Raw genomic sequence first — 55,472 nt, forward strand, 5'->3', positions numbered from 1 at the left:
GAAGGCCCTCGGTGTGCGGCTGTTCACCCGCACCCACCGATCTGGCGCAGCGACGACCCGCACCCCGCACCCACCACGCTGCGCGACCACCTCGGCTCCACACGGCCCGGCCGCCCCGAGCGCCAGACCCGGACACCGCAATGGGCCCGGTGATCGACACCACCGCGTCCACCCCGCGACGACGACGTCATGAGCCGCAACGGCCAGCCGGTCTGCGCGGCCTTCTTCCGCACGTCGCCGGCGGGTTGCCCGGCACCGGTGCCTGACCTGCGGGAACACCGTTGTGCGCAGCCTCGTTGTGGTCCGCATGGACGACCTGACCGCGCACGAGCACCTGGCGGCCGCGCGCGCCGACGTGCTGCGTCGGCGGGAGTCGCTGACCCGGCAGTTCGACGCCATCGCGGAGGCGTCGACCTTCACCACCCACGACGACGAGCACGACCCGGAGGGCGCGACGATCGCCTTCGAACGGGCCTCGGTGCAGGGCCTGCTCGACGGCGTCCGGCACGAACTGGACGCGCTCGACCGGGCCGAGGAACGGCTGCGGGCGGGCACCTACGGGCGCTGCGAGCAGTGCGGGGGTGAGATCGCCGAGCTCCGGCTGGACGCGCTGCCCGCGGCGGCGACGTGCATCACCTGCGCGTCGTCGCGCCGGCGGCGCTGAGCACGCGGCGCTGCCCACACGGCGCCGATCCGCGACCTGCGGGCGCCACGACCGGTGGTCCCGCCGAACTCGTGGATCAGCAGCAGCGGCTCGCCACTGCCGGTCTCCTCCCAGTGCAGCGCGACCCCGTCAGCGGTCCTCGCGAACGGCCTGGGTCAGCGCGGCCCGTAGACGACGAACGTGTTGCCCCACGGGTCCCTGGCCACCGCCCGGATCTCGTGCGGCCCCTGCTGGGCGTCGGTGACGACCGTCCCGCCGGCATCGGTGATCGCCCGCAGCGCCGCCGCCACGTCGCCGACCTTGAACGACGCGGCGGGCACCCCGCCGGTGACGTCCTCCTCCGCGCCGGCCAGGGCCAGCGTGGTGGTGCCGGCGTCGAGCGCGGCGTAGCGGTCGCCGTCGGCGAACTTCAGGCCCAGGCCGAGGGCGTCGCCGTAGAACGCCACGGCGGCGCCGACGTCGCCGACCGGGTGCAGGACGTTGCCGATCTTCACGGGGAGTGCCTGGTCGGCCATCGGGGGTCTCCGATCGTCGGTCTGGGGTGGGCGCGGCGGCGGCCGGCTCCGCCCACCGTAGATCGTCCGTGCCGGTGCGGGGTGTCCTCGTCCGCGACACCGGCGGTCGTGTCGGCCCCGCCGGACGGCGGGACGACTGACGGGCGGCCCGGTCCGGCGTGGCGGGGGACAGTGATCGCCCTGCCCCCGGGCGCCGCGTGCTCGTCATCGCCTTCATCGCGGTGCCGTCGGCCGCGCTGCTCGCCGCGCCCCCGCCGGCCTGGGGCCGGTGATCAGCCGGGTCGCCGATCGCCGCCGGCATCACGCCTTCTCCGACCGGGAGGGCGACCCGCACTCGCCGTGGTTGTACGGCACCTCGACGGCCGCGCCGGCCCGTGGGTTCCTGCATGCCCACGTGGGCCGGCTGCTCAGCCGGGACCTGACCGACGTGCGCCGGTTCGCCCCGGACCTGCTCGCCGATCCCGGGCGGCGCCGGGTCGACAGTGCGTTCCTGCCGCTGAGTGTGCTCAGCCTGCTGGTGCCGGCCGCGCCCGGCGGGTTGCTCACGGTGTCGTGGTGGGGGCGGGGCCGACTGGACACCTCCGCCCGGCCGATCTGGATCTTCGAATGGCTCGGCTGGGTCAACGACGTGCGCCGGCCCCGGCCCCGTCGGCCGGCCCGGCTCAGCGCTGCGCCGTCAGGTCGCGCGCGGTGAGTGGCGCCGGCGCGCCCGTTATCGCGCACAGCAGGTGGTCGCGGGCGGTGACCATCGCGCTGAGCTTGTCCCGGGCCACCTGTGCCGGCAGGTGGCGCAGTCCGCAGTCCGGGCTGACGAGCAGCCGGTCGGCGGGCACCACCTCCAGCGCCCGCTCGATCCGCCGCTGCACGACCTCGACGTCCTCGACCGCCTCGGACTTGACGTCGAGCACGCCGACGCCCAGCACCCGGTCCCACCCGTGGCGCTTCACGAGCTGCAGGTCGTCGTCGCCCTTGCGGGCGAACTCCAGCAGCAGCTGGTCGACGGTCGCGTCGAGCACCGCCGGGAACAGGAAGTCGTAGTGGCCCTCCCACAGCGGGCGGGCGTAGCGGTTGCCGTAACAGACGTGCAGCGCCCAGGTCACCGGCACGTCCTCGGTCACGATGTTGACCGCCTCGACGGCCAGGTCGATCTGCTCGGGGTGGCCGGCCAGGAGCGGCTCGTCGATCTGCAGCAGCTGCGCGCCGGCGTCGGCCAGCGCGCGGGCCTCCGCGTTGAGCACCCGGGCCAGCGCACGGACCAGGTCGGCCTGGTCCGGGTAGGCCTCGTTGTGCAGCCGCCGGGACAGCGAGAACGGTCCGGTGAGGGTGAACCTGGTCGGCCGGTCGGTGTAGGTCAGGGTGAAGCGCAGGTCGTCGGCCAGCCCGAGCGGGCCCGGGGCGTCGGGCTCCGGCATCGGTTCGCTCAGCACCAGGTCCAGGTAGTCGAAGTAGAACACCTTGATCGGGGTGCGTACCCGCACCCCGGGGACCCGGGCCAGCAGGTAGTCGATGTCGTTGTCGCGGCGCAGCTCGCCGTCGGAGAGGATGTCGATCCCGGCGACCTCCTGGTCCTTGAGCGCCGCCTTGATCGCCATGTCGTGCATCTCGGCGAGCTGGGTGCGGCTCAGGCTGCCGTGGTAGACGCCGGTCTTGGCCCGCTCCAGCCAGTCCGGCACTGGCCAGGACCCGACGACGGTGGTCGGGATCAGCCGGCGCGGCGCCGGGTCCGGGGTGTGCGGGTCCGGGGTGTGCGGGTCCGGGGTGTGCACTGTGCCGGTCACCGTCAGTCCCTCACGTTCACGGTCATGGTGGTGATGTGGGAGCCGGCGCGGTGCGCGAACGGGGCGAAGGTGACGTCGAAGCCCTTGCGGGTGCCGATGTGGGCGAGCAGCGGGCCGTTCACCCAGTTGACGACCGAGCCGTCGTACTTGCCGGGCCCGCGGAACCCGGTCCGGTACTGATCGATCGCGGTGACGAACAGGTCGTGGCACTGCAGCCGGCCGAAGGGGTGCAGCAGCGGCAGGGTCTCGGCGAAGCTCGCCGCGGCGCCGTTGGCCACGTGCAGCCGCACGTCACCGCCGGTGGCGAGCAGCGGGCGCAGCAGTTCGCCGCTGATCCCGGGCGCGATCGTGTAGGTGTCCAGCCCGTGCAGCGGGACGTAGCGCTCCTGCAGCCGCACCGCGTCCCAGCACGCCCGCCAGAACCCGACCGCGGCGTCCACCCCGCTGAAGTGTGCGGGAGCGGCGTCGGCGAGCAGCGCCGGGCCGAGCCGGAGCAGCTTGGTCACCAGCCCGCCCAGCGCGTCCGGCGCCACGGCCACCGACCGTGCGATCGCCGCCGCGGCCGGCCCCGCCAGGTAGGCCCGCGCCTGCACCAGGTGCTCGCGCTGCCCGATCGTCGCGAGCTCGTCGGTCGGCAGGTTGTCGTAGACGTTGGAGATGTAGACGAGGAAGACCTTGAACCGCAGGAACCCCAGCGCCGTCATCGGGTGCATCGCGTCGAGCACCAGCGAGCTGACGTGCGTGCCGTGGTCGCCCACGTTCGCCCGGGCCAGTTCCAGCACGTGCGGGGAGTAGTCGCACATCAGGTAGTGCAGCCGCCGGTAGTACTCGCGGCCGTGCGCGCGGTCGAGCTCGACGAAGGTGTCCAGCCAGGTGCGGGCCTGGTTGCCGTTGCCGACGCCGAGTTCGACGACGTAGAGCTCGGCGGGCAGCGCGCGCCGCTCGGCGAGGGCGTCCCACACCGCGAACAGCTCGCCGATCGTCTCCCGGACGGCCTCGGTGTTGCGGGCGTCGCTGCGGCCACCGGGCAGCGCCGACTCGTAGGTCTTTCCGGTCGCCTGCTCCCAGTCCTGCAGGTGCTGCCAGTACAGCTGGTTGAACGCCCAGATCCGGCTGCGGCTGGTCGGTCCCCACTCCTCGAGCGTGACCCGGCCGGGGTCGTCTGCCGTGCCCGGTCCATCGGCCCGGTGGGCGCGCAGCGCGGCCTCGGTGGCCGCGCCGGCCCCGCCGTCGAGCCGCCGCAGGTCGAGCGCGAGCTCCACCGGGGTGGCGCTGCCGCCGTTGCGCGCGTGGTCGGGCACCGCGCTGATCACCGGGCGCACCTCGACGGGTTCGCGGAAGTTGTTGCGGTACTGGATCCAGTCGCAGACCAGCCGCAGCCGGGACAGGTCGGCGTCGGTCTCGGCGCAGCCGACGGCGGCGCGCAGCACCGGGTCGAGCGCCGCGGTCACGTCGAGCGAGTTCTCCCCGCGCAGCTTCGCGGTCGGACGCACCTCAACCAGCAACAACGCCTCCCCTCCCCGGCCGCAACCTCATTGCATCGGGGTGGCTTCGCCGGCGTCCAGTGCCGCAAAGCCATCCCGATGGCACGAACCCATGTGCGGCATCAGCGATCGTCCACCGAGACCGGGTGGGGTATTTTGTGTCCGGGTACAAACCCGGGCCGCTACTGCGGTCCGTGCTCCACCGCGATCATCGCGCGGGCGACCACCGGCCGGAGATGACCGGGCAGCGGGGCGGTGGTCGCACGCAGATGCGCGACGGCCTCCCGTAGCGCGGCCACCTCACCGCGAAGCCCGGCGATGGTGGCCTGGTCGGCGCGTGCCCGCTCGGTGTCCGCGACGCCACAGATGCGCTCGAGCTCGCGCAGCAGCGGCGCGACCACGCTCGTCGCGTCGGTGCGGCCGGGCTCCCGGGATACCGTCTCCACGCCCGCTCCTCGGGATAGCTCCGTCGCCATGACCAATCCCGCGGAACGCTACCGCCGGCTGATCCGGGCTCCCATGTCATCGGACACAAATGTTCGGGGCCGCTGTTCATGGTCCGGTCACAAGCGCTGCGAGGACCCGAGCCCACCCTTCGTTGCCGCCGCCCGCGACCGCTTCTAGGCTCCCGCCATGGGGCGACCGGAGCCGGCGTCACCGGCACAACGGCCGGCGACCGCCCCGACCTCCGTCCCGGCCCCGGCCCCGGCGGCGCACGGCCGGGACCGCCGGGAGAACGTGCTGCTGCGCGAACTCGTCGCGGTGTACAGCCACCTGTCCGGGCTGGCCTCGCAGGACACCGAGGTCGGCGGCGTGCTGCGGCTGGTGGCGGCTCGCACCGGCGCCGGTGCCACCGTTCTCACCTCCACCCTCGACGTGCTGGCCGCGGTCCCCGACGACGTCGGCGACCGGCTGCGCGACGGCGTGGGGGCGACCCGGCTGGCGCAGGTGCTGGCCGCGTCGGCGCGCAACCGGCGGCCGGTGACACTGCGCGGCCTCGACGCCGGAGCCGGGGTGATCGCCGGGGTGATCGTGGTCGCGCCGATCCTGGTCGGCGACGACGTGCCCGCCCACCTGGTCACCCTCAGCGGCCACGACGAGCGGCCCGGCGACGAGCTCGACGACGACCTCAGCCTGCTGCTCACCGAACACGCCGCCACCATCTGCGGCATCATCATCGGGCGCGACCGGGTCGTGGCCGCCGCCGCGGGCCGGGCCCGTCGCGACCTGATCGAGGCGCTGCTGCTCGCCCGGGACCGCGACGACGGCGAGGCCGAACGCTGGGCAGGGCACCTCGGGCTCGCCCGCGGCGTCGACCACCACGTCCTCGCGGTCGGTGTCGCCACCGCGGCCCCGGCCGGCGTCGCGGGCCCCCGTGGCCGGGTGCTCGACCTCGCCGAACACGCCCTGAGTCGTCGCGCGCCCACCGCCGTGGTCGCCGGGCGCGAACACGAGGTGGTGGCGGTCGTCCCGGCCGGCGACATCGATCCGCGCGCGCTCGGGGAGCACTGCCTCGACGTGATCGCGCAGCGCCACCCCGACTCCGCGGTCGTGGTCGGCGTCGGCGGCCGCTGCCGCGGCCCGGCGGACATCGCCCGGTCCTACGCCGAGGCCCGCCGTGCCATCGACGCGTCGGCCCGGATGGGCCGGTCCGGCCGGGTCGTGGCGTTCGACGACCTCGGCATCCACCGGCTGCTGCTGCAGGTGCCCGATCTCGGCGAGCTGCGCGCGTTCGCCACCGACGTGCTCGGCGAGCTCGTCGCGGACCGCGAGCACCGCGCCGACCTGCTCAGCACGCTGACCGCCTGGTTCCGCTGCAACGGCAGCCCGCAGCGCACCGCGCGGGAGCTGCACGTGCACCCGAACACCGTCAGCTACCGGATCCGGCGGGTGGAGGAGATCGCCGGGCTGCGCCTGGACAGCTACCGGGATCGGCTGATGGCGCAGGTCGCGTGTGAGATCGTCACGGCACTGGGGGAGCGGGGATGACCGATTTCGCGGCCGCGCTGGGTACCCGGGTCCTGGTCGCCGACGGTGCGATGGGCACCGTGCTGCACGCCGCCGGCAATCCGCTGGACCGCGCGTTGCCCGAACTGAACCTGTCCAACGCCACGCTGGTGCGCTGGGTGCACGACAGCTACCTGCAGGCCGGCGTCGACATCATCCAGACCAACACGTTCGGCGCCAACCGGCTCCGGCTCGACACGAGCGGGCTGGGCGAGCTGACCCAGGAGATCAACACCGCCGGGGTTCGAGTGGCCCTGGAGGCGGCGCGGGCCGCCGGGCGGCCGGTGTTCGTCGGCGGCTCGGTGTCGCCCGCGGTGACCATCCAGCAGCGCCGCCGGGTCCCACCGGCGGATCGGGCGCAGGCGCTGCGGGAACAGATCGCCAGCCTCGTCGACGCCGGGGTGGACCTGATCGTGCTGGAGACCTTCGGCTTCCTCGACGAGCTGGTCGAGGCGGCGACGGTGGCGACCGAGAACGGGGCGGTACCGGTGATCGCGCAGGCCACCTTCGCCGCCGACGGGCACACGCTCAGCGGGCACACCCCGGCCGAGGTGTGCGCGGCGCTGGGCGAGCTCCCCGTCGCGGTGCTCGGTACGAACTGCACCCTGGGCCCGCAGCGGCTGCTCGCGATCGTCGGGGAACTGCGTGCGCACACCGGGCTGCCGATCGCGGCCCAGCCCAACGCCGGGTTGCCGCGGCGCACCACCGCCCTGCGGTTCGAGTACGAGATCGACCCCGAGTACGTCGCGCGCTACGCCGAGCGCCTGGTCGAGGCGGGGGCGACGATCGTGGGCGGATGCTGCGGCACCACCCCTGCGCATCTCGAGGCGGTCGTCACGGCCGTGCGGGCGATGCCCGGGCCGGCACCGGAGGCGATCGAGGAGGCGCGGCCGCAGCACCCGCCGGCGGTCACCGGGTGGACGCCGCGCGAGAGCTTCGTCGTCGCCGCCGAGATCGAGCCGCCACCGGCCGGGCGGGTGGCGGAAGCGGTCGACCGGGCCCGGGCGCTGCGCGAGCTCGGTGTGGACACGGTGTACGTCGCGGCCGGGGACGGCCCGCGGGCCCGGCTCGACCCGGTCAACCTCGCGGTGCACCTGCAGCACCAGCTCGCGGTGGCGGCGTTCGCCAGCGTCACCACCTGGGACAAGACGATCATGGCGCTGCAGGCCGACCTGCTCGGCGCGCACGCGCTCGGGGTGCGCCGGATCGTGTGCGAGACCGGCAACCCACCGCTGCTCGGGGACTATCCGCACGTCGACGGGGTGTGGGACGTCGACTCGGTCGGCCTGGTCGAGCTGCTCGCCGGGCTCAACGCGGGCCTGGACTGCAACGGCCTGCGGCTGGCCGGCACGACGTCGTTCGAGATCGGTGCGCGGATCAACCCCGGCGCCCGGGACCTGCCCGCGGAGGCCCGCCGAGCCCTGCGCAAGATCGACGCAGGCGCGCACTTCCTGATCACCCGCCCGGTCTACGAGCTGGAACGGCTGCGCCGGCTGCGCGCGGCGCTCGGCGCACCGCGGGTGCCGGTGCTGGCCTCGATCCGTCCGCTGGGCGGCTTCGCGGAGGCGGAGTACCTGCGCCACGAGGTGCCCGACGTGACCGTTCCGCCGGAGACGCTGTCGGTGCTGCAGCGGGCCGGCGACGCGGCGCCGGCCGCGGCGATCGAGCTGGCGGTCGAACTGGTCACGGGGGTTCGGGACCTGGTCGACGGGGTGCTGCTGGCCCTGCCGGACGGTCCCGAGGTGGCCGGCCGGCTGCTCGCCGCCGCCCGCTGACCGGCGGTTGCGACGATTGACGTGATCCGTGTCACGCGAGTACTTTCGCGCCGCGTAGCGGGACGCGCATGTGTCGTGACCTCGTGACCCTCGGCAGTGACTTCGGCCCGTGGCCACCGCGATGTGCGCGCCACCCCCACCGGACCGAGGAGAACCCCGCCATGAGCGGATACGACCCGCGGACGAGCACCGGGATCCCGACCGAGCCGGTGGGTTCGCTGCCCCGGCCGTCGACCCTGCAGGCGGCGTACGCGCGCTACGACGCCGGACAGATCGGCCGCGAGGAGCTCGAGGCCGAGCAGGACGCGGCGGTGCGGGACTCGATCGAACGCGGGGAGGCGACCGGCGAGCCGATCGTCTCCGACGGCGAGCAGCGGTCGTCGAGCTTCGCTACCTACCCGCTCACCGACACCCTCGCCGGGACCGGGTTGGGTGACCACCTGGCCCCCGCCGGGCAGTACTTCGCGATCTTCTCCGACGGCCACCACCGCCAGCTGCCGCGGCTGACCGGCGGCCCGTTCCGGTACAAGAACTGGGCGGCGGACTCGCTGCGCAGGTCGTTGCAGATCGCGCACAGGCCGATGAAGCAGGCGGTGATCGCGCCGTCGATGCTGGACCTGCTCTACCCGCTGCACGAGCAGGTACCCGGGTACCCGCGCGAGCAGTTCGAGGAGGACCTGATCAACGAGGCCGAGCAGGACATCCGCAAGGCCTTCGAGGTGGGCGCCGCGCGGGTCTCGATCGACTTCACCGAGGGCCGGCTGGCCACCCGCAACGACCCGCGCAACCCGTGGACCGGGGCCGGGATGCTGCCGCACTTCATCGAGCTCAACAACCGGTTGCTCGACCGGTTCTCCGCCGAGGAGCGGCGCAACATCGGGATCCACACCTGCCCGGGCGGCGACCGCGACTCGGTGCACTCCGCGGACGTGCCCTACAACGACCTGCTGCCCAGCATGTTCGGGCTCAACGCCGGCTACTTCCTGATGCAGATGGCCAGCGAGCGGGACAAGGACCCGGTGTACGAGTCGATCGGCCGGCACCTGCGCTCGGACGCGAACGGGGTGACGCAGTTCGCCTACATCGGGGTGATCAATCCGCAGAATCCGCGGGTGGAGAGCCCGCAGGAGGTGGCCGAGGCGCTGATCCGGGCGGCGAACTTCATCCCCAAGGAGCAACTGGGCAGCACCGACGACTGCGGGTTCTCCCCGTTCAGCATCGACGAGAAGCCGCTGCACGGCTCGCCGGACTACGCTCGGGACATCGCCTTCCAGAAGATCACGAACCGGGTGGAGGGCACCCGGATGGCGGCGGAGAAGCTCGACATCTCGGCCTGATCCCACACCCTCGCGCCGCCGGTTCCCCTCGAGGATCCGGCGGCGCTCGTTCGTCGTGGAGGCATCGATGGACGCCGAGCAGAGCCTGTCGGGCCTGACCGTGAACCGGCTGCTGGAGGAGGTCGCCGCACGCACCCCGGCACCCGGCGGCGGGGCCGTGGCCGCGTTCGCCGCGGCGCTGGCCGCGGGGTTGACCGGCATGGCCGCGCGGATCGACGACCACCAGCAGGTGTCCGCCGCCCGCGCCGATGAGCTGCGGGCGGCAGCCACGGCGCTGGCCGACGCCGACGTCGCCGCCCACCGCGCGTACTGGCTGGCCACGCACACGCCGCGCGAGGACGACCCGTGGATGTGGCCCTCCCGGCTGCGCGAGGCGTTCGACGACACCGTCGACGTGCCGCTGGAGGTGGTGCGTGTCGCCGAGCAGGTCACTCTGCTCGCCGCCGCGCTCGCCTCCGGGGGCGAGCCGCGGCGGCGCGGGAACGCGGTGGCCGCAGCGCTGCTGGCAGCCGCCGCGGCGAACGCCGCCGCCCTGCTCGTGGCCGAGAACCTGGCCGGTGACCCCGAGGACGTCCGGGCCGGCTGCGCCCTCGGCCTGGCCGCCGCCGCCCGGCGTTGCGCCGACGGGCTGGTGTCTGCGTGACCGGGTGAGATCCGTCCCACGTCGACGTGACCGGACCCGCAGGTGCGACGATCGGGGCCGGGCCGCGGTCGGTGCAACGTGGCACAGGTCGGAGCAACCGAAGGAGAGCAGAGCATGAGTGAGTCCCCGTCCCGCGTCGCGATCGTCACCGGGGCCGCCCGCGGCATCGGTGCCGCCACTGCGGAGCGGCTGGCCCGCGACGGGTTCGCGGTCGCGGTGATCGACCTGGAGGAGGCGGCCGCCAAGGGCGCCGTCGAGGCGATCGAGGCGGCGGGCGGCCGGGCGCTGGCGGTCGGCGCGGACGTCTCCGACGCCGCGCAGGTCGAGGCCGCGGTCGACCGGGTCGCCGCGGAGCTCGGGGCGCCCACCGTGCTGATCAACAACGCCGGGGTCACCCGGGACAACCTGCTGTTCAAGATGACCGAGACCGACTGGGACACCGTGATGAGCGTGCACCTGCGCGGATCGTTCCTGATGAGCCGGGCCGTGCAGCAGCACATGGTGGCCGCGAAGTGGGGCCGGATCGTCAACCTGTCCTCCACCTCGGCGCTGGGCAACCGCGGGCAGGCCAACTACTCCGCGGCCAAGGCCGGCCTGCAGGGCTTCACCAAGACCCTCGCCATCGAGCTGGGCAAGTTCGGGATCACGGCCAACTGCATCGCGCCGGGGTTCATCGTCAGTGACATGACGAAGGCGACCGCGGAGCGGATCGGCGAGGACTGGGAGACCTATGTCGCCGCGCGCGCCGCGCAGATCCCGGTGGCCCGCGCCGGTCAGCCCGAGGACATCGCGCACACCGTGTCGTTCCTGGTGAGCGAGGGCGCCGGGTTCGTGTCCGGGCAGGTCATCTACGTCGCGGGCGGCCCGAAGGCCTGACCTGCCGCGGGGCCGGCCATCTGCCCGTCGCGTATCCGCGCCGCGGTATCGGCGCGGCGGGCAGGTGCGCGCGTCCCCGCCGCGGGGCGGGTATGGTCGGTGCTGATGATCTTCGGGGAGCGGTCGTGGCCGATGCGTGCCGCGATCGTGCTGGCGCTGCTGGCCGGGCTGGTCGGCATGCATCAGCTGCCCGTGGCCGGGATGCACGACCGGGCGGCCACCGCCCTGCCGGCCCCCGCCTCGCCGGGGGTGGCGACCGTTGCGCACCCCGAGACATCCGCGCTGCACCGCGACCACAGCGGCGACGGTGACCACGGCGGCCTGCTGCACCTGTGCCTGGCCGTGCTCACCGCGCTCGGGCTGCTGGCGGCCGCGGCCGCGCTGCTCGGCCTGGTCCGCCACCCCGTGCCGGCGCTGCGGAACCGGACGCAGGTCCGGATCCGGCCGCGTGGCCCGCCGCCGCCGGTCCCACGACGGCTCGCCCAACTCTGCGTGCTGCGGAACTGAGGAGATCCGGTCATCCGGTTCTCCACATTCCGCATCCGCAGAGAGGTTCGATGAGCACCACAGCACGTACGACGACGACGCGCGTCCTGGCCGCGGCGCTGCTGGGTGGCCTGGCCCTGGCCGGCTGTTCCGCCCCGGCCGGGCCGGCACCCGCGTCGGCTCCCGCCGCGCCGGGCAACGGGGCGAACCCGCAGACACACAACCAGGCCGACGTCCGGTTCGCCGGCGGCATGATCGTCCACCACCGGCAGGCGCTGCAGATGACCCGGCTGGTGCCCGGCCGCAGCGCCGATCCGCAGGTGGCCGACCTGGCCCGCCGGATCGAGGCCGCGCAGGGCCCGGAGATCTCCATCATGACCGGGATGCTGCAGCGGTGGGGCGCCGAGGAGGCGGTCCACCCCGACCACGAGGCCATGAACCACGGCGAGATGGCCCACGGTGGCACCGGCGGCATGGACCACGGCGGTATGGACGGGATGATGACCGCCGACCAGATGGCCCAGCTCGACCGTTCCTCGGGCGCAGCGTTCGACCGGCTGTTCCTGCAGCTGATGACCGCCCATCACGAGGGGGCGGTCCGGATGGCGCAGGCCCAGGTGGAGCAGGGTTCCGACGCCGAGGCCGTCGCTCTCGCCCGCGCGATCATCGACGCGCAACAGGGCGAGATCAACGAGATGCAGGGCATGCTCGCCAGGGCATGAGCGAGCGCGGCGGCGGACCGGCCCGGTCCGCCGCCGCACCGGCCCGGCGCCCACCGGCCCCGGGTAACCTGCGCGGCATGGCGCGGCCGGCGGACGGGCAGGACACGCGGTCCCGGCTCCTGACCGCGGCCGAGACCCTTTTCGCCGAGCGCGGCAGCGAGGCGGTGTCGCTGCGCGAGATCGGCCGCGCCGCCGGGGCCCGCAACGTGATCGCGGCGCAGTATTGGTTCTCCGACCGCGAGGGGCTGATCGGGGCCCTGCTGGACCGCCACCGGGCCGAGATCGAGACCCGCCGGCACGCCCTGCTCGACGCCTACGAGGCGGCCGGCCGGGACGACGTGCACGCCCTCGCCGGCGCCCTGGTCCGGCCGCTCGCGGCGAAGCTGGATCAGGGCGGCAGCGGCGCCGGGTACCTGCGGACGCTGGCCGACCTGCTGACCCGCCCGGAGCCGACCGTCGCCCCGCTGCGCGTCGAGGAGCCCGGTGACAGCATGGCCCGCTGGCGCACCCTGCTCGAACCGCTGCTCGAGCCGGCCGCGGTGGATCTGCACCGCCGCTTCCACACGCTGCGCTTCGTCGTCGTGGAGCTCGCGCACCGCGCGCAGGCCCCCGGCCGTACCGATCACCGGTTGTTCGTCAGCCAACTCGTCGACGCCGCCACCGGGCTGCTGTCGGCCGCGGTGTCCGAGGAGACCCGCCGGCTGCAGGCGCAGCGCCGCGCTGTGCGGTAGCCGGGCGGTAGCGCCGATCACGCTGCCGGGTCGCCCCGGTGGTCGATCCATGCGACGACGGCGACCGCGACCACCACCGCCGTGCACAGTCCCAGCGCGGCCAGCGGGCCCAGCCGCAGCAGCAGGCCGCCCGCCACCCCACCCAGCACGAGCAGCAGCAATGCGGCGGCCCGGCGCGGCCAGCGGGTGGACTCGCCGCTGCCCAGCCGGGACTGGAACGCGAGCCCGATGAGGGTGGAGGTGACCACGACCGTCGGCAGGTCGGGGGCCGCGTATGCGCGGGCCCAGCCGCCCTGCACGCCCATCGAGAACCCGAGGATGGTCGTCGACGTGATCTGCAGCACGGAGCCTGCACCGTGGGTCTGCAGCACGATCCCCATGGCGAGCAGCAGCAGCCCTGACCCGCCGAGCAGCACGAGTGAGCGCCGCCGGCCGGTCGGCGCGGTGCGGCCGAGCAGCCGACCGGCGAGCGCGGCGCCGAGCACGAACCCGGCGAACGCGCCGCCGATGTGGTCGACCGGGACGCGTTGGTTGCTGGTCAGCGCGGCGCCGAGCAGCACCACGTTGCCGGTCATGTTGGCGGTGAACACGTGGTCGACGCCGACGTAGCTGACCACGTCGACCACCCCGGTCACGAACGTCAACGCCAGCAGCAGCCCGAGGTGGCGGCGTTCCCGCTGGTCGCGCGGCTCAGGCAGCGCCGACCCTCCTCGTGGTAGGTGCACCGCACGGTAGGCACACCGCCGCCGTGGTTCAACCGCCGCAGCGGTACCCCGGCTGCGCCCGCCCGCCGGGGCTCAGCCCCCGCTGTTGCGCACGACGACCGCCCAGCCCGGCACCGCGCCGTGGCCGGGGATCGTCACGTCGTCACCGGTCAGGTTGACGATCACCGCACTGCCGTCCTTCGTGTCGCGGAAGGCCAGCAGCGGCTGTGTCGTCGACCGCCCGACCTCGATCTCCTTGTGCTGCAGCCGCGGCACCAGCCACTGCCACGCGGCGGTGAGCGGCGTCGGCTCGCCGCCGTCGGATCGGGTGCTGTCGGTCCACAGCGCCGAGTACTCCAGGCTGGAGCCCTGCGGCCCCCACAGCAGCGCGATCGACACGTCGGACCGGACGAACGCGGCCACCGTGGCGAGGGTGGCCGCCGCGCTGGCCGAGCTGTCCGGGCCGCCCTGGGCACCCGGGGGCACGTCGGGGTAGAACTCGGCCCACCAGATCGCCAGCGGGGTGCGCTGCCTGATCCAGTTCCCGATGGCGGCGAACTTCTGCGCGCCGACGTCCACCGGCGATGCCGCCTCGCCGCCCCGGGTCGCGGTCGACCCGTCGACGGCGATGAAGTCGGCGCCGACCTTGTGTTTGAGCCAGTAGTCGAGGACGTCGAGTGAACGCTGATCGACCACGCCCCACGGCCCCTGCAGGTCCGAGGAGTTCGGCGAACCCGGGTCCAGGCTGGTCATCACGACGTACGGGCCACCGATCTGGACGTCCGGTCGCACCGCTTTCACCGCCGTGTACACCTTGTTGTAGAGCGCGGTGTAGCCCTCGTAGTCCCAGCGGTTCTGGTCGGCGTGGTAGAAGCCCTTGAGCTCGTTCCACACCAGCACCCGCTCGATCTGCGGGTAGCGCTGCACCGCCTCGGCCGCGAGGGCCGCGAAGTCGTCGAAGTGGCTCGGGTCCGGCGCCACCTCGAGCTTCGACCAGTCGGTCTGGCCGGGTGTGCCGCCCTTCATCCAGTCCGGTGCGCAGCACAGGGTCAGCACGGTCCGGCCTCCCGTGTCCTTGATCAGTTGCATCCTCTTGTCGAGGCTGCTCCAGTCGTACTGCCCCGGCGCCGGCTCCGGGTTGAGGGTGCCGAAGCCCATCAGGTGCTGGTTCTGCCACACCGCGCCGGAGTCGCTGAGGATCTTCGCCCCGCGGTCGCGGGCCTCGGCGGGCTCGCTGGAGTCCAGGCTGTCCTGGGTGTGGGTGACGCCGAGCTCGAGGCGGGTGTCCTGCTGCTGCCAGTTCCAGCCCTGGCCCAGGTCGATCGAGCGGGCGGTGTCGGCGGACACCGGCGGAGCCTGGTGGGCCTTCGTGGAACCCGAGCAGCCCGCGAGCGCGAGGACGAGGACGAACGTCAGGGCGCCCCACGCGCCCGGCCGGATACGGCGGGAGCGGGCACGTGCGGTGCGAACCCGGTTATCGAGCAACGTGGTGACCTAACAGAGTCTGGCGGACGGGGACGGCCCGGCGGCAGCCGACGGGGGCTGCGCGCGATGACACGGGCAAGAGAATCGCAGGGTGCCGCTGTGGTGATGCTGAGAGGTCACCGCCGGGCCCCATGACCGGTGTTCGGGGCCGACACGGGCCCGGTTCGTCGGCCCGGTTCGTCGCCGTGCGTCACCCGTGCAACGCCGGGAGCCGGTGCGCGTTGCGGTACCAGCCGTCGCGGGCGAGCAGGTCGGCGTGCGAGCCGCGTTGCACGACCCGGCCCCCGACGACGACGTAGATCGTGTCCATCCGGTCCAGCCGGGCCAGATCGTGGGTGATCAGCAGCAGCGCGCGGTCCCCGGCCGCGGCGAGCAGGTCGTCCAGGACGGCGTCGCGGGTGTCGGGGTCGAGGTGGGTGGTCGGCTCGTCGAGCACCAGGACCGGCGCGTCGGCCAGCAGCGCCCGGGCCAGCGCGAGCCGCTGCCGCATGCCGCCGCTGAACCGGGCGCCATGGGTGCCGATGTCGGTGTCGAGGCCGCGGGGCAGCGCGGCGACCGCGGTGTCGAGGCGGACCCGGGTGAGCGCGTCCCACAGTTCGGCGTCGGACGCGCCGGGCCGGGCCAGTCGCAGGTTCGCCCCGACCGAGCCGGCGAACAGGTGCGGGTGCTGAGGCACCCCGCTGATCAGTGCACGAGCGGCGTCGGCGGGGTGCTCGACGAGATCCGCGTCGCCGAGATGCACGGTGCCCGCGTCCGGGTCGCGGAACCGGAAGAGCACTGCGGCCAGCGTGCTCTTGCCCGACCCGCTGGGCCCGACCACCGCGATCCGCCCGCCCGGCTCGAGATCGAGGTCCAGGCCGTCGAGCGCCCACGGCTCGCCGGGGGCGTAGCGGACCCGCAGGCCGCGGGCCCGCAACGCCCCCGGCTCGATGGGGGCCGGGGCCCCGCCCGCGGGGCTGTGTTGAGGGGCCCCGCCCGCGGGGCTGTGTTGAGGGGCCCCGCCCGCGGGGCTGTGTTGAGGGGCCCCGCCCGCGGGGCCGCGCACCGCGGGCGGGGTGTCCAGAACGTCGAACAGCCGGGCGCCGCCGGCGCGCACCGCCCCGAGACGGGCGGCCGCGGCGGGCAGCGGGGCGACGATCTCGAAGGCGGCCAGCGCGGTCAGCACCAGAACCGCGAGCGGGATCGGGCGCAGCGTCCCGGCCTCGACGGCGGCGACGCCGAGCAGCAACGTGCCCCACAGCGTCAGCCCGCCGAGCAGTGCGGACGCGCCCGCACCCAGGCCGAGCAACCCGGCGTCGCGGCGGGCGACGCGAGTCAGCTCGGCGTCGGCCTGCTCCACCCGGTGCACCGCCCGGTCCATCGCGCCGTACGCGACGAGGTCCGGGGCACCGTGCAGCGCGTCGACGAGCGCGGTGGACAGCTCCCCGCGGGCCGCGGCCAGCCGCCGTCCCGGGGCGCGGCCCAGGGCGGCGGCGACGAGCGGGACCGCGACCCCGGCGAGCAGCAGCCCCGCCGCGAGGAGCAGCCCGCCGGGGACGAGCAGCGCCGTGCTCAGCGCGACCGCGCCGGCCCCGGTGAGCAGCGCGGACAGCGGCGGGGTGAGGCCGCGGACCAGCAGGTCCTGGGTGGCGTCGGTGTCGCTGACCAGGCGCGACACCAGGTCACCGGAGCGGAACCGCCGGATCGGTTCGATCTCGGCGAGCCGGGCGTAGACCCGCACCCGGGCGTCGGCCAGGGTGCGCAGCGCGGCGTCGTGGGTGACCAGCCGCTCCAGGTAGCGGGCGACGCCGCGGGACACTCCGAGCGCCCGGGTGAGCACGATCGCGGTGCTCAGCGCGGTGATCGCGGGGTGGGTCGCGGCGGTGGCGATCAGCCACGCGGCCAGGCTCAGCAACCCGGCCCCGGACGCGGTGGCCACGGCCCCCGCGAGCACGCCGAGCACGAACCGGGAGCCGCGTGGGCGGGCCAGCGCGATCATGCGCCACAGCGGGTCGCGGGTCACCGGCCGGCCTCGGCGACCGCCGGGACCCGGCCGCCGACCAGGTGCACGGTCTCGTCGACGACCTCGGCCCAGCCCGCGTCGTGCGCGACGATCACACCGGTGCGTCCGGCCAGTAGCCGGGCGACCGCGGTGCGCACGGCGGCGGCGTTGTCCGGGTCGAGGTGCGCGGTCGGTTCGTCGAGCAGCACGATCGGGGCGTCGCGCAGGAAGGCCCGGGCCAGGGCGACCCGCTGGCGCTGACCGGCGGAGAGCCGAGCACCACGCTCGCCGAGGCGGGTGTCGTAGCCGTCGGGCAGGCCGGCGACGACGTCGTGCAGTTCGGCGAGCTCGGCCGCGCGGCGGACCTGGGCAGAGCTCGCGTCGGGGGCGCCGAGCCGGATGTTGCCCGCGACGGTGTCGTCGAACAGGTAGGGATGCTGCGGGACCCAGGCGATGCGCCGGCGGATCCGGTCAGGATCGGCGGCGTCGAGCGGGACCCCGTCGACGACGATCCGGCCGGTGCCGGGGTCGAGGAACCGCAGCAGCAGCGCCAGCAGCGTGCTCTTGCCGGAGCCGCTGGGGCCGTCGATGAGCACCGTGCGCCCTGCCGGGACGGTGAGCGACACCCTGTCGAGCGCGGGAATGTCCCGCCCGGGATAGCGGAACGTCACCTCCTCCAGACGCAGCCCCACCGCGCAGTCGGCGGCCTGCCGGCTGCCCTCGGGGGCCTGCGGACGACGGTGCGGCTGCTGAGCGCGGCCGCCCGGGCCGTCCAGCACGGCGAAGACCTGCTCGGCCGCGGCGATGCCCTCCATGCTCGCGTGGAACCGCGCCCCGACCTCGCGCAACGGCAGGTAGGCCTCCGGGGCGAGGATCAGCACCAGCAGCGCGGTCTCCAGGTCCAGTTGCCCGTACAGCAACCGCAGCCCGATCTCCACCGCGACCAGCGCGACGGCCAGGGTGGCGACGAGTTCGAGCACGAACGCCGAGAGGAACGCGGTCCGCAGCGTGCCCATCGTCGCCCGGCGGTGCTGGTCGGTCACCCGGCGGACCAGCGCCGCCTCCGCCTTGGCCCGCCGGAACAGTGCGAGCGTGGGCAGGCCCTCGACGACGTCGAGGAAGTGCCCGCCGAGCCGGTGCAGCAGCCGCCACTGCCGGCGGGTGCGGGCCTGGGTGTGCCAGCCGATCAGCGCCATGAACAGCGGGATCAGCGGCAGGGTGAGGCCGATGACCAGCGCGGAGATCCAGTCCGCGCGGGCCACCACGACGAGCACGGCGAGCGGCACGAGCACGGCCAGCACGAGTTGCGGGAGATAGCGGGCGAAGTAGTCGTCGAGCGCGTCGAGGCCGCGGGTGGCCAGCGTGACCAGCTCACCGGCGCTGCGCCCGGCCGGGTCGGGCGGGCCCGCGGTCACGTGCGTGACCAGCGCGCGGCGCAGTTGCGACTTGGCCCGCGCGGCGCTGCGCAGCGCCGCGGCCTCCGCGCCGTAGGCCAGCGCCGCCCGGGCCAGCGCGACCAGACCGACCGCGCCCACCGCCCATCCGAGCCCGGTCAGGCCGCTGCCGTCGGTGGCGCCGGCGACGGTGTGGGCGACCAGCCAGGCCTGCGCCAGGATCAGCCCGGTCAGCGCGCCCCCGCAGACCACCGCGACGGCCAGATGCACCCGCACCGCGCGGGCGGTGCGCAGCAGCCGGGGGTCGAGGGGTTTCATCGCGCTCAGCCGTCGAGTCGGGGTACCGGAAGTGCCGACTCGCCCTCCCGGAAGTGCCGACTCGCGGGGGTGGGGGTGATGTGTTCGCGGGTGACGCGGCGGCGGAACACCCAGTAGCTCCAGGCCTGGTAGGCGATCACCAAGGGGAACAGGAACACACCGATCCAGCTCAGCACCGTCAGGGTGTACGGGGCCGAGGCGGCGCCTCGGACGGTCAGGCTGAACGCCGGATCGGTGGTCGAGGGCAGCACCGTCGGGAACATCGACCCGAAGATCACGACGGAGACGGCGGCGACAGCCACCATGGTGGCGCTGAACGCCCACCCCTCGCGCCCGCGGACCGCCAGCCCGGATCCGGCGACCAGCGCGAGGACCGCGACCACGGCCAGCGGCAGCGTCCAGGACGCGCCGTGCTCGGCCTGGGTCCAGCCGAGGAAGGCCACCGTCGCCGGCACCGCCGGCAGCGCCAGCCGGGCGATCGCGTGCCGGGCGCGCCGGCGCACCGGACCGTCGGTCTTCAGCGTGAGGAACACCGCGCCGTGCAGGGTGAACAGCACCAGCGTCAGCGCCCCGCCGAGCAGCGCGTACGGGCTGAACAGGTCGAGCGGTCCGGCCGTGACGACGTGCTCGGCGTCCATCGGCACCCCGTGCACGAGGTTCGCGAACAGCACGCCCCACAGGAACGCCGGCACCGTGCTGCCGGCGACGATCGCGACGTCCCAGCGCGCCCGCCACCGCGGGTCGTCGACCTTGCCGCGGTACTCGAACGCGACCCCCCGCGCGATCAGCGCGAGCAGGATGGCCAGAATCGGCAGGTAGAAGCCGCTGAGCATGGAGCCGTACCAGGCCGGGAACGCGGCGAACGTCGCGCCGACGGCGGTGATCAGCCACACCTCGTTGCCGTCCCACACCGGCCCGATGGAATTGATCATGACGCGGCGGTCGGTGTCGTCGCGGCCGAGCACCGGCAGCAGCATCCCGACGCCGAAGTCGAATCCTTCGAGCACGAAGTAGCCGGTCCACAGCACGGCGATCGCGACGAACCAGATGACGGGGAGGTCCACGGCGGGCTCCTAGTAGACGAAGGCGGGGACGGGCTCGTCGCGGCGGCCGGCGTCGCGGCCGGCGAGCGGATCCGCGGCATCCGGGTCGTCCGGGTCGTCCGGGTCGTCGCTGTCGTCCGGGTCGTCGCTGTCGTCCGGGTAGGGCATGACGTGTCCCGGCCCGGCGTTCACGTAGCGCCACAACAGCCCGCCCTCGACCACCGCGAGCACCGCGTAGATCAGCGTGAACGCGGTCAGCGAGATCGCGACCTCGGTGAGGCTGACGCCGGGAGAGACGCTGTGCGCGGTGAGCAGCTCACCGACCACGGTCCAGGGCTGGCGGCCCATCTCGGTCAGCACCCAGCCGAAGACGTTGGCGGCCAGGGCGGCGGGCAGCGCGGCGATCGCGACCCGGTACATCCAGCGCCGGCCGGGCAGTCGGCCGCGCCGGGTCAGCCACAGCCCCAGCACCGAGACCGCGACGCCGGACAGCCCGAGCCCCATCATCAGCCGGAAGGCCCAGTACAGGACCGCGACGTTCGGCCGGTAGTCGCCGGGGCCGAAGGCGGCCTCGTAGCGGGCCTGCACGTCGTTGATGCCCTGCACGTCGCCGTGGAGGTCGCCGGTGGCGAGGAAGCTGAGCAGGTGCGGGATCTGCAGGTTGATGTGGTTGCGCCCGTTCTGGATGTCGCCGACGGCGAACAGCGAGAAGCCGGCGCCGTCCTCGTCGGTCCACAGCGCCTCGGCCGAGGCGAGCTTCATCGGCTCGTAGCGGGCCATCAGCTTGGCCTGGTGGTCGCCGGAGATGGCGACGAGCACCCCGGCCAGCGCGGTGACCACGAATCCGACGCGCAGGGTCCTGCGGAACAGTTCGTGCTCGCTCGGGTGCGGGGGCTCGGCGCCGCGGCGCGGCCAGCGCTCGCGCATGAGCTTGAACGCGCTGACCGCGACCACGAACAGCCCGGCGGCGATGAACGCGCCCGCGACCACGTGCAGGTAGGTCGACCAGGCCTGCTGGTTGGTGAGCACGGCACCGATGTCGGTGAGCCGGGCCCGGCCGGTCTGCGGGTCGACCGCGAACCCGACCGGGTGCCGCATCCAGGCGTTCGCGGCGATGATGAAGTAGGCCGAGAAGTTGGTCGCGACCGCGGCGATCCAGATGCACGCGAGGTGCACCCGGCGGGGGAGCCGGTCCCAGCCGAAGATCCACAGTCCGATGAACGTGGACTCCAGGAAGAACGCGAGAAGCGCCTCCAGGGCCAGCGGCGCGCCGAACACGTCGCCGACGAAGGTCGAGTAGCTGCTCCAGTTCATCCCGAACTGGAACTCCTGGACGATCCCGGTGACGACGCCCATCGCGAAGTTGATCAAGAACAGCTTGCCGAAGAACTTGGTGGCACGCAGGTACTCCTGCTTGCCCGTGCGGTACCACGCGGTCTGCAGGCTCGCGACGATCACGGACAGGCCGATCGTCAGCGGCACGAACAGGAAGTGGTAGATCGTCGTGATCCCGAACTGCCACCGCGCGAGATCCAGTGCCGCCATGTCGCCCCTCAGGTCAGGCTCGAACTTCTACATCCCGTAGTAGTTCTACCGCACGTAGAAGAATGGGCGCATCGAGGTGTGCCACGGGACACCGAACGCCGTGATCACCGGTTCCGGGACATCCCGGCCGCATCCGGCCGGGATGTCCCGGACGTGCTGATCAAGCCCGGTGGGCATCGGCGCCGGGCGGGGGCGCGGCGCGGGGCGATGAGAGCGGATCAGGGTCCGGCCGGCGGCTCCGGCACCGCGCGTGCCGGGACGGCGAAATGCAGGCCCAGCGCCGGACCGAGGTCGGCGACGGTCTGGTCCCGATGGGCGTCCATCAGCGCGACCACCGCCGGGTTGTCCCCCCGGCGCAACGCGGTGATCATCTTGCGGTGCTCGCGGACGACCCGGCGCCGCGCGCCCTGGTCGTAGAGGTGGACCGTGCGGTAGGCGTCGGTCATCTTCCAGATCCGGTCGATCTCGTCGACGACGAGGTGCAGACCGGAGAACCGGAACATGGTGAGGTGGAACCGGTGGTTCGCCGCGGCGATCCGGGCGACCTCGCCGCTCGGGACCACCGCGGACAGCTCGGTGTTGACGGCGGTGAGCTCGCGCAATTGGGCGCCGGTCAGCCGGGGCAGGGCCAGCAGTACCTCGGTCTCCAGAGCGCGGCGCATGAGGTAGGCCTGGCGGAGCTCCTCGGCGTTGAGCCTGGTGACCGAGTAGCCGACGTGCGGCTCATGGCGGAGGACGCCCTCGGTCTCGAGCGCCTTGAGTGCCTCCCGCACCGGGATCCGGCTCACGCCCAACCGGACCGCGAGCGACTCCTGCCGCACCTGCTGGCCGGGCACCAGCTCCCCGGTGCGCATCATGTGCCGGATCTGGTCGACCACCCGGCTCACCGCGCTCACCCGGCGGCCCCGGTCGGCGGCCGGGGCGGCGCCGGGATCGACGGTCATGCGCCCTCCTCGGCGAGCGGGCGACGGGCCTGGCAGAGGGTAGTCCACATCGGTACCGGCTCAGCGCGCCGACGACCCCGAGGCGCCCAGCGCGAGCGGGGCGACGGCGGCGTGCGCGCGGCGCAGCCGCTCCCGGAACTCGGCCAGCTGGGGTCCGGTCATCGTGTTCTCGACGCGGCGTTCGAGGGCCGTGACGGCCGACGCGCACCGGGCCATCCGCTCCCGCCCCGCGTCGGTGAGGTGGACGAGCCGCACCCGGCGGTTGCGGGTGTCGCGGGAGCGCACGACGAGGCCGTTGCGCTCCAGCAGGAGCACCAGCTCGTGCATGGTCTGCGGGGTCACGAACGAACGCCGGGCCAGCTGCGCGGAGGACAGCCCGTCGCGGTGCGCGAGCACGGTGAGCGCCGTGTACTGCGGAGTGGTCAGGCCGTGCGGGCGCAGCGCGTCGTCGAGCACGGCGCGGATCGCGAGCTCCAGCTGCTTGACCAGGTACAGCGTCGACGGCGGTGAGCCCGTGGCCTCGGTGTCCACACGTGTGAGCCTAGGCCCGCGGACGCCCGGATGATCGCTGTCGCTAGCGTGCGCGCGGGCCGGGTCGCGCGCATGTCACCCGGCCGGGCGACGACGGGGGAGCAGGGTGCGGGTCGGTGCGTTCTTGCTGGCCCCGGGCTTCCCGGGACAGGACCACGCGACGGTCCTGGACACGACCGTCGCCGCCGCGGTGGCCGCCGAACAGGCCGGCTTCGACGACGTGTGGGTCGCCGAGCACCACTTCATGTCCTACGGGCTGTGCCCGTCCGCGGTGACCCTGGCCGGCTACCTGCTCGGGGCCACCCGGCGGATCGCGGTCGGCACCGCGGTCAGCGTGCTGTCCACCCAGCATCCGGTGGCGCTCGCCGAGCAGGCGCTGCTGCTCGACCAGGTCTCCGGCGGCCGGTTCCGGCTCGGCGTCGGCCGCGGTGGGCCCTGGGTCGACCTCGAGGTGTTCGGCACCGGTCTCGACCGCCAGCAGGACGGCTTCGCCGAATCCCTCGACCTGCTGCTCGCCGCGCTGACCGGGCCGACGGTCGCGGCCGACTCCGAGCGCTTCCGGTTCCGCGAGGTCGCGATGACGCCGTCCCCGCGCACCCGGCCGCACCCGCCGGCCGTGCTGGCGGTGACCTCCCGGGTAGGCCTGGAACTGGCGGCCGCGCGCGGGCTGCCGATGCTGCTGGGGATGCACGCCGACGACGCCGAGAAGGCCCGGTTCTGCGCGGAGTACCGGCAGGTCGCGGCAGCGACCGGGCGCACGGCGGAGCCGGCTCACCTGAGTACCCACCTGGCCTACGTCGCCGACACCCGGGCGGAGGCGCAGGCGACCGTGCGCGCGGCGCTCCCGCGGTGGCTGCGGCCCGGGCTGGCCGGCTACGTCCGCGTCGACGGCGCCGCGGGGGCCCCGCGCGATGCCGACGCCTACGCCGACCTGCTGTGCCGGTTGCACCCCGTCGGCTCGCCCGACGACGCCGTCACCCGGCTCACCGCCACGGTCGGGCGCACCGGCGTCGGGCATCTGCTGCTGATGGTCGAGGGCGCCGGTGATCGGGCCCGGACCTGCGAGAACATCGCCCGGCTCGGCGCCGAGGTGCTGCCCCGGTTGCGCGAAGGCAAGCGCCCGGTCATGCGCTGAGCAAACCCCTCCTCCCGGCACAGCCTGTCCACAGCCGGCGCACATCCGGTGTCGGCAATGTCGTCTTCGACGCGATATACGGCGACGAGGGGGAGGCGGCTGTGTCGGAACGTTCCGATGGACGACGAAAGATCGCGGTGATCACCGCGACCCTGGCCGGGGCCGGGATCCTGGGCTCGGCGGGGTTCGCGGGGCTCGCCGCGGCGGGTACGGGCTCATCGGACGCCGCAACCACGACCACGCCGTCCACGACGACGCCGTCCACGGGCTCGTCGTCGCCCGGCTCCGCGCCCACCGGCTCACCCGATGCCGCCACGAACAGCGACCCGGCCGGCAGCGGCGCCTGGACGCCGTCCGGAACGTCGGTGACCCACGGCCACCACTCCGGCGGCGGCGCGGCGACCTCGGGCGGCTCGTGATGCCGCTGCTGGAGACGCTGCCGGTCGGGCCGGACACCGCGCAGTGGCCGCTGTGGAGCACCACGGCCCGGATCGTCGTCACCGATCCGGGCGTGCTGGCCACGGCCCGCGCGGTCGTCGAGGCCCGGACCGCGGCCGTCGAGGAGGCGTGCAGCCGGTTCCGGGCCGACTCCGAGCTGTCCCGGCTGCCGGTCGACGGCCGGCCGGTGCGGATCGGCCCGCTGCTCGCCGAACTGGTCGCGGCCGCGCTGCTGGCGGCGCAGCGGACCGCGGGCGACGTCGACCCGACGCTGGGCCGGGCGCTGTCCGAACTCGGCTACGACCGGGACTTCGCGCTGATCCCGCCCCGTGCCGCCGTGCCGCCCGGACCGGTCGTCCGGGAGCCGGCGTGGCAGCGGATCCGGTTGCACGACGGGGCGCTGACGGTGCCCGCCGGGGTTCGGCTCGACCTCGGCGCCACCGCGAAGGCCTGGACGGCCGACCGGTGCGCCCGCGACGTCGTCGAGCACTGCGGCGGCGGCGCGCTCGTCGCCCTGGGCGGTGACATCGCGACCGCGGGCGAGGCCCCGGCCGGCGGCTGGCAGATCCGGGTCCAGGACCGCCCCGAGGACCCGGCAATCGTCGTGACGCTGGCCGCGGGTGGGGCCGTCGCCACGTCGAGCACGGTGAGCCGGGCCTGGACACGCGGCGGGCACCGGGTGCACCACGTGCTCGACCCGCGCACCGGCGCCTCGGCCGCCCCGGCCTGGCGCACGGTCACGGTCGCCGCCGGCAGTTGCCTGGAGGCCAACACGCTGACCACCGCGGCGGTCGTCCGCGGTCTGGACGCGCTGCCGTGGCTGCGCGGGCTCGGGGTCGCGGCCCGGCTGGTCGGCTCGGGCGCCAAGGTCGTCACCCTCGGTGGGTGGCCGGGGCAGGTGCGGTCGTGAACGCACTCTGGTACGTCGGCCGCGGCACCGGCCTGGTGTCGATCCTGCTGCTCACCCTGGTCGTCGCGCTGGGCGTGGCGAATCGCTGCGGGCGGCGGGTCCTCGGGCTGCCGCGGTTCGCGGTCGCCGCCGTGCACCGCAGCGCGAGCCTGCTCGGCGTGGTGTTCGTGGCGGTCCACGTGCTGACGCTGCTGCTCGACCCGGACGCCCGGCTGAGCGTGCTCGACCTGGTCCTGCCGTTCCACGCCGCGCTCTCGCCGTTCTGGTACGGCCTGGGCACCGTCGCGTTCGACCTGCTCGCCGCGCTGGTCGTCACCAGCCTGCTGCGGGCCCGGATCGGCCCACGGGTCTGGCGCGGCGTGCACTGGCTGGCCTACGCGTGCTGGCCGATCGCCCTCGGGCACGGTCTCGGCTCCGGCAGCGACGCCGGCTCCGGCTGGATGCTCGTCGTGGTCGGCGTCTGCGTGGCCGCGGTGCTCGGCGCCGTGGCCTGGCGGTTCTCGCCGCGGTTCGCCGAGGTCGACGACCGGCGCGCCGCCACGATCCCCCGACCGACGGCAGGTGCCCGATGACCGCAGTACTGGATCCCGCGGGCGCCGCCGCGATCGGCGGCCGCCGGTTGCTGGCCGCCGCCGAGGCCGACCTCGACGCCCACCTGCGGCGCAGCGGGCCGGTGCCCTGGCGGGGCGCGCCCGGTGCGCTGCTCGCCGAGCTGGAGGCGGCCGGGCTGACCGGCCGCGGTGGCGCCGGGTTCCCGGCGTGGCGCAAGCTGGCCGCGGTGGCGGAGGGCAAGGAGCCCGTCGTCGTCGCCAACGGCGCGGAGGGGGAGCCGGCGAGCGCCAAGGACCGGACACTGCTGCGCCGCGGCCCGCACCTCGTCCTGGACGGGCTGCAGCTCGCCGCCGAGGCCGCCGGCGCCGTCCGGGCCCACCTCTACGTCGCACCGGCGACGTTCGACACCGCCCTCGCCGCGCTGTCGCGACGGCGGGAAGCGGGGGTCGACCGGGTCGCCGTCGAGGTCGTCGAGGCGCCGGAGGCGTTCCTCTCCGGTGAGGAGTCCGCGGTCGTCGCCCGGCTGAGCGGGCGCGCGGCGCTGCCCGCCGACAAGGCCCGGCGCGTCGTCGAGTCCGGCGTGCGCGGACGGCCGACCGCGGTGCAGAACGTCGAGACGCTGGCCCACCTCGCGCTGATCGCCCGCTACGGCCCGGCCTGGTTCCGGGCCGCGGGCACCCCGGCCGAGCCGGGCACGATGCTGGTGACCCGCAGCGGGGCCGTCCCGGCGCCGGGGGTCGACGAGGTCGCGCACGGCACGCCGCTGCCCGCGGTGCTCGGCCACTACGGTGGGGTGACCGGCCCGGTGCTGGTGGGCGGGTACCACGGGGCGTGGCTGGCCCCGCACGAGGTCGCCGCGGCGCGCCTGTCCCGGGCCTGTCTGCAACGGTTCGGCGCGACCCCCGGGGCGGGGGTGCTGTTCGCCCTGCCGCCCGGACGCTGCGGCCTCGCCGAGACCGCGCGGATCACCGGGTACCTGGCAGCCCAGAGCGCCCGCCAGTGCGGGCCGTGCCGCAACGGACTGCCCCGGATGGCCGAGACGCTGAGCCGGCTGGCCGGGGGAGCGCGCGACCCGCGGCTCGTGGCGCAGGTGCACCGGATGACCGCGCTCGTCGCCGGCCGCGGCGCCTGCCACCACCCGGACGGCACGGCGGCGCTGGTCCGCTCCGCGTTGCGGGTGTTCGCCGGCGACGTCGACGCACACCTCGCGGGCCGCTGCCTCGCGCGACGCGCTGACCGGCGGGCGATGACGAGGGACACCGGAGGGACGAACCGATGACCGATCGGCTGCACATCGACTGGACCCGGTGCACGGGCCGCGCGCTCTGCGTCGAGCTGCTGCCCGAGTTGCTCGACCGCGACGAGTGGGGCTACCCGATGGCGCACCGGCCCGGATCGGCCGACGTCGCGGTGCCCCGCGAGCTGGCCGGGCACGCCCGCCGTGCGGTGCGGGACTGCCCGCGGCTCGCGCTGAGCCTGCTCCCCGATCACCGGTGAACATGATCGCCGGGCGTGAGCCGCCCTACACACGGCGTGCTGGGCTCGCGTTGCGGCACCTAGACTCGGCAGGATCTCGACCGGCGTGCGCAACGCCCTAGGGTCCCGCCCGCCCCGGGCGTGCGGCGATCAGCTCGTGCTCGGCAGTGCGGCCGTCAGGGCCGGTGAGGAGTCTGGATGAGTACCCCCCAGGTGGACACCGACGCGCTCGACCGCGGTGCTCCCGCCGAGCCCGACGAGCTGGTGCTCGCCGGCGAGTTCCCGGCGGCCACCCGCGAGGAGTGGGCGAAGCTCGTCGACGGCGTCGTGCGCAAGGCCGGCCGCATCCCGGAGGACGCCGCCGACGGCGCCGGGGTCGACGCGCTCACCTGGGCCACCCCGGACGGCATCCGGGTGCGGCCGCTCTACACCGCGGAGGACACCCCGACCGACGGCGCCGCCGCGCCCGGCGTGCCGGGCCGGGCCCCGTTCGTGCGCGGCGCCCGCGCCGCCGGTGTCGTCCCGCAGGGGTGGGACGTGCGGCAGCGCCACGCCGACCCCGATCCGGACGCCACCAAGACCGCGATCATGGCCGACCTGGAGAACGGCGTGACCTCGGTGTGGCTCGGGGTCGGGCCGAACGGGACCGCGGTCGCCGACCTGCCCGCCGTGCTCGCCGAGGTCTATCTCGACCTCGCCCCGGTGGTGCTCGACGCCGGCCCGGCCGCCGAGGAGGCCGCGGTCGCGTTCCTCGCGCTCGCCGACGACCGCGGCGTCGCCGCCGCCGACCTGGTCGGCACCCTGGGGCTCGACCCGATCGGGCTGCGGGCCCGCACCGGGGAGGGCCCGGACACCGACTCGGTGGTGCCGCTCGCCCGGCGGGTGGCCGAGCAGCACCCGAAACTGCGCGCGATCGTCGTCGACGCGCTGCCGGTGCACGAGGCCGGTGGCTCCGACGCCCAGGAGCTCGGCTTCTCGATCGCGGCCGGCCTGGCCTACCTGCGCGCGCTGAGGGCCGCGGGCCTGGACGTCGCCACCGCCGCGCGGCTGCTGGAGTTCCGCTACGCCGCCACCGGCGAGCAGTTCCCGACGATCGCCAAGCTGCGTGCCGCCCGCCGGCTGTGGTCGCGGGTCACCGAGGTCTGCGGCGCGGCGTCGGCGCAGCACCAGCACGCCGTCAGCTCCTCGGTGATGCAGAGCCGCCGCGACCCGTGGGTGAACCTGCTGCGCGGCACCGTGGCCGGGTTCGCCGCCGGGGTCGGTGGCGCCGACGCGGTCACCGTCGCGCCGTTCGACGCCGCGATCGGACAGGCCGAACCGTTCTCCCGCCGGATCGCCCGCAACACCCAGGCCCTGCTCATCCAGGAGTCACACCTCGCCCGGGTGATCGACCCGGCCGGTGGGTCCTGGTTCGTCGAGCACCTGACCGACGACCTCGCGCAGGCCGGCTGGGCGTTCTTCCAGGAGATCGAGGCCGCCGGTGGCGCGGTGGCGGCCCTGGACCGCGGCCTGATCGCGCAGCGGACCGCGGAGATCCGCGAGCAGCGCGTCGCCGCGGTCGCGAAGCGGCGCGTCCCGCTGACCGGGGTCAGCGAGTTCTCGAACCTCGACGAGGCGCCCGTCGAGCGCAGCCCGCACCCCGAGCGCCCACCGGGCGGTGGCCTGCCGGTGTTCCGGCTCGCCGAGCCGTTCGAGGCCTACCGCGACCGGTCCGACGCGCATCTGGAGTCGGCGGGTGCCCGGCCGACGGCGTTCCTGGCCACGCTGGGCCCGCTGGCCGCATACACCGCGCGGGCCGGGTTCGCCCGCAACCTGCTGCAGGCCGGCGGTATCGCCGCACCCGACGCAGGACCGACCGAGACCCCCGAGGACGTCGTGACGGCGTTCACCGAGGCCGGGACGCCGGTGGCGGTGCTGTGCTCCACCGACGTGCTCTACGCCGAGCGCGCCGAGGCCACCGCCGCCGCGCTGCGCGAGGCCGGCGCGCGGACGGTGCTGCTCGCCGGGAAACCAGCCGACCCACCGATCCCCGGGGTGGACGGCTACCTGTACGCCGGCTGCGACGCGCTGGCTGTGATCGACGACGTCTACGGCGCTCTGGAGGTGGCGAAGTGACGGATCTGCCCGACTTCACGAAGGTCGCGCTGAACACCGGCGACACCCCCGCCGGCGACGCGCAGGCCTGGGCCGAGGCGCTCGGCGGCGCCGAGGCACCGCAGACCTGGGAGTCCCCGGAGGGCATCGGGGTCCAGCCGCTGTACACCCCCGCGGACCTCGAGGGTCTCGACTTCCTCGGCACCTACCCGGGGATCACCCCGTACCTGCGCGGGCCGTACCCGACGATGTACGTCACCCAGCCCTGGACGGTCCGGCAGTACGCCGGGTTCTCCACCGCGCAGGAGTCCAACGCGTTCTACCGGCGCAACCTGGCCGCGGGGCAGAAGGGCCTGTCGATCGCGTTCGACCTGGCCACCCACCGGGGCTACGACTCCGACCACCCGCGGGTGGCCGGCGACGTCGGCATGGCGGGCGTGGCGATCGACTCGATCTACGACATGCGCCAGCTGTTCGACGGCATCCCGCTGGACCGGATGTCGGTGTCGATGACGATGAACGGTGCCGTGCTGCCGGTGCTGGCGCTCTACATCCTGGCGGCCGAGGAGCAGGGGGTGCCGCCGGAGAAGCTGACCGGGACCATCCAGAACGACATCCTCAAAGAGTTCATGGTCCGCAACACCTACATCTACCCGCCGCAGCCTTCGATGCAGATCATCTCCGACATCTTCCGCTACACGTCGGAGAAGATGCCGAAGTTCAACTCGATCTCCATCTCCGGCTACCACATCCAGGAGGCGGGGGCGACCAACGACCTCGAGCTCGCCTACACCCTCGCCGACGGCGTGGAGTACCTGCGGGCCGGGATCGACGCCGGGCTGGACATCGACCGGTTCGCCCCGCGGCTGTCGTTCTTCTGGGCGATCGGGATGAACTTCTTCATGGAGGTCGCCAAGATGCGGGCGGCCCGGCTGCTGTGGTCGAAGCTGGTGAACCAGTTCGAGCCGCGCAACGCCAAGTCGCTGTCGCTGCGCACGCACTCGCAGACCTCGGGCTGGTCGCTGACCGCGCAGGACGTCTACAACAACGTGATCCGCACCTGCATCGAGGCGATGGCCGCGACCCAGGGGCACACCCAGTCGCTGCACACCAACGCCCTCGACGAGGCGCTCGCGCTGCCGACGGACTTCTCGGCACGCATCGCCCGCAACACCCAGCTGCTGCTGCAGCAGGAGTCGGGCACCACCAAGGTCATCGACCCGTGGGGCGGCAGCTACTACGTCGAGAAGCTGACCAACGACCTGGCCCGGCGCGCCTGGGCGCACATCCAGGAGGTGGAGAAGGCCGGCGGCATGGCCCAGGCCATCGACGCCGGCATCCCGAAGCTGCGGGTGGAGGAGGCCGCGGCCCGCACCCAGGCCCGGATCGACTCCGGCCGCCAGCCGGTGATCGGGGTCAACAAGTACGTCGTCGCCGGCAGTGACGACACCGAGCAGATCGAGGTGCTCAAGGTCGACAACGCCGAGGTGCGGGCGCAGCAGCTGGAGAAGCTGGAGAGGCTGCGCTCGGAAAGGGATGCGCGCGACGTCGATTCGAAGCTCACCGCGCTGACCAACGCCGCGGCGGCCATCGCCGAGGGCTCGGCGCGCACGTCCGAGCAGAACCTGCTGGCCCTGTCGGTCGACGCCGCGCGGGCCAAGGCCACCGTCGGGGAGATCTCCGACGCGCTGGAGAAGGTCTTCGGGCGGCACTCCGGACAGATCAGGATCATCTCAGGCGTGTACTCCGAGGAGGCCGGCAAGAGCCCGGCCATCGCCCGTGCCCGTGAGCTGGTGGACGAGTTCGCGGCCGAGGAGGGGCGCCAGCCCCGCATCCTCGTCGCGAAGATGGGCCAGGACGGCCACGACCGCGGCCAGAAGGTCATCGCGACCGCGTTCGCCGACCTGGGCTTCGACGTCGACGTGGGTCCGCTGTTCCAGACCCCGGGCGAGGTTGCGCGGCAGGCCGTCGAGGCCGACGTGCACGTCGTCGGGGTCAACTCGCTGGCCGCCGGGCACCTCACCCTGGTCCCGGAGCTGCGCGAGGAGCTCGCCAAGCTGGACCGCTCCGACATCATGATCGTCGTCGGTGGCGTGATCCCGCCCGCGGACTACCCGGCGCTGCGTGAGGCCGGCGCGGCGGCGGTCTTCGGCCCCGGCACGGTCATCGCCGAGGCCGCGGTCGACCTCCTGGGCAAGCTCTCCGCCCAGCTGCAGCACGAGCACAGCGACGGCTGATGGCCCGCACGATCGACGTCCCGGCGCTGGCCAAGGGGGTCCTCGACGGGTCGCGGGCAACGCTCGCGCGGGCCATCACGCTCGTCGAGTCGAACCGGGCGGACCACCGGCAGGCGGCGCAGCAGCTGCTGATGGAGCTGCTGCCGCATGCCGGTGGCGCCCGGCGGGTCGGGATCAGCGGGGTGCCGGGTGTCGGGAAGTCGACGTTCATCGAGACCCTCGGCACCCGGCTGACCGGCGCCGGGCACCGGGTCGCGGTGCTCGCCGTCGACCCGTCGTCGACGCGCAGCAAGGGCTCGATCCTGGGCGACAAGACCCGGATGGCGAAGCTGTCCGCCGACGAGAACGCGTTCGTCCGGCCGTCGCCGAGCGCCGGGACGCTGGGCGGGGTGGCCCGGGCGACCCGGGAGACCATCGTGCTGATGGAGGCGGCGGGCTACGACGTGGTGCTCGTCGAGACGGTCGGGGTCGGGCAGTCCGAGGTCACCGTGGCCGGGATGGTCGACACGTTCCTGCTGCTGACGATCGCCCGCACCGGCGACTCGCTGCAGGGGATCAAGAAGGGCATCCTCGAGCTCGCCGACGTGGTCGCGGTGAACAAGGCCGACGGCCCGCACGAGCGCGACGCCAAGGCCGCGGCCCGCGAGCTGGCCGGCGCGTTGCGACTGATGCGACCGGCCAGCGAGTCGTGGCGGCCGCCGGTGCTGCCGTGCAGCGCGCAGACCGGCGCCGGGATGGACGAGGTCTGGGAACAGATCGAGAGGCACCGGGCGACGCTCGAGGCCAGCGGCGAGCTGGCCGGGCGGCGGGCCGACCAGCAGGTCGAGTGGATGTGGGCGATGGTCCGCGACCAGCTCATGGACCGGCTGCACCACGACCCGGGGGTCCGCGGGGCCCTGCCCGGGCTGGAGCGCGACGTCCGCAGCGGCGAGCTGACCCCGACGCTGGCCGCGCAGACCATCCTCGACACCCTCGGCTGACGCCCCGGTCGTGCGCGGTCAGTGGTGCCCGGGCACCGCTGACCGCGCACGGGCGCGCCAGCGCCGACTGCGGCGGGGGAGCATGCTGGGCGGATGGTCGATGGTGCGGCGGAGGCGGAGAACGGCCGGGCGCCGCCGACGCGGCCCCGGCCCGCGGACGCGCCCGCGTCCGCGGCCCGGGGGCTGCCGCGCGGGGTCCGCGAGCTCGCGGTGCGCACGGTCGTCAGCGCCTGGAACGACAACATCTTCAGCGAGGCGGCGGCCGCCGCGTTCTGGCAGACGCTCTCCCTGCCGCCGCTGCTGCTCGGGCTGCTCGGCAGCCTCGGCTACATCGGTGACTGGTTCGGACCGAACACCGCCGCGGTCGTGCAGGCGCGCATCGTGGCCGCGACCGGCGGGGTGTTCAGCCGCAACGCGGTGGACGAGATCATCGCGCCGACGGTCGCGCAGATCCTGTCCACCGGACGCAGCGAGCTGGTCTCGCTCGGTTTCATCATCTCGCTGTGGTCCGGATCCTCGGCGATCTCGTCGTTCGTCGACGCCATCACCCGCGCGCACTGCCAGTACGGCATCCGCAATCCGGTGTGGCAGCGGATCCTCGCCCTGATCATGTACATGGTCGGGCTGGTCGGTGGCATCATCGCGCTGCCGGTGCTCGCCCTGGGCCCCGACCGGCTGCCCGAGTTCCTGCCGCTGCCGTGGCGGCCCACGGCCGTCACGCTGATCAACTACCTGTACTACCCGGTGGTCGGGCTGATCCTCGTGCTCGCGCTGACCACGCTCTACTGGGTCGCGCTGCCGGCCAAACCGCCGTGGTACCGGGCGCTGCCGGGGGCGCTGCTGGCGGCGGTGGTGTTCCTGGTCGGGGCCACCGGACTGCGGGTCTACATCAATTGGCTGACCGGCACCGGCTACACCTACGGCGCGCTGGCCGCGCCGATCGCCTTCCTGCTGGCGACCTTCTTCATCGGGCTGGCCATCGTGCTCGGCGCGCACTTCAACGCGGCGATCCAGGCGCTGTGGCCGGCCCCGCTGCGGGACCGGCGGGGTGCGCCGGCCCGCCCGCGCCCGCCGCGGCCGGCGTCGCCCTGCGAGGCCGACCGCGCCCCCTGACCGGACGGGCTCGGCGTCCGTACCGCGGTGGCCGTACGCACAGCAGGTGCGCGCGGCCACCGGCGTCGGGGCGACGGTGTCACGCGTCCAGGCTCTTGCCTCGCGTCTCCACGAGCACCGCGGTGCACACGAAGCTGAACGCCGCGATCACCGCGAGCATCACCCCGATCGCGATGCCACCGAACGAGGCCGCCAGCGGCCCGGCCACCAGCGGCGGGATCGCGCCGCCGAGGATCCCGGCGAGGTTGTAGGCCAGTCCGGCCCCGGTGTACCGGTAGCGGGTCCGGAACAGCTCCGGCAGGAACGCGCCGAGCGGACCGTAGGAGATGCCGAAGATGATCAGGGTGATGGTCAGGCCGATGCCGAAGGCCGCGGCGGTGCCGATGTCCAGGATCGGGAACAGCACCAGCGCCCAGGGCACACCGACCGCGGTCGACAGCATGATCACCTTGCGCCGGCCGAACCGGTCGGAGTAGATCGACGCCAGCACGATGGCCGTCGCGAAGAACACCGAGGCGATCATGCCGAGGCCCAGCACCAGCGGCCGGGGCAGGTTCGCGCCGGTGGGGCTGGTGCCGTAGCTGGTCAGGTACGCGGTGCCCATGTAGAAGAACGCGAAGAACAGCGTGGACGACCCGGCGCCGAGCAGGATCTCCCGGGTCTGCCCCCGGAACGCCTCGACGAACGGGGCCCGCGTGGCCGGGGCCGTCGCGGCGGCCTTGCGGGCCTGCTCGAAGACCGGCGTCTCCTCGATCTTCAACCGCACGTACAGGCCGACACCGACCAGCAGGATGCTGAGGATGAACGGGATGCGCCACCCGTAGGTCAGGAAGGTCTCGTCGCCGTAGCCGAGGACCAGGCCGCTGACCAGGAACGTGCCGCTGGACAGGAAGAACGCGATCGCCGGGCCGAGCTGCGGGAACAGCGCGTACCTGCCGCGCTGGCCGGGTGGTGCGTACTCGGCGGTGAGCAGGGTCGCGCCGGCCCACTCACCACCGACCGCGAAGCCCTGCGCGAACCGGAGCAGGACGAGCAGGATCGGGGCGGCGACGCCGATGCTCGCCGCGCCGGGCAGCAGGCCGATCAGGACCGTCGCGATCCCCATCAGCAGCAGCGTCGAGATGAGCGTCCGCTTGCGGCCGATACGGTCGCCGAAGTGGCCGAACAGGATCGCGCCGACCGGCCGCGCGACGAACGCGACGGCGAAGGTGGCGAACGAGGCCACGGTCCCGGCCGCCGCACCGAGGGCGGGGAAGAAGACGGTCGGGAAGACGAGCGCGGCCGCCGTGCCGTAGATGAAGAAGTCGTAGAACTCGATCGTGGTGCCCATGCAACTCGCGATGGCGATGCGCTTCATCGGCACCGGGGGTGTGTCGACACCGCCCGCGGGCGGCGCGATGGGGGAGCGGACCGCGGGCGCGGTGGCTTCGTCCTGCGACATCAGACCTCAGACCTCCGGGGGATCTCCATTGACGTCCGGAGCCGGTCGGGCAGGTCCGCCGGCACACCGCAGCAGAACGCCCGCCGACGCGGATGCGGACAGAATGGAAACAACGGACGTAATCCGGTACCTCCGGATGGGGGTATGGACGGCCACAGATCGGCAACGGCCGGCCGATCCGTGACTCACAGTGACGCGACGAGTGTGTTGCGTCCCCTGCTCAGTACCCGGTCCGGTGGGCCGGCGCCGGGGCCGCGCTGTCGGACCCGGGCCGGGCGGCCGCGAGGTGCGTCGCCGCGGCCGCCCACAGCATCGACGCCTCGGACGGCCCGGCGCACCAGGTGAACCCGAGCCCGCGGAACCGGCGCACGTGCTCGGCGGAGGCGCTGTAGATCCCGACCGGCACGCCGTGCTCCCGGCACGGGTCGACGATCGCGCGCAGCAGCGCGTCGTACTCCGGGCCGCCGCCCTGAGCGCCGGTGGGCAGGCCCGCGCTGAGGGCCAGGTCGGACGGGCCGACGAACACCGCGTCGACGCCGTCCACATCGAGGATCGCGGGCAGCGCGGACACCGCCTGCATCGTCTCGATCATCACGATGCAGGCGGGGTCGGCGGCCGGGCCGGTGGCGTCGCGCCAGTTCACCCGGGTCGGGCCGAAGCTGCGGGCCCCGCGCGGCGGGTAGTGGCACGCGGCCACGGCCCGGCGCGCCTCGTCGGCGGAGTTCACCAGCGGCACGATCACGCCCGCCGCGCCGCGGTCGAGTGCCCGCGAGATCGGGGCCGGTTCGTTCCACGGCACCCGGACCAGCGCGGGGGTGGCGGTGGCGCTCAGCGCCTGCAGCATCGGCAGCAGCGCGTCGTCGCCGATCAGGCCGTGCTGGGTGTCGATGCAGACGAAGTCGAAACCGATCGCGCCGATCAGCTCGGCGGTCGCCGAGCCGGGCAGCTGCAACCAGCCTCCGACCAGGTCCTCGCCGAGTCGTGCCGCCACTGCGGGGTGCGTCGTGTCCACCCCCGCACCCTGCCCGATTCCCCGGGCCCGATCCACCGCTGTGGCGTGCGCCGCCGCGCGGCCCGCCGCGCGCCTCCCGGATCCGGGCCCGGCACGTCATTAGGGTCGAGCGCCGATCGGTGGGCGTGGGAGAGGACGGCGCAGGGTGCTCGGGATCAGTCATGCCCTTTCCGGGGCGGCCGTCGGTCTGGCCGTCGCCGGCTTCGGCTCGCACCTGATAGCGGTCCCGGCCACGGCGGGCAGTGTCCTGACGTTCGCCGCGGTGTGCGCGGGGGCCGCGCTGCTGCCCGACCTGGACCACCCGAGCTCGACCGCGACCCGGCGCTTCTCCTGGGCGTCGGTCGTGGCCAGCCGCGTGGTGCGGCCGTTCTCGGCGCTGCTCTACCGGCTCACCCGGGACTCGCGTGACACCGGCCGCGGCACCCACCGCGGGATCACGCACACCGCGTTGTTCGCCGTGCTCATCGGGGTGCTGATCAACCTGGGGTCCGCGCGATGGGGCGCGCCGGTGGTGCTCGGCACGCTGTTCGTCTGCCTGGCGCTGGCGATCAAAGGACTGGACGCGCTGGTGCCCGGACCGCCGTCGCTGGTCATCGCTGCAGGCCTGACCTACGCCGCCGACCAGTGGGTCCCCGGCGGGACCGCGGGGACCGCAGGCTGGCTGGGTGCGGCCGTCGCGCTGGGGATGCTGGTGCACGCCCTGGGCGACGCGGTGACGGAGTCAGGGGTCCCGCTGCTGTGGCCGCTGCCGATCCGGCGCCGCCGCTGGTATCCGATCGGCAGCCCGCGGGCGTTGCGGTTCCGCGCCGGGGGCCCGGTCGAGACGGTGGTGGTGGGGCCCCTGCTGACGGTGGCGACGCTGGCGCTCGCGGTGCTGGTCGTGCCGGGCGTGCTGCCCTTCGCGCTGGCGATGCGCGACCACGTCGAACGGTTGCTGACCAGCGGCTGAGCCCGGTCCCGCAGGGCGCAGGACCGACCCGTGAGGCCCAGCCGGGCGGGCCCGGTTGGCCTTGCGAGGCGGAGGACGGGAGCGCGGTGCGGCGGCACCGTTGCCTTCGGGTCGGGGTGCCGACCGGCGCCCCGTGTCCGGCGCCCCGGCCCCCGCCCGTGCGCGGGGCGATGCACCATGATGCCGACGTGAGCGAGAGCAACGACACGTCCGGCAGGTTCCTGCGCAGGCGGCCGGTGATCGGGATCCTGCATCCCGGCGCGATGGGTGCGGCGATCGGATCGGCGTGCAAGCCCGTCGCCGGCGCGGTCATCTGGGCGGCTGCGGGCCGCTCCCAGGCCACGTCCAAGCGCGCCGAGCTGGCCGATCTCATCGGGGTCCCGGACGTGGCCGAGCTGGCCCGGCGCTCCGACGTGATCATCTCGATCTGCCCGCCGCACGCGGCCCGCGAGGTCGCCGAACAGGTCGCCGCGGCGGTCGCCGGCCGCTCCGACCCGCCGATCTTCGTCGACGCCAACGCGGTCTCCCCGGCCACGGTGTCGGGCATCGGGAATCTGCTGGGCGCCGACGTCGTCGTCGACGGCGCCGTGATCGGCCCGCCGGCGTGGGAGCCCGGGCGCACCGTGCTGTGGCTGTCGGGCCGGGCCGCCGGCGCTGTCGCCGAGCTGTTCGCCGGCTCCCCGTTCGACGCCCGGGTGCTCGGCCCGGAACTGGGCACGGCGAGCGCGCTGAAGGTCTGCTTCGCGCTGCAGAGCAAGGCGCTGCCGGCGATCTGGCTCGAGCTCGACGCCGCCGCTCGCGGGTTCGGTGTGGCGGACGCGCTGCGCGGCGAGCTGGCGCGCACCGGCGTCGATCTCGCGGCGGAGCTGGGCCGGGTGGCACACCAGGCGGGATCGAAGGCCTGGCGGTGGGCGGGGGAGATGGAGCAGGCCGCCGACGCGGTCGGCGCGCTCGGCCTGCCCGACGGCTTCTCCCGGGCTGCGGCCGAGATCTACCGCCGGGCCGCGGACGGCACCCTGCCCTGACCGGCGTCGGCGCCCGGGCCCGGGACGCAGGCCGCCGCCGCACCCCGGGGTGACGGCGGAGGCCGGGGCGGGTGGGGTCAGCGGGGCAGCGCGCCCAGCGCGACAGTGGTGCCGGCGTCGTCCCAGCCCCGGTTCGCGGCCTCCGGTTGCGGCGCGGCGCTCTGTCCCCCGGCCGCCGGCGCCGCTGCCGGCGGCACCGCCGTGAGCAACGCCCCGATCAGGACGGCGGCCGGCATCAGACGGGTGTGGTTCATGACGGACTCCTCACGTGTCGTGACCAGGATGGTGACCAACCCCAGGTTGCCCAGAGTGGCCGCGAAGGGTTCTCGGAGTCGCGTGTGGCACTCGGAAGTCACCCGAAGGTGTCGTCGCCGGTGTCGTCATCCGCCGAGCGTGTCGGCCAGGTCCCGCGCCGTCACACGGTCCGGGCGCGACCGGACCGGGTCACCCGGTCGGGCCGAAGCGTTCCACCCGGATCCCCTGCGCCGGCACCCCGAGGCCGATCAGCAGATCGGTCGCGGTGTCGCAGAACGCGGGGGAGCCGCAGACGTAGGTGGTGTCCCCGGGGCGTCGCAGGGGGGCCAGGTCATCGGCGATGAGCCGGCCGGGCGCTCGGGTCGCCCCCGGCGGACTCTCCCGGGTGTAGACGACCGTGGTCTGCGGGCCGGGCAGTTCGTCGGCGTAGTACAGGTCGGCGGGCCGGCGCGCGGAGACGACGAGCCGGACCAGATCGGCGCGGTCCTCCAGACGGGCCTGGCGCAGCATCGCCATCAGCGGCACGACGCCGGAGCCGCCGCCCACGAGCAGCACCGGGGTGTCCCCGCCCCAGACGAACCAGCCCCCGATCGGCCCGCGCACCTCCAGTTCGTCGCCGGGCTCCACGACGTCGTGCACGAACTCCGAGACCTCCCCACCGGGCAGCCTCTCGATGGTCAGTTCGATCTCGCTGCCGCCGTCGGGCGGGCTCGCCACCGAGTACGACCGCGACGCCGTGTAGCCGTCGGGTGCGGTCAACCGCAGGATGTAGTGCTGGCCGGCGAGGTGGCCGGACGGGGCGTCGAGCCCCAGGCGCAGCGTCTTCGCGTTCGGGGTCTCGTCGCGGACGTCGAGGACCCGCGCGGTCCGCCATCCGGTGCGCATCGTCAGTCGCCCTGGTAGCGCTGTTCGAGCCACGGGTCGCCGCGGTCGTGGTAGCCGTTGCGCTCCCAGAACCCCGGCTCGTCGTGGTCGAGAACGCGCAACCCGGAGACCCACTTCGCGCTCTTCCAGAAGTACAGATGCGGCACCAGCAGCCGGGCGGGCCCGCCGTGCTCGGTGCTCAGCGGCCGGCCGTCGGCGTTCCAGACGACCCACGCCTTGCCTGCGGTGACGTCGGTGAGCGGCAGGTTGGTCGTGTAGCCGGTGTGGGACACGGCGAGCACGTGGGTTGCGCTCGGCAGCGGGCCGGCGGCGTCCAGCAGGGTGTCCACGGAGACGCCGTCGAAGGTCATCCCGAGCCGGGACCACGTCGTCACACAGTGGATGTCGCCGCTGTAGCGCGACGGCGGCAGCGCGCGGATCTCGTTCCAGGTCCAGCTGACCTCGCGTTCGACCAGGCCCTCGATGGTGAACGACCAGGCCGGCAGGTGCAGCCGCGGGGTCGGTTCGGCGTTGAGCACCGGCCACTCGGTCCCCGCGTCGTACTGGCCCGGGGGCAGCCGGGGGTCGCGTGCGGCTTTGCCGCGTCCGAGGAAGCCTCGGGTGATGCCGGCCATCGCGCCTCGCTTCCGGTCGGGTGCGTGTAGCTGTGCAAGCGCGACCCGGCCGCGGTTCATTCCGCGCGGCGGGTGCGGCGCAACCGGGCCAGGTCGTCCGCGGCGAGCGCGGTCCAGAACCGCAGCGCCGCGTACTCCATCTCCAGGCCGAGCTCCAGGGTGAGCATGCGCGGGCGGGCCTCGGGGGCGTCGCCGAAGCGTTCCTGCATCCCCTCGTAGACCGCGATCCGTTCCTCGTGCTGCTTGATCTGCTCGTGGGCCAGGCTGAGCACGTTGTTCGCGTCGCCGACCTCGTTGAAGAACAGCTTGAGCTCGGCGATGTCGCGCATCTCGAAGTGCTCGGGGGTTGGCGCGGCGAGCCATGCGCGCAGGGCCGTGCGCCCGGCGTCGGTCAGCGAGTACGTCTTGCGCCGCCGTCCGGTGTCCTCCACGGACAGCTCGAGCAACCCCAGGTCGGTGAGCCGGTCGGGCTCGGAGTAGAGCTGGGCGTGCGGGAAGTGCCAGAAGTAGCCGACGGAGTGTCCGACGGCGCGCTTGAGGTCGTACGGTGTCGACGGCCCGCGCAGCGCGATCATGCCCAGCACGACGTAGGACGTCGTGGACAGGCGGATCGGGGTCACAGCGCCGATAGTATCCGGGCCGGACCGTCCGAGAAAGACGGTCCGGCCGGATGTCCGGTCGATCGACGCCGACCGATCAGGCGGCGACCATGCCGTGCGGGTCGATGACGAACTTGCGGGCGGCTCCCCGGTCGAAGTCCTGGTAGCCCCGCGGCGCCTCGTCCAGCGAGATCTTCGTGGCGTTCACGGCCTTCGCGATCTGCGCCTGTCCGCCCAGGATCGCGTTCATCAGCTGCCGGTTGTAGCGCTTCACCGGGCACTGACCGGTGGTGAAGCTGTGCGACTTGGCCCAGCCCAGCCCGATCCGGATGCCCAGCTGGCCGATCTTGGCGTTCTCGTCGACCCCGCCCGGGTCCCCGGTGACGTAGAGCCCCGGGATCCCCAGCGACGCGCCGACCCGGGTCACCGACATGATGTCGTTGAGCACGGTCGCGGGCTGTTCCTGCGCGTCCTGCCCGTGTCCGCGGGCCTCGAAGCCGACCGCGTCGACCGCGGCGTCGACGACGGGCTCGCCGAGCACCTGGTCGATGAGCTCGCCCAACTCCGCGTCCTGACGCAGGTCGATCGGTTCGCAGCCGAAGCTGCGGGCCTGCTCGAGCCGCTCCGGGATCATGTCCCCGACCAGCACCGCCGAGGCGCCCAGCAGCTGCGCGGAGTGCGCGGCGGCCAGCCCCACCGGGCCGGCCCCGGCGACGTAGACCGTCGAACCGGTGCGGACGCCGGCGGTGTAGGCGCCGTGGTAACCGGTCGGGAAGATGTCCGAGAGCATCGTCAGGTCGAGGATCTTCTCCATCGCCTGGTCGCGGTCGGGGAACCTCAGCAGGTTGAAGTCCGCGAACGGGACCATCACGAACTCGGCCTGGCCGCCGACCCAGCCGCCCATGTCGACGTAGCCGTAGGCCGCGCCGGGCCGTGCCGGGTTGACGTTGAGACACACGCCGGTCTTGCCCTCGTTGCACATCCGGCAGCGGCCGCAGGCGATGTTGAACGGCACCGAGCAGATGTCGCCGCGCTTGACGAACAGCACGTCGTCACCGACCTCGACCACCTCGCCGGTGATCTCGTGACCGAGCGTCTGGCCCACCGGGGCGGTGGTCCGGCCGCGCACCATGTGCTGGTCGCTGCCGCAGATGTTCGTGGTGACGATGCGCAGGATGGCCGCGTGCGGGGCCTCCTGTTTGAGGCTGAGCCCCTTGACCACGTCGGGCGGCAGTTCCAGGCGGGGATACTCGATCTCCTCCACCGCTACCTGGCCTGGCCCCTTGTAGACGACGACCCTGTTGTCCGACATAGAGGTGTCCCTTCGTGTGTGCCGCCGGCGGGCGGACCGGGTCCCGGGACGGCGCCCGTTGCCCTGCCGGCGGGGCGCTCGCGCGGCGAGTCCGGCGAACAGGGTCGACGCTAGGGGCTGACGCCTGGACCGGCCAGGGCCGATCGTCGGTGATGTCGGATCCGGGAGGCCCTGGCCCGACCGTCAGTCCGCCGCGGCCGGTGCGGGCTCCGACACCACCAGGTAGACCAGCGCCGCGAGCGCACCGCCGATGATCGGCCCGACGCAGTACAGCGGGAACTCCCGCCACGGCACCGTGCCGCCGAACAGCGTCGCCACCAGGTACGGGCCGAAGGCCCGGGCGGGGTTCAGCGCCGCGCCGGTCAGCGGGGCGACCACGATGATCGCGCAGGCGACCGCGAGGCCGATCATCAGCCCGGCCCAACCGGCGGGTGCGCGGGCGTCCACGGCGAGCGCCATGACCGTGAGCACCAGCAGGAAGGTGGCCAGGACCTCGGCGAGCAGCCCCGACCAGATTCCCACGCCGTCGGCGAGGGTGGTGGCGCCGACGAGGCCGACATGCACCGAGCGCGGCCCGTACATCCCGACGATCAGCAGCGCGCCGACCGTCGCGCCGACGAGCTGGGCGACCACGTAGGGCACCACGTCGGCCCAGCTGAACCGGCGGGCCACCGCGAGGGCGATGGTGACCGCCGGGTTGATGTGCGCGCCGGACACCGTGCCGAAGGCGTAGACCGCGACGGCGATCGCGATGCCGAACGACAGGCCGACGAAACCGAGCCCGGCGAAGTCCATGCTCCCTGCGCCGACGGTCGCCGCGGCGACGGCGGACCCGGCCCCGAAGAGCACGAGCAGGGCGGTGCCGAGCAACTCGGCGACCAGGCGGCGGGGTAGTGCCCCCACGGCGTCTCACCTCCGCGGTCGTGTGAGCACGCGGCGCTCCCGGCGATCGGGCGCACGGCGTGCGACGGTCAGCGCGCAGGGGTGCCCGGGACCGGCGGAGTTAACCGCCGGGGTGAACGCGGGTGTGGCCGGGTCACTCCGGCTTGCCCCGGGACCATTCTGGCTGTACGGTCCGAACCAGATTATTGCCGTCTTCGTGATGTTGCTGGGGGTCCGATGGATCTGGCCACCGCCCTGACCTGGGCCGCCGAGCGTTACCCCGACCGGACCGCGGTCCGTGGCACCGGGCGTCACCTCAGCTACCGGGAGTGGGACGCTCGCACCAACCGGCTCGCCCGTGCCATGGCGAGCACGGGCATCCGGCCCGGTGACCGGGTCGCGCTCTGCATGGCCGGCGGCGAGCCACTGGCCAGCCTGCACCTGGCCGCACAGAAGCTGGGGGCGGTCTCGGTGCCGCTGTCCACCCGCTTCGGCGCCGAGGAACTGGGCTACTGCCTCGACAACGCGGCCGCGAAGCTGCTGGTGACCGACTCGACCACCGCCGAGCGGGCCGCGCAGGCCACGGCCGGCCTGGGTTCACTGGTGGTCCGCGGCGGCGGTGACCTCGACGCGCGGGCCGAGGGCGAGTCCGACGCGGCGATCCCGGACGTCCCCGCCGAGACCGACATCAGCGTGATGCTCTACACCTCCGGGACCACCGGGCGTCCCAAGGGTGTGCCGCGCACGCACCGCGCCGAGCACTCCGCCGCCGTCGCGCACGCGGTGCAGACCCAGCAGCGCAACGGCGAGGTCACCCTCGGTGTCATGCCCATGTTCCACACCATGGGCCTGCGCACGCTGCTGGCCAGCATCGTCGTCGGCGGGACCTGGGTCGCTCAGCCCGCGTTCGACGCCGACGAGTCGATGGGGCTGATCCTCGACCAGGGCGTGTCCTCGCTCTACCTGGTGCCGACGATCTACTGGTCGCTGCTGCGCACCGGACGCCTGGGCGAGGCCCGCACGCTCGACCGGCTCGCCTACGCCGGCGCCGCCATGACCCCGTCGCTGGCCGAGCAGCTCGTCGAGGCGGTGTCCCCGCGGGCGTTCGTCAACCACTTCGGCAGCACCGAGATCTACACCTTCACCATCGGCCCGGACGTCGCGGCGAAGCCCGGATCCGCCGGCCGGGCCGGCATCTTCTCCCGGGTGCGGCTGGTCGCCCCGCAGATCGGCGCCCCGCCGGACGCGATCGTCGCGCCGGGCGAGCAGGGCCAGGTCATCGTGTCGATGGACAGCCCGGAGGCGTTCGCCGGGTACTGGGAACGTCCGGACGCGAACGAGAAGTCGATTCGCGACGGCTGGTACTACACCGGTGACCTCGCCACGGCCGACGAGGACGGGGACCTGTGGGTCGCCGGCCGCGTCGACGACATGATCAACTCGGGTGGGGAGAACATCTACCCCGACGAGATCGAGGCCGCGCTGATCCGCTGCCCGGCGATCGACGACGTGTGCGTGGTCGGGCTTCCCGACGAGCGCTGGGGCCACGCGGTCACCGCGTTCGTCGTTCCGGCGAAGGGCATCGACCCGCTGACGGCGGCCGAGCAGGCCGTCGCCTTCGCCCGCGACGGCTCCGGGCTGCCCTCGCTGAAGCGGCCCAAGCGGGTGATCGCCGTCGATTCCATCCCCCGCTCCGGGGTGGGCAAGACCTTGCGCCGCACGCTCGTGGCCGGGGAGTTCGACGCGCTGGCCGACAGTGCGAAGGCAGGTGAGGCATGAGCGGGAAGTGGACCCCGAGCCGGATCGAGGACGGCCCGCTGGTCACCGGCCGCGGCCGGTTCCTCGACGACATGGACCCGCTGCCGGGCACCCTCGTCGCCGCGGTCGTGCGCTCCACACAGCCGCACGCCCGGATCAAGGGCGTGGACCTGTCCCGGGCCCGCGCGTTCCCCGGGGTGGCCGCGGTGATCGGACCGGACGAGGTGCTGGCCGCACTCAAGCCGTTCCCGCTGTCCACCGGCGCCAAGATGGAGTACTACCCGACGGGCACCGACAAGGTGCGCTTCGTCGGTGAGCCGGTCGCGGTGGTCGTGGCCACCGACCGGTACACGGCCGAGGACGCCGCCGAGCTCGTGGCGATCGACTACGAGCCGCTCGACGCCGTCGTCGGTGCCCGGGCGGCGCTGGCCCCCGACGCGCCCCGGCTGCACGACAAGGCCGACTCCAACGTCGCCACCGACCGCACGTTCTGCTTCGGCGAGGTCGACAAGGCCTTCGCCGAGGCGGTCCACGTGGTGGAGGGCGAGTACGACTTCCCGCGCTACTCCTCGGTGCCGATGGAGTGCTACAGCGTCATCGCCGACTGGCGCGAGGGCGCCGACGGTCCGTCGGTGGAGACCTGGGCCAACTTCCACGGCCCGTTCACGATGGTTCCGGTGATGGCCGGTGCGCTCGGCATCCCCACCTCGAAGGTGCGGCTGCACGTGCCCGCCGACATCGGCGGCAGCTTCGGCATCAAGGCCGGGATCTACCCCTACGTGGTGTTGATGGCGCTGGCCAGCAAGCACTCCGGGACGCCGGTGCGCTGGACCGAGGACCGCATCGAGCACCTGCTGGCGAGCTCCACGGGCGCGGACCGGGTCATGACGTTCGCCGCGGCGGTCGACGCCGACGGGATCATCACGGCGCTCAAGGCCGACCTGGTCGACAACGTCGGCGCCTACATGCGCCCGCCCGAGCCGTCGACGCTGTACCGCTGCTACGGCAACCTCACCGGCCCGTACAAGATCGGCGCCGTCGAGATCCGCGCCCGCGCCGTCGTCACCAACGAGATGCCGACCGGCCTCAACCGCGGATTCGGCGGCCAGCAGCTCTACTTCGGCCTCGAGCGGCTGATGGACGCCGTCGCCGCGGCCACCGGCCGGGACGTGGTCGAGGTCCGGCGCAAGAACCTGATCACCACGTTCCCGTACGAGACCCCGACCGGCGGTGTCTACGACTCCGGCGACTACCAGGCCGCGGTCGACCTCGCGGTCAAGAACGCCGACCTCGACGAGCTGCGCCGCCGCCAGGAGGCCGCCCGCGCCGAGGGCGCCTACTACGGCATCGGCGTCGGGCTCGTCGTCGACCCGTCCGGCACCAACATCGGCTACGTGGGCCTGGCGACCCCGTCCGAGCAGCGCAAGCCCGGCCGCGACAAGTCCGGTTCCACCGAGCACGTCCGCATCTCGGTGGACATGCAGGGCCTGGTCACGGTGATGCTGGGCAGCGTCCCCCAGGGCCAGGGCCACGCCACGGTGGCCCGGCAGATCGCCGCGGACCGCCTCGGTCTGCCGGTCGAGGCGGTCCGTGTCGTCATCGACATGGACACCGCGACGACGCCGTGGACGGTCACCTCCGGCAGCTACTCCTCACGCTTCGCCCCGCTGGTGACCAGTGCGGTCGTGCAGGCAGCCGACCGGATCGCGCACACCGTGCGCGCCGCCGCCTCGGTGATGCTGGACCTGCCGCCCGAGGAGCTCGAGCTCGCCGACGGCACCGTCCGGCACCGCGACGACCCGTCGCGCGCCGTGCAGTTCCGGCACGCGGCCGGCGTCGTGCACTGGGACCCGGGCGTGCTGCCCGAGGGCACCTCGGCCCGGCTGTACGAGGAGGCCGCGTTCACCCCGCGCGAGGTCAGGGCGGCCACCAAGGACGACCGGATCAACTCCTCGCTGTGCTACGGCTTCGTCGCCGAGCTGGTCGCGGTCAAGATCGACCCGGACACCCTGGAGATCTCGATCGACCGGGTCTCCTCGGTGCACGACGCCGGCACCGTGCTCAACCAGCAGCTGCTCGACGGGCAGGTCTACGGTGCCCTCGCGCACGCCCTGGGCGGCGCGATGTACGAGGAGTTCACCTACGCCGAGTCGGGCCAGCCGACCTCCGGCACGTTCCTGGACTACCTGTGCCCGACGAGTGCGGAGACCGGCTACGAGCTGCGTTCCGACCACGTCGTCTCGCCGTCGCCACTCACCCCGCTCGGGGCGAAGGGCTCCGGCGAGGGTTCCTCGATGAGCTTCCCGGTCGCGCTGGCCAACGCCGTCGCGGACGCGCTGCGCCCGTCCGGGGTGGAGATCACGAAGCTCCCCCTGCACGGCGAGGTTCTGCACCAATTGCTTTCCTCCGAGAAGAACACTGAGAAGGAGTTGTCCTGACATGGCGCTGACCGGCGGCGACGTCATTCTGGAGCGCGGGCACGACGGGAAGGTCGCGTACCTGACCCTGTCCCACGGCAGGTTCACGGTCGTCACCTGGGAGATGCGGCAGCTCGTCGCGGACCGTTTCGCGGAGATCGACGCCGACTCCGACATCCGGGTCGTCGTCGTCCGCAGCGACGGCGAGCACTTCACCTCCGGCGGCGACATCGCCGGGTTCATGGAGGTCGACCCGATCGACTTCACCGACCTCGGGCACAACGTCACCGCGCCGGCGCGCAGCGCCAAGCCGGTGATCGCCGCGATCGACGGCTACTGCTTCGGTGTCGGGCTGGAGATGGTGCTGTCCTGCGACATCCGGCTGGCCACCCCGCGCAGCGAGTTCGCGCTGCCGGAGATGAACCTCGGCATGATCCCCGGCTCCGGTGGCACCCAGCGGCTGTCGCGGCTGATCGGGCTGTCCCGGGCGAAGTTCCACATCATGACCGCCACCCGGATCAAGGCGCAGCAGGCGCTGGACTGGGGCCTGGTCGCCGGGCTGTACGACGACCGCGACGCGCTCTACGCGGCGACCGAGGAGCTGGCCGTGAAGATGACCCGCTTCTCCCCGGCGGCGCAGCGCACGGCCAAGGAGGTGCTCGACAAGGGCATCGACGGCCCGCTCTACACCGGCATCGACCTGGAGCGCAAGGCCTACGCCATGCTGCGCTCGACGCACGACTTCGCCGAGGGCGTCAAGGCGTTCGGCGAGAAGCGCAAGCCCGAGTTCACGGGACGCTGAGATGAAGGCTCGACCATGAAACCAGCACCGTTCGCCTACGTCCGCCCCGCGCGGCTCGACGATGTGCTCGCCGAGCTCGCCGGTGGCGACGGCAAGGTCTTGGCCGGCGGGCAGTCGCTGGTGCCGGTCCTGGCCATGCGGCTGGGCCGGCCCGCGACGCTCGTCGACATCAACTCCGTCGAGGGTCTGGACGAGCTGACCCGCGACGGATCCGGTGACAACGCCGTGATCAGGGTCGGTGCCGCCGTCCGGCAGCGCACCCTGGAACACAGCCCGCTCGTCGCTGCGGTGCCGCTGCTGCCGCTCGCGCTGCCCTTCGTCGGGCACCGCGAGCTGCGCAGCCGCGGCACCGTGTGCGGCAGCCTCGCCCACGCCGATCCCGCGGCCGAGCTCCCCGCGGTCGCGTGCTGCCTCGGTGCGACCCTCGAGGTCGCCGGCCCGGGCGGGCGCCGCACGATCGGTGCCGAGGAGTTCTTCCTGGGCGCCATGACCACCGGCGCCGGCCCGGAAGACGTCCTGGTCGGCGTCGAGTTCCCGGTGGGCCGGCCCGGGGAGGGCCACGGCTTCGCCGAGATCGCCCGCCGGCACGGCGACTTCGCCCTCGCCGGGGTCGCCACGAAGGTGACCGTCGGCGGTGACGGCGCCGTGGCCTCGGCCCGGCTCACCGGGTTCGGGATCTCCGACCGCCCGGTGACCCGCGACGTCACGGCGCTGCTGCGCGGCGCCGGTGAACGGCCGGCGGAGCAGGACCTGCGCTCCGCGACCGCGGAGTTGGCCGCCGAGATCGTCGACACCGGCGGCGACAGCCACGGTTCCACCGGCTACCGCCGCCGCCTCTTCGGTGTCCTCGCCGCCCGTGAGCTGGTCAAGGCCCACACCCGCGCCGCGTCCACCGGAACGGAGCACCCCTCATGACCCAGCTGTCCGACCGCGTCGGGGAGACACGGCGCAGTGATGCGGCCGCCCGCGACGACGTCAAGGCTCCACAACGCACGGTTGCGCCGCGGGAGAAGGTGGCGGCGGGGGAGCTGGTCGACATCGCGATGACGGTCAACGGAACTGACGTGACCGTGTCGGTCCCGGCCCGGATGCACCTGGCCGACGTGCTCCGCGAGCACCTCGGCCTGACCGGCACCCACCTGGGCTGCGAGCACGGCGTCTGCGGCATGTGCACGGTGCTCGTCGACGGCGACGCGGCCCGCGCGTGCCTGCTGTTCGCGGTGCAGTGCGAGGGCGCCGAGATCGTGACCGTCGAAGGCCTCGGAGCCCCCGACGACCAGCACCCGCTGCAGCAGGCGTTCTCCGCCCACCACGGCCTGCAGTGCGGGTTCTGCACCCCCGGCATGCTGATGAGCAGCTACGACCTGCTGGCCAACGGCCCGCAGGGCACCAAGGTCGACCCGGCGGACCTGCCGGAGGAGATGTCCGGCGTGATCTGCCGGTGCACCGGCTACCGGGGGATCCTCGACGCCGTCGCGGACGTCGCCGCGGAGCACCCCGAGGGCCTGCCCGGCCCGCGCAACTGCGCGGCCCGCACCCTCGTCGGCCGCGGTGGCGGGCACTCCACGGCGACGCCGGGGGAGGAGGCCGCGGCGTCGGCGGTCGCCGGCCCCGCGCTGCCACAGGAGGTTCGGATGCCGGGCGGCGCGCCGTCGGCCACCGTCGAGGTGACCAGCGCGCTGTCCGCCCCGGTCGAGAAGGTGTGGGCGGTGCTGGACGACTTCGACCAGCTCGCCCGCTGCCTGCCCGGCGCGGAGCTGGTCGAGGTGCTGGCCGACGACCGCTACCGCGGCCGCGCGAAGATCGCGCTCGGGCCGGTGAAGCTGTCCTTCGAGGGCCTCGCCCAGGTCATCGAGCGGGACCCCGCCGACCACCGGATGCGGGTGCTCGCGCAGGGCGCCGACACCGGCGGCAGCGCGACCCAGGCCGACATCCGGCTGCGGGCCGAGGCGGCGCCGGGCGGCGGCACGGTGCTGAAGGCGGACGCCGCGCTGTTCCTGTCCGGCCGGATCGCGCAGTTCGGACGCGCCCTGGCCGGGGACGTCAGCCGGCGGTTGTTCGAGCAGTTCGGCGAGGCGGTCGACCAGACCGCGACGACCGGGACGGCGCCGGATGTGAGCGCCGGGCCGAGCCCGGTGAAGATCGCGATGGGTGCGGCCCTGGACGCGATCAAGCGCGGGGCCGCCCGGGCCCGCGTGCGGATCCAGGAGGCCATCCGCACGCGCCGGGCCCGCTGACCGTCCGGTGTCCCCGGCCGTGCTCGATGCGCGCGGCCGGGGACACCGGGAGCCTCGGGCCCGCCCGTCGCTCATCCGGCGGCGAAAGATCTGCTCGGCGTTCGCCCGGCCGGCGAACTAGGGTTCAGGCCATGCGCAGCGACGCCATGTACGACGCCATGTACTCTGCCACCGCGATGGCGCGGGGCGGGCGGCTCGATCACCGGCGGTGCCCGCACCCGCCGCGCGGCACCGGCGACGTCGCCCTCACCGTCGTCGACGGCGACTGATCCGATGGCTCTCGACTCCCAGTTCCGGGACCTGCTCGACACGCTCGCCGTGGCGGGCGCCCTGCCGCTGATCCGCGGCACCGTGGAGGAGACCCGGGCGCACTACCGCGCGTTGGCGTTGGCCCGCCGCGGCGAGGGCTTCGTCCCCGAGCCGGTGGCCGCCGTCGAGGACCGGACCGTTCCCGGGCCGGCCGGTCCGATCCCGGTCCGCATCTACCACCCGATGCACGGCCGGGGCGCCGCCGTCACCTACCTGCACGGCGGCGGCTGGGTCATCGGCGACCTCGACACCCACGACCCGGTCTGCCGGCGGGTCGCCAACGCCGTCGGCGCGGTGGTCGTGTCCGTCGACTACCGGCTCGCACCGGAGCACCCGCACCCGGCCCCGCTCGACGACGCGATGGCCGCGCTGGCCTGGACCGCGGACGTTTTCGGCGACCGGATCCTGGGCGTGGCCGGTGACAGCGCGGGCGCGAGCCTCGCCGCCGGCGTGGCGCTGCGGGCCCGGGAGGAGGGGCCCGCGCTGGCCGGGCAGTTGCTGCTGTACCCGGCGACCGACCCGTCCATGGCGCTGCCGTCGATCACGGAGAACGGGGAGGGCTACTTCCTGACCCGGGCCGACATGCAGTGGTTCTATGCGCAGTACGCGCCGGACGGGGCGGCGACCGACCCGGCGCTCGACCTGCTGCACGCCGACGTCACCGGCGTGGCCCCGGCGGTCGTGGCGACCGCGGAGTTCGACCCGCTGCGCGACGACGGGGACGCCTACGCCGAGCGGCTGCGCGCCGCCGCGGTGCCCGTCGTGCATCTGCCCGGACCCGGGCTGATCCACGGCTACGTCGCCTTCCTGGGTGCCGTCGAGGCCGCCGACGCCCGCAGCGCCGACGCGTTGGCCGCCTTCGCCGGTCTGCTCGGTCGACACGCACCCGGGGCCAGGACCGGCGATCTGCGAGGGTGAGCCCATGACCCGTCCCATCCGCATCGGCGTGCAACTGCAACCCCAGCACGCCGACTACGCCCCGATCAGGCGGGCCGTCGCCGAGGCCGAGGAGGCCGGCGTCGACATCGTGTTCAACTGGGACCACTTCGTCCCGCTGTACGGCGAGGCCGACGGCAAGCACTTCGAGTGCTGGACGATGCTCGGGGCCTGGGCGGCTGGCCGGCCTGGCCGACGCCCTGCCCCTCGTTCGGTCTAGCTTCCCCAACCGTCCCAATCCAATTGGGACGTTCGGGTTAATCGGTATCATCCCACCATCCATACGTTTTCTTCGCTGTTGGTTCCTTGCCGAACAATGAGGCCCGGACCGCGGTTCGGTGCCGGGTGCGAAGCCGCCGCTCAGGCCATTTTCCGGCGGCAGGGGTCTGGATCCGCCCGGCCGTCCGGACTGCGGAGGGCACTGTGCCGCCTCCAGTTTCGGACTATTTCTGCGCCTGGATGACCCCTGATCGGAGCATTCTCCGATGTTCGGGTGAATTCTGAACCCGTCGGCTGGCGAAGCGTTTCGCCGAGGTGAGTCATCGGGTGGGGATCGCGAGCGGCGACCGCCTTCCGGTCGGAGGAGGCCGGCGATGTCTCGCCTGACATCCGAGCGCCCGGCGACCCGGGGCCACCATGCGAGCGCCTGGAGCGCTCGGAGCGCTGCCGGGCCTGAAAGCGGTGCGAACCCCGCCGACGCGTCCGGGTGCGGTCCCTGTCCACGGCGGGCCTCCCCTCGCGATCCGCCCCGTCGGCCGGTGCCGAAGGCGCGGTGACGCCGCCTCGTGATCCGTGGGGACCAACCCTCCGGGAGCGGACGACCACCACTGATCGTCGCCGAATCCGGCAGCCCACAGTTTGTTCCGGCGGCGACCGGAAATGTCGGTTGTGTATATCTTGAAAGGGCCTGGCCGGCATATACGCGCGGCTGTCACCGGTACGCCGTTCGCGGGCCCGAAAAAAACTTGTTAATGAACGTCCAACGCTTGACATCGTGGCTGGAAACCCGAGTACCCTGCCGCATTACAGGAAGCGCGATCGGGCGTTTTCTGGAGGGGAGGGTAGTGATTATGCGTACATGGTTCGACGAACTGAGGCCCGCGCTGCCGAGCTGGGGCGGGCACGGGAAGAGCAGCCACCGGCGCAGTCACCGGCGCGGTCACCGGCGCAGCCACCGGCGCACCAAGCACTGACGGATTGCGCAGCAGTGGGTCCTGCCCGCAGCCCTGCGGGCGGGACCCGCTGAGGTCGACCCCCGATGCCGAACTCCGAGACGCCGCCGGCGGTGCGGACGGACAACGGGACGCCGCAGACCGGACAACCGGTCGTGACGCAGCGCTCTCCGGTCCCGGCGGGTGGCCCCGACGGACTGACCGCCGCAACCCCGAGCACAGGCCTGGTGGCGATATTCCGGCGCTTCTGGCCGTGTACCCGTCCGTTCCGGGGGCGATTGTGGATCGCCCTGGTGCTGGTGGCGCTGGGGCCGATGCTGGACACCGCGGGCATCTGGATGTTCAAGGTCCTCATCGACGACGTGCTGGCCCCGCAGAACTTCCGGCTCTTCCCCGTCGTGGCGGCCGCCTACGTGATGATCACCGTGGCCGGCGGAGCGGTCTCGTTCACCGACGACTATCTGACCACGTGGGTGGGCGAGCGGTTCGTGCTCGACCTGCGCACCCGGTTGTTCGCGCACCTGCAGCGGCTGTCGGTCGGGTTCTTCGAACGTCGCCCGCTCGGCGATGTCCTGTCCCGGCTGACCAGCGACATCGACACCATCGAGGAGACAGTGGTGTCCGGTCTGGTCGACGCGCTGTACTTCGCGTTCACGATCGTGCTCTACGCGGCGGCGTTGTTCTATCTGAACTGGCAACTCGCGCTGGCCGCGCTGGTCGCCGCACCGCTCTTCGCGCTCATCGCCCGGTCCTTCTCGGGGCGGATCAAGAAAGCCTCGCGCGAGAAGCGCCGCCGCGCCGGCTCGGTCACAGCGGTGGCCGAGGAGAGCTTCGGCAACGCGGCGCTGGTGCAGGCCTACGCCCGCGAGGACTCCGAGATCGGCCGGTTCCACCGGGAGAACCTCGCCGCCTTCACGGCGCAGATGGCCGCGACCCGGCTCCGCGCCCTGTTCCGGCCGGTGGCCGACCTGCTCGAGGCCGCCGGAGTGCTGCTCGTGCTGGGCCTGGGCATGTGGGAGCTGGCCCACGGCCGCATCACGCTCGGTGGGCTGCTGGTGTTCGTCGTCTACCTGACCCAGCTCTACAGCCCGGTCCGCGGGATCGGCCGGCTGTCGAACTCGGTCTACGCGGCGGCCGCGAGCGCTGAGCGCGTCATGGAGCTGCTGGACCAGCGACCGCTCGTGTGCGAGGCCCCGCGGCCGCGGCGATTGGACCGGGGAGCCGGGGTCCTCGAGGTCGAGGGCCTCGGATTCGCCTACCCGGGCTGTGATCAGCCCGCGTTGTGCGACGTCGGCTTCGCCGTCGGGAAGGGGCAGAAGCTGGCCGTGGTCGGGGCCAGCGGTGCCGGCAAGTCGACGCTGACAAAGCTGCTGCTGCGCCTCTACGACCCCGACACGGGCGCCATCCGGCTCGACGGGTGCGACCTGTGCGAGCTCTCGCTGGCCGACCTGCGCCGCAACATGGCCGCGGTGCTGCAGGAGACGCTCGTGTTCGACGGCACCATCCGGGACAACATCCTGTGGGGCCGCCCTGGCGCGACCGAGCGCGACGTGGTGCGCGCCGCGATCGCCGCAGACGCGGATGCCTTCATCCGGGAGCTGCCCGATGGCTACCACACCCGGGTCGGACAGCGCGGCCGGCTGCTGTCCGGTGGCCAGCGCCAACGGGTGGCGATCGCCCGAGCGATGATCCGGAACGCACCGGTGTTGATCCTCGACGAGCCCACGACCGGCCTGGACGCCGAGTCGGCCGACCGCATTCTCACGCCGCTGCGGCGGCTGATGACCGGACGCACCACGATCGTGATCGCGCACAACCTGCTCACCGTGACCGACGCCGACCGCATCCTGTATCTGGATCACGGCCGGGTCACCGGGACCGGCACCCACCCCCAGCTGCTCGCCACCCACGCCGGATACGCTCGGCTCTACCGGCTGCACCAGCAGCAGCCGAGCGGACCGCAGCAGCCCGGCGCGTCGTTCATGCAGCGGAGCCCGGTATGAGCACCGCCGCACCGATCCGCGGTGGTGCAGCACGCTGTCTGTTCCCCGAGGGCGGCCCCGAGCACCGCGATAGTGAGCCTGCCGGGCCATCGCCCTTCGCCTCCGGCGACGAGATCGCGCCCGGATACCGGGTACTCGAGCACCTGCACCGCGGGGCGGACTACGACACCTACGACGTCTGGAGTGAGGTGCGCTTCGCCCGGTGCTGCATCAAGACCGCGCGAGGCGACCGGTGCGAGGACCGGATGATCCGCCGGCACCTGCTGCTCGAGGGGCGGCTGCTGACCTCGCTGGCGCATCCGCACCTCGTGCGCGGCTACGAGCTCATCCGATGCGCCCGGCCGCAACCGCCGGTCCTGGTGCTGGAGACGCTGAGCGGGGTCACCCTCGCCTACATCATCGACGACCTCGGGCAGCGGCTGCCCGCCGCTGCCCTGGGCCACCTCGGCCGCCACCTCTGCTCCGTGACCCGCTACCTGCACGGGGCCGGGTACCTGCACCTCGACATCAAGCCGGGCAACATCATCACCAACGCCGGGCGCGCGCAGCTGATCGATCTGAGCCTGGCCCGCCCGCCCGGACGCTACCGGCGGGGTTCCGGAACACCGGCCTACATGGCTCCCGAACAGATCCGCGGCGGTCATCTCGGGCCGGCCACGGACGTGTGGGGCATCGGCCTGGTCCTCTACGAGGCCGCCACCGGGTTCGCGCCCTTCGACCTCCCGGGCCCGACCCCCTCCGTGCGCCGCCGCACCGCCACCGCGGACCTCGCCGACCGCTACCCGCAGCTCACCCGCCGGGCGCCCCGCATCCGCGCCCGGCGCCGGCTCGCCCACCCCGTTGCCGACGCGATCGACGCCTGCCTGGCACCCGATCCCGACCGGCGCCCGACCCTCGCTGCGCTCGACGCCGCGCTGGCCGCCCTCACCGGCCACGACACCCCCGCGCCCGGCCCCACCTGAGAGC

Annotated in this window: 51 protein-coding genes and 2 pseudogenes (1 of these 53 running past the window's edge); 33 read left to right on the plus strand and 20 right to left on the minus strand. The window is 73.7% G+C overall.

What is annotated here, in order from left to right; translation table 11 throughout:
* Nucleotides 1–193 carry the 3' portion of a LysR family transcriptional regulator gene (locus HF526_RS36275; RefSeq protein WP_169381112.1) on the plus strand. The gene continues 119 nt to the left of window position 1, outside the view, so only the last 193 of its 312 coding nucleotides appear in the window; the start codon falls outside the window, past its left edge; it ends in the stop codon at nucleotides 191–193.
* A gap of 114 nt (nucleotides 194–307) precedes the next feature.
* A complete protein-coding gene (locus HF526_RS10145; protein WP_169381165.1) occupies nucleotides 308–664 on the plus strand; it encodes a TraR/DksA family transcriptional regulator in 357 nt (118 codons plus the stop codon).
* 155 nt (nucleotides 665–819) lie between these two features.
* Here the strand turns inward: HF526_RS10145 and HF526_RS10150 are convergent, their stop codons facing one another.
* Entirely contained in the window at nucleotides 820–1,179 is a 360-nt protein-coding gene (locus tag HF526_RS10150) for a VOC family protein (protein ID WP_169381113.1), read from the minus strand.
* A 262-nt stretch (nucleotides 1,180–1,441) separates the two neighbouring features.
* Here HF526_RS10150 and HF526_RS34545 point away from each other — a divergent pair.
* Nucleotides 1,442–1,873: pseudogene (locus HF526_RS34545) on the plus strand (hypothetical protein); the annotation flags it as partial.
* Here the strand turns inward: HF526_RS34545 and HF526_RS10160 are convergent.
* The 3 genes from HF526_RS10160 to HF526_RS10170 all read right to left on the minus strand — a co-directional run bounded on the left by HF526_RS10160 (nucleotide 1,842) and on the right by HF526_RS10170 (nucleotide 4,887).
* Nucleotides 1,842–2,957 carry a uroporphyrinogen decarboxylase/cobalamine-independent methonine synthase family protein gene (locus tag HF526_RS10160; RefSeq protein ID WP_169381114.1) on the minus strand — a complete coding sequence of 372 codons (1,116 nt, stop codon included), beginning with the start codon at nucleotides 2,955–2,957 and terminating at the stop codon, nucleotides 1,842–1,844. The pseudogene HF526_RS34545 and the gene HF526_RS10160 overlap by 32 nt on opposite strands.
* A 2-nt stretch (nucleotides 2,958–2,959) precedes the next feature.
* The gene (locus HF526_RS10165; RefSeq protein ID WP_169381115.1) at nucleotides 2,960–4,465 is read right to left on the minus strand and encodes a class I SAM-dependent methyltransferase; all 1,506 of its coding nucleotides are present in this window, start codon (nucleotides 4,463–4,465) and stop codon (nucleotides 2,960–2,962) included.
* 158 nt (nucleotides 4,466–4,623) lie between these two features.
* Complete coding sequence (locus HF526_RS10170) at nucleotides 4,624–4,887, minus strand: hypothetical protein (protein ID WP_169381116.1); 264 nt, start codon at nucleotides 4,885–4,887, stop codon at nucleotides 4,624–4,626.
* A 187-nt stretch (nucleotides 4,888–5,074) separates the two neighbouring features.
* Between HF526_RS10170 and HF526_RS10175 the strand changes: the two genes are divergently transcribed.
* From HF526_RS10175 to HF526_RS10210, 8 genes are all read left to right on the plus strand, one after another.
* The gene (locus HF526_RS10175) at nucleotides 5,075–6,430 is read left to right on the plus strand and encodes a PucR family transcriptional regulator (RefSeq protein ID WP_169381117.1); all 1,356 of its coding nucleotides are present in this window, start codon (nucleotides 5,075–5,077) and stop codon (nucleotides 6,428–6,430) included.
* Nucleotides 6,427–8,223: a bifunctional homocysteine S-methyltransferase/methylenetetrahydrofolate reductase gene (locus HF526_RS10180; protein ID WP_169381118.1), complete on the plus strand. Its 1,797-nt coding sequence runs from the start codon at nucleotides 6,427–6,429 to the stop codon at nucleotides 8,221–8,223. Before HF526_RS10175 ends, HF526_RS10180 begins: the two co-directional genes overlap by 4 nt.
* Nucleotides 8,224–8,384: 161 nt before the next feature.
* Nucleotides 8,385–9,560: a uroporphyrinogen decarboxylase/cobalamine-independent methonine synthase family protein gene (locus HF526_RS10185; protein ID WP_169381119.1), complete on the plus strand. Its 1,176-nt coding sequence runs from the start codon at nucleotides 8,385–8,387 to the stop codon at nucleotides 9,558–9,560.
* A gap of 67 nt (nucleotides 9,561–9,627) precedes the next feature.
* Entirely contained in the window at nucleotides 9,628–10,203 is a 576-nt protein-coding gene (locus tag HF526_RS10190) for a cyclodeaminase/cyclohydrolase family protein (RefSeq protein ID WP_169381120.1), read from the plus strand.
* A 114-nt stretch (nucleotides 10,204–10,317) separates the two neighbouring features.
* Nucleotides 10,318–11,079 (plus strand): 3-oxoacyl-ACP reductase FabG, encoded by a 762-nt coding sequence (fabG, locus tag HF526_RS10195; RefSeq protein WP_169381121.1) that lies wholly within the window; start codon nucleotides 10,318–10,320, stop codon nucleotides 11,077–11,079.
* A gap of 105 nt (nucleotides 11,080–11,184) precedes the next feature.
* Nucleotides 11,185–11,586 carry a DUF6153 family protein gene (locus HF526_RS10200; protein WP_169381122.1) on the plus strand — a complete coding sequence of 134 codons (402 nt, stop codon included), beginning with the start codon at nucleotides 11,185–11,187 and terminating at the stop codon, nucleotides 11,584–11,586.
* Nucleotides 11,587–11,636: 50 nt separating this feature from the next.
* A complete protein-coding gene (locus HF526_RS10205; RefSeq protein WP_169381123.1) occupies nucleotides 11,637–12,287 on the plus strand; it encodes a DUF305 domain-containing protein in 651 nt (216 codons plus the stop codon).
* 77 nt (nucleotides 12,288–12,364) lie between these two features.
* Nucleotides 12,365–13,018: a TetR/AcrR family transcriptional regulator gene (locus HF526_RS10210; protein ID WP_169381124.1), complete on the plus strand. Its 654-nt coding sequence runs from the start codon at nucleotides 12,365–12,367 to the stop codon at nucleotides 13,016–13,018.
* Nucleotides 13,019–13,035: 17 nt separating this feature from the next.
* On the opposite strand, the gene HF526_RS10215 is transcribed toward HF526_RS10210, so the two are convergent.
* The 8 genes from HF526_RS10215 to HF526_RS10250 form a co-directional block, all read right to left on the minus strand.
* Entirely contained in the window at nucleotides 13,036–13,743 is a 708-nt protein-coding gene (locus HF526_RS10215; RefSeq protein WP_169381125.1) for a DUF1275 family protein, read from the minus strand.
* 72 nt (nucleotides 13,744–13,815) lie between these two features.
* Entirely contained in the window at nucleotides 13,816–15,069 is a 1,254-nt protein-coding gene (locus HF526_RS10220) for a glycoside hydrolase family protein (protein ID WP_169381126.1), read from the minus strand.
* Nucleotides 15,070–15,397: 328 nt separating this feature from the next.
* Nucleotides 15,398–17,209, minus strand: coding sequence for a thiol reductant ABC exporter subunit CydC (gene cydC / locus HF526_RS10225; protein WP_338051395.1), 1,812 nt, complete (start codon nucleotides 17,207–17,209; stop codon nucleotides 15,398–15,400).
* The gene (gene cydD / locus HF526_RS10230; protein ID WP_169381127.1) at nucleotides 17,206–18,900 is read right to left on the minus strand and encodes a thiol reductant ABC exporter subunit CydD; all 1,695 of its coding nucleotides are present in this window, start codon (nucleotides 18,898–18,900) and stop codon (nucleotides 17,206–17,208) included. Before cydD ends, cydC begins: the two co-directional genes overlap by 4 nt.
* Before the next feature lie 5 nt (nucleotides 18,901–18,905).
* Nucleotides 18,906–19,964, minus strand: coding sequence for a cytochrome d ubiquinol oxidase subunit II (gene cydB / locus HF526_RS10235; protein WP_169381128.1), 1,059 nt, complete (start codon nucleotides 19,962–19,964; stop codon nucleotides 18,906–18,908).
* 9 nt (nucleotides 19,965–19,973) lie between these two features.
* Nucleotides 19,974–21,488 carry a cytochrome ubiquinol oxidase subunit I gene (locus HF526_RS10240; protein WP_169381129.1) on the minus strand — a complete coding sequence of 505 codons (1,515 nt, stop codon included), beginning with the start codon at nucleotides 21,486–21,488 and terminating at the stop codon, nucleotides 19,974–19,976.
* A gap of 218 nt (nucleotides 21,489–21,706) precedes the next feature.
* Nucleotides 21,707–22,432 carry a GntR family transcriptional regulator gene (locus HF526_RS10245; RefSeq protein ID WP_169381130.1) on the minus strand — a complete coding sequence of 242 codons (726 nt, stop codon included), beginning with the start codon at nucleotides 22,430–22,432 and terminating at the stop codon, nucleotides 21,707–21,709.
* A 60-nt stretch (nucleotides 22,433–22,492) separates the two neighbouring features.
* Nucleotides 22,493–22,963, minus strand: a complete 471-nt coding sequence (locus HF526_RS10250; protein ID WP_169381131.1) for a MarR family transcriptional regulator — start codon at nucleotides 22,961–22,963, stop codon at nucleotides 22,493–22,495.
* 106 nt (nucleotides 22,964–23,069) lie between these two features.
* Here HF526_RS10250 and HF526_RS10255 point away from each other — a divergent pair, with 106 nt between their 5' ends.
* From HF526_RS10255 to HF526_RS10300, 10 genes are all read left to right on the plus strand, one after another.
* Nucleotides 23,070–24,098: an LLM class flavin-dependent oxidoreductase gene (locus tag HF526_RS10255; RefSeq protein WP_169381132.1), complete on the plus strand. Its 1,029-nt coding sequence runs from the start codon at nucleotides 23,070–23,072 to the stop codon at nucleotides 24,096–24,098.
* A gap of 101 nt (nucleotides 24,099–24,199) precedes the next feature.
* A complete protein-coding gene (locus HF526_RS10260; RefSeq protein WP_169381133.1) occupies nucleotides 24,200–24,517 on the plus strand; it encodes a hypothetical protein in 318 nt (105 codons plus the stop codon).
* Nucleotides 24,517–25,446 carry an FAD:protein FMN transferase gene (locus HF526_RS10265; protein ID WP_169381134.1) on the plus strand — a complete coding sequence of 310 codons (930 nt, stop codon included), beginning with the start codon at nucleotides 24,517–24,519 and terminating at the stop codon, nucleotides 25,444–25,446. Before HF526_RS10260 ends, HF526_RS10265 begins: the two co-directional genes overlap by 1 nt.
* A complete protein-coding gene (locus HF526_RS10270) occupies nucleotides 25,443–26,018 on the plus strand; it encodes a ferric reductase-like transmembrane domain-containing protein (protein ID WP_169381135.1) in 576 nt (191 codons plus the stop codon). Before HF526_RS10265 ends, HF526_RS10270 begins: the two co-directional genes overlap by 4 nt.
* Nucleotides 26,015–27,277, plus strand: a complete 1,263-nt coding sequence (locus tag HF526_RS36280; protein WP_169381136.1) for an NADH-ubiquinone oxidoreductase-F iron-sulfur binding region domain-containing protein — start codon at nucleotides 26,015–26,017, stop codon at nucleotides 27,275–27,277. The genes HF526_RS10270 and HF526_RS36280 overlap by 4 nt, the downstream gene beginning before the upstream one ends.
* Nucleotides 27,274–27,495 carry a ferredoxin gene (locus HF526_RS10280; RefSeq protein WP_169381137.1) on the plus strand — a complete coding sequence of 74 codons (222 nt, stop codon included), beginning with the start codon at nucleotides 27,274–27,276 and terminating at the stop codon, nucleotides 27,493–27,495. Before HF526_RS36280 ends, HF526_RS10280 begins: the two co-directional genes overlap by 4 nt.
* A 177-nt stretch (nucleotides 27,496–27,672) precedes the next feature.
* Complete coding sequence (locus HF526_RS10285) at nucleotides 27,673–29,589, plus strand: methylmalonyl-CoA mutase family protein (protein WP_169381138.1); 1,917 nt, start codon at nucleotides 27,673–27,675, stop codon at nucleotides 29,587–29,589.
* Entirely contained in the window at nucleotides 29,586–31,805 is a 2,220-nt protein-coding gene (scpA, locus tag HF526_RS10290; protein WP_169381139.1) for a methylmalonyl-CoA mutase, read from the plus strand. The genes HF526_RS10285 and scpA overlap by 4 nt, the downstream gene beginning before the upstream one ends.
* Nucleotides 31,805–32,785, plus strand: a complete 981-nt coding sequence (gene meaB / locus HF526_RS10295; protein ID WP_169381140.1) for a methylmalonyl Co-A mutase-associated GTPase MeaB — start codon at nucleotides 31,805–31,807, stop codon at nucleotides 32,783–32,785. The genes scpA and meaB overlap by 1 nt, the downstream gene beginning before the upstream one ends.
* Before the next feature lie 93 nt (nucleotides 32,786–32,878).
* Nucleotides 32,879–33,898 carry a YihY/virulence factor BrkB family protein gene (locus HF526_RS10300; protein ID WP_169381141.1) on the plus strand — a complete coding sequence of 340 codons (1,020 nt, stop codon included), beginning with the start codon at nucleotides 32,879–32,881 and terminating at the stop codon, nucleotides 33,896–33,898.
* A gap of 79 nt (nucleotides 33,899–33,977) precedes the next feature.
* Here HF526_RS10300 and HF526_RS10305 read toward each other — a convergent pair whose 3' ends face one another.
* The gene (locus tag HF526_RS10305) at nucleotides 33,978–35,339 is read right to left on the minus strand and encodes an MFS transporter (protein WP_169381142.1); all 1,362 of its coding nucleotides are present in this window, start codon (nucleotides 35,337–35,339) and stop codon (nucleotides 33,978–33,980) included.
* Nucleotides 35,340–35,559: 220 nt separating this feature from the next.
* Complete coding sequence (locus HF526_RS10310; RefSeq protein ID WP_169381143.1) at nucleotides 35,560–36,351, minus strand: aldolase/citrate lyase family protein; 792 nt, start codon at nucleotides 36,349–36,351, stop codon at nucleotides 35,560–35,562.
* A 145-nt stretch (nucleotides 36,352–36,496) separates the two neighbouring features.
* Here HF526_RS10310 and HF526_RS10315 point away from each other — a divergent pair, with 145 nt between their 5' ends.
* Nucleotides 36,497–37,300: a metal-dependent hydrolase gene (locus HF526_RS10315; RefSeq protein WP_169381144.1), complete on the plus strand. Its 804-nt coding sequence runs from the start codon at nucleotides 36,497–36,499 to the stop codon at nucleotides 37,298–37,300.
* 188 nt (nucleotides 37,301–37,488) lie between these two features.
* Nucleotides 37,489–38,325, plus strand: coding sequence for a DUF1932 domain-containing protein (locus tag HF526_RS10320; protein WP_338051396.1), 837 nt, complete (start codon nucleotides 37,489–37,491; stop codon nucleotides 38,323–38,325).
* Nucleotides 38,326–38,402: 77 nt separating this feature from the next.
* Here the strand turns inward: HF526_RS10320 and HF526_RS10325 are convergent, their stop codons facing one another.
* The 6 genes from HF526_RS10325 to HF526_RS10350 all read right to left on the minus strand — a co-directional run bounded on the left by HF526_RS10325 (nucleotide 38,403) and on the right by HF526_RS10350 (nucleotide 42,893).
* Nucleotides 38,403–38,579 (minus strand): hypothetical protein, encoded by a 177-nt coding sequence (locus HF526_RS10325; protein ID WP_169381146.1) that lies wholly within the window; start codon nucleotides 38,577–38,579, stop codon nucleotides 38,403–38,405.
* Between the two features lie 190 nt (nucleotides 38,580–38,769).
* Nucleotides 38,770–39,465, minus strand: a complete 696-nt coding sequence (locus HF526_RS10330; RefSeq protein ID WP_169381147.1) for a ferredoxin reductase — start codon at nucleotides 39,463–39,465, stop codon at nucleotides 38,770–38,772.
* A gap of 2 nt (nucleotides 39,466–39,467) precedes the next feature.
* The gene (locus HF526_RS10335; RefSeq protein WP_169381148.1) at nucleotides 39,468–40,079 is read right to left on the minus strand and encodes a sulfite oxidase-like oxidoreductase; all 612 of its coding nucleotides are present in this window, start codon (nucleotides 40,077–40,079) and stop codon (nucleotides 39,468–39,470) included.
* Nucleotides 40,080–40,135: 56 nt separating this feature from the next.
* Entirely contained in the window at nucleotides 40,136–40,699 is a 564-nt protein-coding gene (locus HF526_RS10340; RefSeq protein ID WP_338051397.1) for a PadR family transcriptional regulator, read from the minus strand.
* A gap of 76 nt (nucleotides 40,700–40,775) precedes the next feature.
* Entirely contained in the window at nucleotides 40,776–41,990 is a 1,215-nt protein-coding gene (fdhA, locus tag HF526_RS10345) for a formaldehyde dehydrogenase, glutathione-independent (protein WP_169381149.1), read from the minus strand.
* Nucleotides 41,991–42,173: 183 nt separating this feature from the next.
* Nucleotides 42,174–42,893, minus strand: coding sequence for an MIP family channel protein (locus HF526_RS10350; RefSeq protein WP_169381150.1), 720 nt, complete (start codon nucleotides 42,891–42,893; stop codon nucleotides 42,174–42,176).
* Between the two features lie 216 nt (nucleotides 42,894–43,109).
* On the opposite strand from HF526_RS10350, the gene HF526_RS10355 reads away from it, so the two are divergent.
* The 10 genes and pseudogenes from HF526_RS10355 to HF526_RS10400 all read left to right on the plus strand — a co-directional run bounded on the left by HF526_RS10355 (nucleotide 43,110) and on the right by HF526_RS10400 (nucleotide 55,468).
* Nucleotides 43,110–44,651, plus strand: a complete 1,542-nt coding sequence (locus HF526_RS10355; RefSeq protein ID WP_169381151.1) for a class I adenylate-forming enzyme family protein — start codon at nucleotides 43,110–43,112, stop codon at nucleotides 44,649–44,651.
* Complete coding sequence (locus HF526_RS10360; protein WP_169381152.1) at nucleotides 44,648–47,068, plus strand: xanthine dehydrogenase family protein molybdopterin-binding subunit; 2,421 nt, start codon at nucleotides 44,648–44,650, stop codon at nucleotides 47,066–47,068. Before HF526_RS10355 ends, HF526_RS10360 begins: the two co-directional genes overlap by 4 nt.
* A gap of 1 nt (nucleotide 47,069) precedes the next feature.
* Nucleotides 47,070–47,849, plus strand: a complete 780-nt coding sequence (locus HF526_RS10365) for an enoyl-CoA hydratase/isomerase family protein (protein ID WP_169381153.1) — start codon at nucleotides 47,070–47,072, stop codon at nucleotides 47,847–47,849.
* A gap of 15 nt (nucleotides 47,850–47,864) precedes the next feature.
* Nucleotides 47,865–48,764: an FAD binding domain-containing protein gene (locus HF526_RS10370; RefSeq protein WP_169381154.1), complete on the plus strand. Its 900-nt coding sequence runs from the start codon at nucleotides 47,865–47,867 to the stop codon at nucleotides 48,762–48,764.
* Nucleotides 48,761–50,086, plus strand: coding sequence for a xanthine dehydrogenase family Fe-S subunit (locus tag HF526_RS10375; protein WP_169381155.1), 1,326 nt, complete (start codon nucleotides 48,761–48,763; stop codon nucleotides 50,084–50,086). The genes HF526_RS10370 and HF526_RS10375 overlap by 4 nt, the downstream gene beginning before the upstream one ends.
* Nucleotides 50,087–50,217: 131 nt before the next feature.
* The gene (locus HF526_RS10380; RefSeq protein ID WP_169381156.1) at nucleotides 50,218–50,355 is read left to right on the plus strand and encodes a hypothetical protein; all 138 of its coding nucleotides are present in this window, start codon (nucleotides 50,218–50,220) and stop codon (nucleotides 50,353–50,355) included.
* Between the two features lie 4 nt (nucleotides 50,356–50,359).
* Entirely contained in the window at nucleotides 50,360–51,313 is a 954-nt protein-coding gene (locus tag HF526_RS10385) for an alpha/beta hydrolase (protein WP_169381157.1), read from the plus strand.
* A 4-nt stretch (nucleotides 51,314–51,317) separates the two neighbouring features.
* Nucleotides 51,318–51,509, plus strand: a pseudogene (locus HF526_RS10390) (LLM class F420-dependent oxidoreductase); the annotation flags it as partial.
* A 1,287-nt stretch (nucleotides 51,510–52,796) separates the two neighbouring features.
* On the plus strand, nucleotides 52,797–54,506 hold the full coding sequence (locus tag HF526_RS10395) for an ABC transporter ATP-binding protein (protein ID WP_420821607.1): 1,710 nt from the start codon (nucleotides 52,797–52,799) through the stop codon (nucleotides 54,504–54,506).
* Complete coding sequence (locus HF526_RS10400) at nucleotides 54,503–55,468, plus strand: serine/threonine-protein kinase (RefSeq protein ID WP_169381159.1); 966 nt, start codon at nucleotides 54,503–54,505, stop codon at nucleotides 55,466–55,468. The genes HF526_RS10395 and HF526_RS10400 overlap by 4 nt, the downstream gene beginning before the upstream one ends.
* The last annotated feature ends 4 nt before the right edge of the window (nucleotides 55,469–55,472 follow it).

The sequence above is a fragment of the Pseudonocardia acidicola genome, from assembly GCF_012911935.1.
Lineage (GTDB): Bacteria > Actinomycetota > Actinomycetes > Mycobacteriales > Pseudonocardiaceae > Pseudonocardia > Pseudonocardia acidicola.

Bases quoted from the DNA above. Each gene is read 5' to 3' on its own strand.
- HF526_RS10145 (WP_169381165.1), top strand. From the start codon at position 308: ATGGACGACCTGACCGCGCACGAGCACCTGGCGGCCGCGCGCGCCGAC.
- HF526_RS10150 (WP_169381113.1), bottom strand. From the start codon at position 1,179: ATGGCCGACCAGGCACTCCCCGTGAAGATCGGCAACGTCCTGCACCCG.
- HF526_RS10175 (WP_169381117.1), top strand. From the start codon at position 5,075: ATGGGGCGACCGGAGCCGGCGTCACCGGCACAACGGCCGGCGACCGCC.
- HF526_RS10180 (WP_169381118.1), top strand. From the start codon at position 6,427: ATGACCGATTTCGCGGCCGCGCTGGGTACCCGGGTCCTGGTCGCCGAC.
- HF526_RS10185 (WP_169381119.1), top strand. From the start codon at position 8,385: ATGAGCGGATACGACCCGCGGACGAGCACCGGGATCCCGACCGAGCCG.
- HF526_RS10190 (WP_169381120.1), top strand. From the start codon at position 9,628: ATGGACGCCGAGCAGAGCCTGTCGGGCCTGACCGTGAACCGGCTGCTG.
- fabG (WP_169381121.1), top strand. From the start codon at position 10,318: ATGAGTGAGTCCCCGTCCCGCGTCGCGATCGTCACCGGGGCCGCCCGC.
- HF526_RS10200 (WP_169381122.1), top strand. From the start codon at position 11,185: ATGATCTTCGGGGAGCGGTCGTGGCCGATGCGTGCCGCGATCGTGCTG.
- HF526_RS10205 (WP_169381123.1), top strand. From the start codon at position 11,637: ATGAGCACCACAGCACGTACGACGACGACGCGCGTCCTGGCCGCGGCG.
- HF526_RS10210 (WP_169381124.1), top strand. From the start codon at position 12,365: ATGGCGCGGCCGGCGGACGGGCAGGACACGCGGTCCCGGCTCCTGACC.
- cydD (WP_169381127.1), bottom strand. From the start codon at position 18,900: ATGAAACCCCTCGACCCCCGGCTGCTGCGCACCGCCCGCGCGGTGCGG.
- HF526_RS10240 (WP_169381129.1), bottom strand. From the start codon at position 21,488: ATGGCGGCACTGGATCTCGCGCGGTGGCAGTTCGGGATCACGACGATC.
- HF526_RS10245 (WP_169381130.1), bottom strand. From the start codon at position 22,432: ATGACCGTCGATCCCGGCGCCGCCCCGGCCGCCGACCGGGGCCGCCGG.
- HF526_RS10265 (WP_169381134.1), top strand. From the start codon at position 24,517: ATGCCGCTGCTGGAGACGCTGCCGGTCGGGCCGGACACCGCGCAGTGG.
- HF526_RS36280 (WP_169381136.1), top strand. From the start codon at position 26,015: ATGACCGCAGTACTGGATCCCGCGGGCGCCGCCGCGATCGGCGGCCGC.
- HF526_RS10280 (WP_169381137.1), top strand. From the start codon at position 27,274: ATGACCGATCGGCTGCACATCGACTGGACCCGGTGCACGGGCCGCGCG.
- HF526_RS10285 (WP_169381138.1), top strand. From the start codon at position 27,673: ATGAGTACCCCCCAGGTGGACACCGACGCGCTCGACCGCGGTGCTCCC.
- meaB (WP_169381140.1), top strand. From the start codon at position 31,805: ATGGCCCGCACGATCGACGTCCCGGCGCTGGCCAAGGGGGTCCTCGAC.
- HF526_RS10300 (WP_169381141.1), top strand. From the start codon at position 32,879: ATGGTCGATGGTGCGGCGGAGGCGGAGAACGGCCGGGCGCCGCCGACG.
- HF526_RS10305 (WP_169381142.1), bottom strand. From the start codon at position 35,339: ATGTCGCAGGACGAAGCCACCGCGCCCGCGGTCCGCTCCCCCATCGCG.
- HF526_RS10325 (WP_169381146.1), bottom strand. From the start codon at position 38,579: ATGAACCACACCCGTCTGATGCCGGCCGCCGTCCTGATCGGGGCGTTG.
- HF526_RS10330 (WP_169381147.1), bottom strand. From the start codon at position 39,465: ATGCGCACCGGATGGCGGACCGCGCGGGTCCTCGACGTCCGCGACGAG.
- HF526_RS10335 (WP_169381148.1), bottom strand. From the start codon at position 40,079: ATGGCCGGCATCACCCGAGGCTTCCTCGGACGCGGCAAAGCCGCACGC.
- fdhA (WP_169381149.1), bottom strand. From the start codon at position 41,990: ATGTCGGACAACAGGGTCGTCGTCTACAAGGGGCCAGGCCAGGTAGCG.
- HF526_RS10355 (WP_169381151.1), top strand. From the start codon at position 43,110: ATGGATCTGGCCACCGCCCTGACCTGGGCCGCCGAGCGTTACCCCGAC.
- HF526_RS10360 (WP_169381152.1), top strand. From the start codon at position 44,648: ATGAGCGGGAAGTGGACCCCGAGCCGGATCGAGGACGGCCCGCTGGTC.
- HF526_RS10365 (WP_169381153.1), top strand. From the start codon at position 47,070: ATGGCGCTGACCGGCGGCGACGTCATTCTGGAGCGCGGGCACGACGGG.
- HF526_RS10370 (WP_169381154.1), top strand. From the start codon at position 47,865: ATGAAACCAGCACCGTTCGCCTACGTCCGCCCCGCGCGGCTCGACGAT.
- HF526_RS10375 (WP_169381155.1), top strand. From the start codon at position 48,761: ATGACCCAGCTGTCCGACCGCGTCGGGGAGACACGGCGCAGTGATGCG.
- HF526_RS10380 (WP_169381156.1), top strand. From the start codon at position 50,218: ATGCGCAGCGACGCCATGTACGACGCCATGTACTCTGCCACCGCGATG.
- HF526_RS10385 (WP_169381157.1), top strand. From the start codon at position 50,360: ATGGCTCTCGACTCCCAGTTCCGGGACCTGCTCGACACGCTCGCCGTG.
- HF526_RS10400 (WP_169381159.1), top strand. From the start codon at position 54,503: ATGAGCACCGCCGCACCGATCCGCGGTGGTGCAGCACGCTGTCTGTTC.